Below are 57,671 nucleotides of genomic sequence, written 5' to 3'. Positions count from 1 at the left end.
GCGGTGTCGCCGGCGACGTCACGCCGCAGGCTCACATACACCAGCCAGGTCAACGTCAACGAGACGATCATGAACAGGGTCAGCGCGATGAGTGGGCCGCGGAATCTCATTTGGCCTCCCCGGGCGAATGAGACAGTGACACCGTGGTGCCGCGGGCAACCGGGCCCAGCAGCAGCTCGGTGACATCGGTAGCGGGCGCACCGGTGATGACGCCCAACATGTTTCGTTCGTACTGGCTTCCGACGGGTCCCACGTTTCCGCCGAAAGAGGCCCGGTACGACGCCTGCGGAATCCACGGCGCCTTGGGTGCCACCGGCGCCACCCACGGCTCGTGCTCTTGTGGGGTCGCGGGCGCACCGGGCGAGGGGTTGTCGGGATTTGCACTGCCGGGCACTGGTGGTGACGGCGTAATGCCCGGGGCGAGTGGCGGGTTGGGATCGGTCAGATTCGGTGGCCCGTTCACTAGCGGCGGCCCCACCGCGACAAGGTTTCCGTCCGGACCGATCACGGTCCCAGGTGGCGGAGCCAGATCCTTGGGTGGGTGATAGTTCTGCGGGAGCAGCACTTCGGGCAGATCGGGTCGCACCGGAATCAGCGGTGCGGTAAAGCAGCTGGGTCCCTTGAGCTCACCGTAATGGGGACAGTCGGCGCGTGTGTAGGTGGAACTGGGCGTGAAGGTCAACATTGCGCGCATGTTGCCCAGGTTCGTGCGCGGGTTCCACACCTGTTCCATGAACTGATTGGCCAGGTTGTCCAGCTTGGCGACGGCGGGCACGAAGTTGTTCGATTTCTGCGCCAAAATGCCGAGCACCGGTGTGAAATCGGTGGTGATCTTGATCAGTTGATCGATGTGGTTGTCGAAGGATTGACGCGTGGTGCCGACGGTGTCATCGGCGCCCGACAGCAGCGAGGCCAACTGCCCGCGTGTCTCGGCGAAGGTCCGCATCGGCTCGACGGCCTGATGCAATGCATCGAGGAGATCGGGCGCCGTCTGCGCGAGACCGGTCGTCGCATCCAGCAGCGCCGAAACCGTCGAGGAGCCGGTATCGGTGCTGACAATCGAATTAAGTTGATCGAGAGTGCGATTCAGTTGCGCACCGGCGTTCAGCAGGCTGACGCGGCGGTGGTCGGTGGCGGCACCCAGTGCGGCCAGGATCCCGACCGACCGGTCGTCGCGGCCGCGCCCCGCGGCGGCGAGCAGGTCACGTAGCTTGCTGACGGTCGTCTGGAACAGAACGGTCGGCAGCCGCTTGTCCTCGAAGATATGGGCGCCGTCGCGGATTTTCCCACCGGGCCCGTTGCCCACCAGTTGAACCGACGACACGGCGAAAACGTTGCTGGGCACCACGCGTGCGGTCACGCTGGCCGGAATCGACTTGGCGTATTCCTCTTTGAGGTCGATGTGGACGTAGTTGGGCTTGCCGTGCTCCGCCGGGACGACGCCGTTGACCATTCCGACGAGCACGCCGTGGTATTTGACGTCGGACTTCTGCGGAAGGCCATCGCCCACGTTGACCAGGTCTGCCACCACCCGTACGTAATCGTTAAGTCGGCCAGTAGATTTCACCAACATTGCGGTGGTGAGCAAGGCGCTGACCACCAGGACAGCGATGCCGATGCCGAACAGCTGCCGGTCGGAGGGGCCGCGGCCGTCCAGCTCAAAGGAATTGGGCATGTTCCACCGACCTACCCACCAAACCTCGCGCCGGAGTCGACGCCCCACAGCGCCATGGTGAGCAGCATGTTCACAATGATCACCACGGTGATGCTGGCGCGCATGCCGTGCCCCGCGGCGACCCCGACGCCCTCGGGCCCGCCACTGGCGTAATACCCGTAGTAGCACTGGATCGTGGACGCGATCCACACGAAGATGACGGCCTTGATCAACGAATAGATGATGTCCTGGCCGGCCAACATCAGCGTGAAGTAGTGCAGGTAGGAACCGGTCGAGCCGCCGCTGCCGATACCGACCACGATCTGTGTGCTCAGGTATCCGATCGCCAGGCATGCGGCGTACAGCGGGACGATCGCCACCACCGAGGCGATCAATCGGGTGGTCACCAAATAGGGGATCGGGCGGATGGCGATCGATTCCATCGCGTCGATCTCCTCGGCGATGCGCATGGATCCCAATTGCGCGGTGAAGCGGCAACCGCCCTGCATGGCGAACGCGAGCGAAGCCATCAGGGGAGCCAACTCGCGGGTGTTGACCAACGACGAGACGAACCCGGTGGCGGGCCCGAGCCCCAGCAGGTTCAGGAAGTTGTAACCCTCGATGCCGACGAGGGCGCCGACGGTCATGCCGAGCACGACGGCCACGCCGGCGGTTCCCCCACCCACCACGATCGAGCCGTTGCCCCAGGTGATGTTCGAGAGCAGCCGCAGGAATTCGGTTCTGTACTGGCGCAAGGCGAGCGGCACGGCAACCAGCGCCCGGACGAAGAAGACCAGTAGGTGGCCGAGCCGGATGATCGGTACCCTGCCTCGGCGGTAAAGCCGGACGAGCGGCATCGAAATCGGTGCGAATGGCTGATAAGCGGAGGCCGTCACGTCACAGTCCCGTCCTGGGTGACAACATGATGTAGAGCTGGCTGATGGCCACGTTGACGATCATCAACAGCAGGATCGCCTCGACCACAGCGGCATTCACGGAGTTCGCTACGCCGGTCGGGCCGCCCTTGGTGGACAAGCCTTTTTGGCTTGAGACGATGGCCACGATGGCGCCGAACACGATGGCCTTGATCAGAGCCAAGATCATGTCGCCGGTCGTCGCGAACGACGCGAACGTCGACACGAAGCTGCCCGGCGCCCCGTTCTGGAAGTACACGTTGAACATGTAGCTCGCGAAGAATCCGGCGAAGCACACGACACCGGTGAGGGCGACGCCGATCATCACCGCCGCGGCGAAGCGGGGGACGACCAGGCGGCGGATCACCGAGACTCCCATCACCTCCATTGCGTCGGTCTCTTCGCGCATCGTTCGCGAACCCAGGTCGGCGGTGATCGCCGACCCGACCGCCGAGGCCATGAGGACTGCCGCCACCAGCGACGCCCCCTGCCGGATGACGGCGAGCCCGCTGGCCGCCCCGGCCAGCGACGTCGCACCGACCTGGCCGGCCAGCAACGCGAACTGGATGGACAGCGTGACGCTGATCGGTAGCGACACCAGGATCGTCGGCAACACGGCGGTGCCGGCCATGAACGCGCCCTGCCGGACGAACTCCTGCCACTGGAATCGCCCGGTCACCAGGTCGTAGAAGAAATATTGAGCGGTTCGCACACCCAGAACGAACTGTTGACCTACCGTCGTCAGCGAGGCGACCGGGTGACGTTTGACGTACCCGACGGACCAGTTTCTGATGGCGGTAACGCCATCCAGCTGTGTCGTCGTCATACCGGCGTGACTTGCGGTCCGTCTAGCAAACCCATGGCACAGGTCATCGCGTACCAGCTACCGCCTTCATCGGCCCTCTTCCCACCCCTAAGTCGTGAGTGCCGAGCGGGGGACATTGGGCGACCGTTGGACGCCTATCCTTATTAAAATAGTGTCAACAAGCGCCGAAAATCCGCAGCTCACATCTGTGTGCTGCATCACATTAGCCTACTTGATAGGGACTTTCAATAGTGTAGAGTCACTCATCTCAAGTTCGTCGCTAGACGGCGCCATGGGGTCTACTGTCGGATTGGCGAAGGTGATGGCATGCCCTCAGCAAACGCCGGTTCGTTGCGGGACCGACGCCGTGCTGAGCTGCTGTCGCACATCCAACAGACCGCGCACCAGCTCTTCGCCGAACGTGGCTTTGAGGCCGTGACGACCGAGGACATCGCCGCGGCCGCCGGAATCTCCATCAGCACCTATTTCCGGTACGCGCCCACCAAGGAGGGGCTGCTGATCGATCCCGTCCGGGAGGCGGCCGCCGAGATCGTGGGTTCCTACAGCGCGAGACCGCCACATGAGTCGCCGGCCGAAGCGTTAATTCAGCTGTTCGTCACGCGCGCCAGGGATGTCAGCGAGGTTGACAACCTAGATACCTGGCGGCACGCCGTCGCAACCGCACCCCACTTGTTGAGCAAATCCCTGCTGGTCAGCGAAACCGACCACGGCACGCTGATCGAACAGGTCGCCCACCGGATGAATGTCGATGCGGCGGTTAATATTCGGCCCGCGCTGTTGGTCCACACGAGTGTGTCCACAGGGCAATTCGTGCTCGACGGGTGGCTGACCTCGGATATCGGCGCGAGTCCGCCTTTTCACGTGCAGTTGGAGGAAGCGCTGCGGATCACGCTCGCCGGATTCGACTGACGAAGCCGCTCAAAACCCGGCCGGGGCTAAACCGCCGTGACTTTGCTCGCCGCCGCGTGAAACAATCGCTGGCCGTGAAGACCTTCGAGGATCTGTTCGCCGAACTGGGCGAGCGTGCCCGTACCCGGCCGGCCGGCAGCGCGACGGTCGCCGCACTGGAAGGTGGCGTCCATGAGCTGGGCAAAAAGATCCTCGAGGAAGCAGGCGAAGTGTGGCTGGCCGCCGAACACGAATCCGACGACGCGCTGGCCGGGGAGATCAGCCAGTTGCTCTACTGGACGCAGGTGTTGATGGTGGCACGCGGGCTGACCCTCGACGACGTGTATCGGAAGCTCTGACGATGTTGCGGGTTGCGGTTCCCAACAAGGGCACGCTGAGCGAGCCGGCCAGCGAGATCCTCGCGGAGGCGGGCTACCGGCGCCGTACCGATTCCAAAGATCTGACCGTCATTGATCCGGCCAATCAGGTCGAATTCTTCTTCCTGCGGCCCAAAGACATTGCCATCTATGTGGGTTCGGGAGAGCTGGATTTCGGCATCACCGGCCGGGACCTGGTGGGCGATTCCGACGCACCGGTGCGCGAACGTCTGGCGCTGGGATTCGGCTCCTCGAGCTTTCGCTACGCGGGGCCGGCAGGGCGCGGCTGGGAGATGGCCGATCTGGCCGGCAGACGGATTGCCACCGCCTATCCCAATCTGGTCCGAAAAGACTTGGCGGGGCGCGGTATCGAGGCAACCGTCATCAGGCTCGACGGTGCGGTGGAGATCTCGATACAACTCGGCGTTGCCGACGCGATCGCCGACGTGGTGGGTTCGGGGCGCACCCTGAGCCTGCACAACCTCGAGGCCTTCGGCGACCCGCTGTGCGATTCCGAAGCGGTGCTGATCGAGAGTGACCAGAGCAGTAAGTCCGGGACGCAGGCGGCGCGCGATCAATTGGTGGCGCGGATCCAGGGTGTGGTGTTCGGCCAGCAATATCTGATGCTCGATTACGACTGCCCCCGCTCGGTGCAGGACAAGGCCACGGCGATCACGCCGGGGCTGGAGTCGCCCACCATCGCACCCCTGGCCGACCCGGCCTGGGTCGCCATCCGCGCGCTGGTGCCGCGCCGGGGCGTCAACGAGATCATGGACGAGTTGGCCGCCATCGGCGCCAAGGCGATCCTGGGGTCCGACATCAGGTTTTGCCGGTTCTGATCGCGCACGCGGTGCAAAACCCGCGGCTGTGTTAGCGTCCGCCTCGGGGACTGCCCGGGTTGGCGTGTGGACCGTCCCCGCATTGGTCGCCGGTGTTCGTCTTCCCAGGAGGGTCTTTCGTGACACACGCACTCCTTGTCTTGCTGGCTTTACTGATTGGCGTCGTGGCCGGGCTACGTTCGCTGACTGCGCCCGCCGTCGTCGCCTGGGCCGCCTTCATCGGCTGGATCGATTTGCATGGCACGTGGGCAAGCTGGATGGCCAGCATCATCACGGTGATCATCTTCACCGTTCTCGCCGTGGGCGAGCTGATCAACGACAAGCTGCCCAAGACGCCGGCGCGCACCGCGCCCCTGATCTTCGCGGCCCGGATCGCCACGGGCGGGCTCGCCGGCGCGGCCCTTGGCGCCTGGCCGCACTGGACGTTTACCGCGCTCGGCGCCGGCGTCATCGGTGCGGTGCTGGGCACTCTCGGCGGGTACCAGGCGCGCAAACGGCTGGTGGCCGCGACGGGCGGTAAGGATCTGCCGATCGCGCTGCTAGAGGACGTCGTCGCGATCGTGGGCGGGTTCGCCATCCTCGCGGCGACGGGCCACGTGCTGACCGAGTACCTGCTGACAGCGGTTAAGTGACAGAACGTTTCGATGCGATCATCGTTGGCGCCGGCCAGGCCGGCCCGCCGTTGGCAGGCCGACTGACCGCAGCCGGGCAACGCGTCGCGGTGGTGGAGCGCAAGCTGATCGGCGGCACCTGCGTCAACACCGGGTGCATCCCAACCAAGACGCTGGTGGCTTCCGCGCATGCCGCGCATCTGGCGCGCCGCGGCGCGGAATACGGCGTCGGGACCGGACCGGTCAGCGTCGACATGGCGAAGGTCAAGGCCCGCAAGGACGAGATCATGCTCGGCGACCGCAAGGGCGTCGAGGATTGGCTCGAGGGCATGAACGGCTGCACCGTGTTTCGCGGTCACGCCGTTTTCCAGGATCCACACACGCTGCGAGTCGGTGACGATGCGTTGCGCGCCGACCGCGTCTTCCTCAACGTCGGCGGACGTGCGGTGGTGCCCGACATCCCGGGCCTGTCCGATGTCGACTTCCTGACCAACGTGTCGGTTCTCGAACTCGACACCGTGCCAACGCATCTCGTCATCGTCGGCGGCAGCTACATCGCGCTGGAGTTCGCGCAGATGTACCGGCGATTCGGAGCCCGGGTGACCGTCGTCGAACGGGGACCGCGGCTGGCGTCGCGCGAAGACGAGGATGTCTCGACCTCCGTGGAAGAAATTTTGCGGGCCGAAGACATCGAGATCATCGTCGATGCCGACGATGTGCGAATAACCAAGGCCGGCAAGGGGTTCGAGCTGACTCCTCGCGAGGGTGCCGCCCCGGTCGAAGGAAGCCATCTGCTGCTGGCGGTGGGCCGGCGACCCAACACCGACGACCTGGGCCTGGAAGCGGCCGGGGTGCAGACCGACGCCCGCGGCTACATCGTGGTCGATGACCGGCTCAAGACCAGCGTCGATCACATCTGGGCGATGGGCGACTGCAATGGCAAGGGCGCGTTCACCCACACCTCCTACAACGACTTTGAGATCGTCGCCGCCAATCTGCTGGACGACGACCCGCGCCGGGTGAGCGAACGCATCACCACCTACGCGCTCTACATCGATCCGCCGCTCGGGCGCGCCGGCATGACCGTCGATCAGGTCCGCGCGTCGGGGCGCAAGGCGCTGGTCGGCAAGCGGCCGATGACCAGAGTCGGCCGGGCGGTGGAAAAGGGTGAGACGCAAGGCTTCATGAAAGTCGTGGTGGACGCCGACACCCAAGAGATTCTGGGGGCCGCCATCCTCGGCGTTGGCGGTGACGAGGCCATCCACGGCATTTTGGACGTGATGTCGGCCAAAGCGCCCTACACCACGCTGTCGCGGACGATGCACATTCATCCCACGGTCAGCGAGCTGATTCCCACGATGCTGCAGGAGCTCTCGCCGCTGGGCTAGTGGCGATCGCGAGCGCGGCGTAGCGGGGCGCGGCGGCTCGCCACCATCGAGCCAACAGTTAGGCAGCAGGTTCGGTTGCGTGCGAATCGGTTTGCACCGCAAGAGATTCCGGCCACCCCGGGTATGGAGGTGGGGTCCCCCCGAACAGCGGGCAGTGCTGCTGGTGGGGACACCAGTCGCACAACCGCGACTGGGTGGGACGGAAATCGCCCGTCTGCCCCGCGGATTGGATGGCCCGCCAGATCGCCATCAGCGTCTTCTCGAACCGCAGCAGCTCGTCGTGATCCGGCGTGTAGTCCAGCACCTGACCGTCGGCCAGATAGATGAGGCGCAGCCGGGTGGGCTGCACACCTCGGGAGCGCAACAGCGCCACCGCGTAGAACTTCATCTGGAACATGGCCTTGAACTCGGCCAGGGCTCGTGCGGCCGGCGGCGCCTGGCCGGTCTTGTAGTCGACCACACGAAGCTCGCCGGTGGCGGCGACGTCGATCCGGTCGATGAAGCCACGCAGCAGCGTGCCGTCCGCGAGCTCTACCTCCACCCGCTGCTCGCAGCACTCCGGGTTGAAACGGGTGGGGTCCTCGAGCCGGTAATACCCGGCGAGCAGCGCCTGCGCCTCGACCAGCAGCTGGGTTCGCTGCGCCGGATCCAGCTCGGCGGTGATCTCAGGCGCTGCGGCGATGATTTGTTCCCACGCCGGCTGCACCAGTGACATCGCGGTGTCGGGACCGCGCTGCTCGGCGGGCAGGTCGTAAAGGTGCTGTAGGGCGGCATGGACCAGGGATCCGCGCAGCTGCGCGGTCGACGGCGCCTCGGGCAACCGGTCGATGGCCCGGAACCGGTACAGCAGCGGGCACTGCTTGAAGTCGGCCGCACGCGATGGCGACAGGGCCGGGCGGTACGCATGCCCCGCCGGGCGCTCCGCCGACTGCGGTGCCTCCGACTGCGTTGCCTCCGGCTGGACGGTCATGTCGGCAGCCTAGGACTGGGCGCCGACAACCCCCAAGCACCTGCGGCGGCGAGTCGGCTGGCACGCTGGACCGCGTGTCCGTAACCGGCCCGTTCACCGTGGGCGAGCGTGTCCAGCTCACCGATGCCAAGGGTCGGCATTACACGGTGGTGCTCACCGCGGGCGCCGAGTTCCACACGCATCGCGGGTCGATTCCGCACGACGCGCTGATCGGGCTGGAGCAGGGCAGCGTGATCAAGTCCAGCAACAACGCTGTGTACTTGGTGATGCGGCCTCTGCTGATCGACTACGTCATGTCGATGCCGCGCGGACCCCAGGTGATCTATCCCAAGGACGCCGCCCAAATCGTGCACGAGGGCGACATATTCCCGGGCGCGCGGGTGCTGGAGGCCGGCGCCGGCTCTGGCGCGCTGACCTGTTCGCTGCTGCGCGCGGTAGGGCCCGAAGGCCGGGTGACCTCCTACGAACAGCGCGCCGACCATGCCGAGCACGCCGAACGCAACGTGTCGGTGTTTCACGGTGGTCAGGCACCCGACAACTGGGAACTGATCATCAGCGACGTCTCCGACTCCGAATTGCCGGACGGATCCTTCGACCGCGCCGTGCTCGACATGCTTGCGCCGTGGGAGGTGCTGGAGTCGGTCGCGCGGCTGTTGATCCCCGGCGGCGTACTGATCATCTACGTGGCCACCGTCACCCAGCTGTCGCGCGCGGTCGAGGCCCTGCGGGCGCAGCAGTGCTGGACCGAGCCGCGGTCCTGGGAGACATTGCAACGCGGTTGGAACGTCGTAGGTCTCGCAGTCCGGCCGCAGCATTCGATGCGCGGACACACGGCCTTCCTGATCTTTACGCGACGGCTCGCGCCCGGCGTCGTCGCTCCCGTGCCGTTGGGTCGCAAGCGCGAAGGCCGCGACGGCTAGTGGCGATCGCAAGCGCGGAGTAGCCGGGCGCCGCGGGTCGCCACCATTGGGCTAGTGGCGATCGCAAGCGCGGGGTAGCCGGGCGCCGCGGGTCGCCACGATTGGGCTAGTGGCGATCGCAAGCGCGGGGTAGCCGGGCGCCCGCGGGTCGCCACCATTGGGCTAGGCGAGGTCCTCGCTGCGCACCAGCGAGCGCCGCACGGACAGCAGCTCGAACTCGGGATGCGCGGCCACCAACCGTTCGGCCGCGTCCAGGACGTCGACGGCGTGGCCTCGGTCGCCGGACACCGTGGCGACGCCGATGCCGGCTCGCCGGTACAGCCCGTGCGAACCCGTCTCGGCCGCCGACACGCTGAACTTGCGCTGCAACTCGGCGACGACGGGCCGAATGACCGACCGCTTCTGTTTGAGTGATCGAACATCGCCCAGCAACACGTCGAATTCGAGCCAGCCGATCCACATGCCGCGGGTCAACCCGGCGGGTTTTGCTGATCGGGGGCGGGCTCCGGAGCGGGGGCGGGCTCGGGAGCAGGGGCGGGAGCAGGTTCCGCGGGCGGCGGCGGAGCCGGGGATGGTGGTGCGGGCGGCGGAGCCGCAGGTGGCGGTGGTGGTGCTGGTGCCGGCGCGGGCTCGGGTGGTGGCGGCGCGGGGGGCGGGCCCGGCGGGGGCAGAGGCGGGAGATTCCCCGAAGTCGGAGCCGTCGGCGACTTCCCCAAAGCCAACAGCATTTCGGCGGTGTGCCGCGATAGCTGCCAACCGCCCTGGAACGGAGTGAACTCCATCGGAAAGGTGAAGTTGGCGTTGTTGGCCTGGGCGGTGTGAACAGCGATGGTGGTCTTCACGTTCGACGGGTTCTTGTCCGACCAAGCGATGTCGTTCGCGTTGAAGGTCATGGGCAGATAGCCATTGTCGCGCAGCGCGCCGGTGAACTTGTCCAGGGTGGCCGCGCTCTCGGGCGTCGCGCCTTCCACCAGATTCACCTTGCTGGCGCCCGGAACGTTCGGGTCGGCGAGTCGGGTGAGCACGTCGGTGAGGGCTTCGGACGGCGGCAGGGGAGTAGTGACCGGCGCAGCAACCTGGCTCGACGAGGCGGGTGGCAACGACGAGGCGGGCGACGAACCAGTCTTCGGGTGAGGCGACGAACACGCCGAGAGCCCGACCGCCGCAAGGGCGGTGGCGGCGCTCAGCGCTACGGACAGTGGGCGGTGCATCCAGTCGGCCGGCCGGCTAGGCGGCTCTGGCCGCTTCGCGGAGGAAGGGAGTCGCTAAGGTCAGGCCGATGGGTGGAACCGAAGTCACACCGGCGGCGGGGGCTACGACGGCGACGCGGACCGAGCCTGTGGTGAGGCTTTTTGCGGTCACGGCGGCCCTTTCGATCATCACGATTAGTGGCCGAGATTACCAGCGTGACGAAAATCTTAACTTTTCGTGGGTATTTGACTACGTACATCAGTCGGCAATGGCCGGTAGCTTTGAAGTATCCGCCGCGCCAATTCGGTGTGGGAAAGGAGCGCAAGATGGGTAGCTCAGAGCGTTCTGAAGCTTTCGGAACCCCCCACGAATCAGAGAGTTCCCGCGGCGACGAGGCCGAGTTGGAGCAACTACGCCGCGAGGCGGCGATGTTGCGCGATCAACTCGACCAGACCGCCGGCTCACATGGCGGCGCCCGCTCCGCGCGCGATGTGCATCAGCTGGAAGCGCGCATCGACTCCCTCGCGTCGCGGAACTCGAAGTTGATGGAGACCCTTAAAGAGGCCCGCCAGCAACTGCTGGCGCTGCGTGAGGAAGTCGATCGGCTGGGGCAGCCGCCCAGTGGCTACGGCGTCCTGCTCGCCGCCCACGAGGACGACACCGTCGACGTGTTCACCTCCGGTCGCAAGATGCGGCTGACGTGCTCGCCGAACATCGAAGTCCCGTTGCTGCGCAAGGGTCAGACGGTCCGCCTGAACGAGGCGCTCACCGTCGTCGAGGCCGGCAAGTTCGAATCGGTCGGCGAGATATCCACGTTGCGTGAACTGCTGGCCGACGGGCATCGCGCCCTGGTCGTCGGGCACGCCGACGAGGAACGCATCGTCTGGCTTGCCGAGCCACTGGTCGCCGAGAACCTGCCGGAAGGCCATCCCGACGCGCTCAACGACGACACTCGGCCGCGCAAGCTGCGTCCCGGCGACTCGTTGTTGGTCGACACCAAGGCCGGGTACGCCTTCGAGCGCATCCCCAAGGCCGAGGTCGAAGACCTGGTCCTGGAAGAGGTGCCCGATGTCAGCTACCTGGACATCGGCGGCCTGACTCGCCAGATCGAGCAGATCCGCGACGCGGTGGAGCTGCCGTTCCTGCACAAAGAGCTGTACCGCGAGTACGCGCTGCGCCCGCCCAAAGGTGTGCTGCTCTACGGTCCGCCCGGTTGCGGCAAGACGCTGATCGCCAAGGCCGTGGCCAACTCGTTGGCCAAGAAGATGGCCGAGGTGCGCGGTGATGACGCCCGCGAAGCCAAGTCCTACTTCTTGAACATCAAGGGCCCGGAACTGCTCAACAAGTTCGTCGGTGAGACCGAACGGCACATCCGGCTGATCTTCCAGCGCGCCCGTGAGAAGGCGTCGGAAGGCACACCGGTGATCGTGTTCTTCGACGAGATGGACTCGATCTTCCGCACCCGCGGCACCGGGGTGTCCTCGGACGTCGAGACGACCGTGGTTCCGCAGCTACTCAGTGAGATCGACGGTGTGGAGGGACTCGAGAACGTCATCGTGATCGGCGCCTCCAACCGTGAGGACATGATCGATCCCGCCATCCTGCGGCCGGGACGTCTGGACGTGAAGATCAAGATCGAGCGGCCGGATGCCGAAGCGGCACAGGACATCTTCTCGAAGTACTTGGTCGAGTCGCTGCCGGTGCACGGCGACGACCTGGCCGAGTTCGGGGGCGATCGTTCGGCCTGCATCGGGGCGATGATCGAGAAGGTCGTCGAGCGGATGTACGCCGAGATCGACGACAACCGATTCCTGGAGGTCACCTACGCCAACGGTGACAAGGAAGTCATGTACTTCAAGGACTTCAATTCCGGGGCGATGATCCAGAACGTCGTCGACCGCGCGAAGAAGAACGCGATCAAGTCCGTGCTGGAGACCGGGCAGCCCGGTCTGCGTATCCAGCATCTGCTGGACTCGATCGTCGACGAGTTCGCCGAGAACGAAGACCTGCCCAACACCACCAACCCCGATGACTGGGCACGGATTTCGGGCAAGAAGGGCGAGCGGATCGTCTACATCCGCACCCTGGTCACCGGCAAGTCGTCGAGCGCATCGCGGGCCATCGACACCGAATCCAACCTGGGTCAGTACTTGTAGGCCTCGGCACCGCCGGTGGTCAGTCGGTCACCAACGAATAGCTGTTGGTCAGATTGTCCTGCAGCACGTGGGCGGGGCGCTGCGTCGTATCCACGCGCAATTCGTCGGTGAGCACGCGCGGTTGGTAGGCCCAGCCGGCCGGCAGGTCGAGCCGGTCGGCAAGGCCCGGTAGGTCGGCGCGCGACAAGGTGGCATCGGCGACCTGGCTCCAGGTCTGCATGATCCAGTGCTGGCTTTGGGGATCGATGAGTTCGTACACCTCTTGACCGGCGTTGAAGACGAACACCGTGTGGCGGTTGACTGTGTTGGGGATGTAGGGCGCCGGGTTCATCGACGACAACAGGACGGTGGCCTGCTGGATCATTTCGATCCCGCCGAAGGATTTCGTGATCTGCGGGCCCTGCCTAGGTTTTTCGATGGCGTTCATCAGCCAATACCGGGGACCGTTGAGCAGGGCTGCGGCCGCCCCGTGTTCGGTGGCGATGGCGTGCGCGTCCAGCGCCGACCACAGCTCTTGGGGACAGTCGTTGAGCGGGAAGCTGTTGTAAACCGTTGCTTGCGGGCCCGCCTCGCCGGGTGTTACGAGGAGTACCTCGCCGTAGCGCTTCCCGGACAGGTCGAGTGCGTGCTTACCGACGGCGCGGCCGGATTCGGGGGCGGACACAGGGTGAAATTAATCACTGGTGTCGGTGCCGTCAACACGACGGACGGTCACCGGGCGGCGCCGTGGTAGCGATTGCGCGCCACCAAAGCGGTGTCCAGGTCGTCGATCAACGGGTCGAGAAACGTGGACCGGTATTCCGCGTCGCCGGCGGCGCGGGCGCTGATGTACATGAATGTCAACGCACCGAGGAACAGCGTCATGTGGATCAGCGAGTCGGGCACCGGCAGCGTGAATCCGAACACCGTCGCGCTGCTCTTGTAGGTGTGGGTCCACTGGTTGAGCAGTTCGGGGCTGAGCACGATGAGCCCCAGAATCAAGTAGATCGCGGTGGTCACCACCGCCACCACCATGATCTGCGCCAGCTGGGAGACGGCGAGAACGAATACCACGTTGAGACGCTCCGACTTCTTCAGCGGTGCCCCTTCGGAGACGTTGGGCATCCCGGCGAACGGTGTGCCCGCGAGCTTTTCGGGTTCGTCGCGCGGCACCGTCGCCGATTGCAGCATCGGCCTGACGCGCTCTCGCGTGGCCGAGTTGACGAACGCCGCCGCGATGGCGACCAGGAAGGCCATGGCCAGAGCCAGCCGGTTGCCGCTGATAGTCGCGGCCATCAGCCAGACGTAGGTGTTGAAGAACACCAAGGCGGTCAGCAGCACGACCGGCAACGCCCGAACGGCCAAGGCGCCCACCGTCGCAAAGTGCGACAGCATCATCCGTACCGCCCATCCGAGAATCGATCCGATCCCGCTGCCGGTCAGGATCAGCACGGCGGCTACGACGACGGCCTCCTGTATGACGTCGCCGACGGTGACTCCGACGCACGCCACTAACAGAACCGACAACGTCGTTATCGCGGTGCGTGTCTTGCGGCTCCGCGACCGGGAGACCAGCCAGCCGACGACGGCCATCGACGGCAGGGCCAGCGCGAGCAGAATCAGCACGGCCAATTCTGAGGTCGTCGGTTCGCCGCTGATTTCGACGTCGTGACCGCCGGTGATCAGGTAGACCGCGAGGACGCAGGCCTGCAGCGCCGCGTACGCGGCAAGCATGGGCGCCGACCGCGTCCAGAGCCGCCGCCACCGCGCGCGCCGCGTGAGTACGGACGGCAAACCGCGTCCCAAAAACCAGCTTTCGGCCGCGGCACTCGGCTCGGCCCGGCGGCCAGGAGCGCGGCCGCGAAGTAGCTCCATGCCGGCTCACCCTACGGCCGCAGGTCACCCGCGGTGGCCTTATCGGAGTGGTTGCCGGACTGGCAATTTCCGGACATCGGCGGGGCCGCTGCCCGGTTCCTCCGTGCCCCGCCGCGCGGGCCGCTTCGTCGCGCGGCTGGGCCCAATTGGCCGGCTCGTCTGCGCCCCGCCGCGCGGGCCGCTTCGTCGCGCGGCTGGACCCAATTGGCCGGCTCCTCCGCGCCCCGCCGCGCGGGCCGCTTCGTCGCGCGGCCTACGCTTAAGCCATGCAACGGATTATCGGGACGGAGGTCGAATACGGGATTTCATCTCCATCCGACCCGACAGCCAATCCGATCCTCACATCGACGCAGGCAGTTTTGGCTTATGCGGCAGCAGCGGGCATTCAGCGCGCCAAGCGCACCCGCTGGGACTACGAGGTGGAATCGCCATTGCGGGATGCCCGCGGCTTCGACCTGAGCCGCTCGGCCGGGCCGCCCCCGGTGGTCGACGCCGACGAGGTCGGTGCGGCCAACATGATTCTGACCAACGGCGCGCGGCTGTACGTCGACCACGCGCACCCCGAATACTCCGCACCCGAGTGCACCGACCCGCTCGACGCGGTGATCTGGGACAAGGCCGGCGAGCGGGTGATGGAGGCCGCCGCACGCCACGTCGCCAGCGTGCCCGGGGCCGCGAAATTGCAGCTCTACAAGAACAACGTCGACGGCAAGGGCGCCTCCTACGGGTCGCACGAGAACTACCTGATGTCGCGGCAGACGCCGTTTTCGGCGATCATCGCCGGGCTGACCCCGTTTCTGGTCTCCCGGCAGGTGGTCACCGGCTCCGGCCGGGTCGGCATCGGGCCCTCCGGCGACGAGCCCGGTTTTCAGCTGTCCCAGCGCTCGGACTACATCGAGGTCGAGGTCGGCCTCGAGACCACGCTCAAACGCGGCATCATCAACACCCGCGACGAACCACACGCCGACGCCGACCGGTACCGGCGGCTGCACGTCATCATCGGCGACGCCAACCTCGCCGAGACGTCGACCTATCTGAAACTGGGCACCACAGCGCTGGTGCTGGATCTGATCGAAGAGGGCCCTGCGCACGGCATCGACCTGAGCGACCTGGCGCTGGCGCGGCCGGTGCACGCGGTCCACGCGATCAGCCGCGACCCTTCGCTGCGCGTCGCCGTGGCCCTCGCGGACGGTCGCGAGCTGACCGGGCTTGCGCTGCAACGGATTTACCTGGATCGGGTGGCCAAGCTGGTCGACAGCCGCGACCCCGACCCGCGTGCGTCCGATGTCGTCGAAACGTGGGCGCACGTGCTCGACCAACTCGAACGCGACCCGATGGAATGCGCCGAAATACTCGACTGGCCGGCCAAGCTGCGCCTGCTCGAAGGATTCCGGCAGCGCGAAAACCTGAGCTGGTCGGCGCCGCGGCTGCATTTGGTGGACCTGCAATATTCCGACGTCCGGCTGGACAAGGGCCTGTACAACCGGCTCGTCGCGCGCGGCTCGATGAAGCGCCTGGTGACCGAACACCAGGTGCTCGAGGCGGTGGACAAACCGCCGACGGATACCCGTGCCTACTTCCGCGGCGAATGCCTGCGCAGGTTCGGCGCCGATATCGCCGCGGCCAGCTGGGACTCGGTGATTTTCGACCTGGGCGGTGATTCCCTGGTCCGCATTCCGACGTTGGAGCCGCTGCGCGGCAGCAAAGCGCATGTGGGGGCGCTGCTGGACTCGGTGGACAGCGCCGCCGAACTGGTCGAACAACTCACCAGCTAGGTACCGGTTAACCGCGGGAACGTCGGGGTCGACCGGTAGGCTAGGAAAGACCAACGGGCAGTGTGGCTTGATCGGTGAATAAGCCATTCAATGGGCCCACACAACGCAGGAGGCGGCGATGGCTCAGGAGCAGACCAAGCGTGGCGGTGGTGGCGGCGACGAAGACGACATCGCCAGCAGCACGGCCGCGGGCCAAGAGCGCCGGGAAAAGCTAGCCGAGGACACCGACGATCTGCTCGACGAGATCGACGACGTCCTCGAGGAGAACGCTGAGGACTTCGTTCGCGCGTATGTCCAAAAGGGCGGACAGTGACCTGGCCTTTCTCTAACCGCCTGTCCACCAATTCCGCACTACCGGGCCACGCACTTCCGGCAAATCCCGCTATAGATCTCTCGTCGTTTGCTGATTTGTTGCGACGCCAGGCGCCGGAATTGCTGCCGGCAAGCCTGTCCGGCTCGCAATCGGATGCCGCCATGGGGCAGCTGCCGCACGGCACCACCATCGTCGCGCTGAAATACCCCGGGGGCGTGGTGCTCGCCGGCGATCGGCGTTCGACGCAGGGCAACATGATCGCCGGGCGCGACGTCAAGAAGGTGTACATCACCGATGACTACACCGCCACCGGCATCGCCGGCACCGCCGCCATCGCCGTGGAGTTCGCCCGCCTTTATGCGGTGGAACTCGAGCATTACGAGAAACTCGAAGGCGTGCCACTCACGTTCGCCGGCAAGGTGAACCGGTTGGCGATCATGGTGCGCGGAAACCTGGCGGCGGCGATGCAAGGTCTGATCGCGTTGCCGCTGCTGGTGGGCTACGACATCGACGCGCCCGACTCCGAAGGCGCCGGCCGCATCGTGTCTTTCGATGCCGCCGGCGGCTGGAACCTGGAAGAGGAGGGCTACCAGTCGGTGGGGTCAGGCTCGATCTTCGCCAAGTCGTCGATGAAGAAGTTGTACTCGCAAGTCACCGACGGCGATTCCGCGGTGCGTGTCGCGATCGAGGCGCTCTACGACGCGGCCGATGACGATTCCGCCACCGGCGGACCGGATCTGGTGCGCGGCATCTATCCCACCGCGGTCACCATCGGTGCCGAGGGGGCGCTTGAAGTGCCGGAGAGCCGCATCGCCGAATTGGCCCGCGAAGTGATCCAAAGCCGTTCGCGCGCTGACACTTTCGGTCCCGATGGTGGTGAGAAGTGAGCTTCCCCTATTTCATCTCGCCCGAGCAGGCGATGCGCGAGCGCAGCGAGCTCGCACGTAAAGGCATCGCTCGGGGCAAGAGCGTGGTCGCGCTGGTATACGCCGGTGGTGTGATCTTCGTCGCGGAGAATCCGTCACGGTCGTTGCAGAAGATCAGCGAACTCTACGATCGTGTCGGCTTCGCGGCCGCCGGTAAGTTCAACGAATTCGACAACTTGCGCCGCGGCGGAATCCAATTCGCCGACACCCGCGGCTACGCCTACGACCGTCGCGACGTGACGGGCCGCCAGCTGGCCTATGTCTACGCGCAGACGCTGGGCAGCATCTTCACCGAGCAGGCCAAGCCCTACGAGGTGGAACTGTGTGTTGCCGAGGTCGCGCACTACGGCGAAAGCAAACCACCTGAGCTGTACCGGATTACCTATGACGGATCGATCGCCGACGAGCCGCATTTCGTGGTGATGGGTGGCACCACCGAGCCGATCGTCACGGCGCTCAAGGAGTCTTACGCCGAGAACGCCGATCTGCGTGAAGCGACGCGTATCGCCGTGAAGGCGCTGCGGGCCGGTAGCGAGGCCTCGAATGGGGACCAGTCCACGCTCGACGTGGGCAGCCTGGAAGTTGCCATCTTGGATGTCAACCGGCCGCGACGGGCTTTCCGGCGGATCAATCGCGCCACCTTGGAAAATTTGCTGCGCGAGCTGGATTCCCACGGCTCGGGAGGCGACGGTGAGCCGTCGGATCCTGAAGGCGGACCCTCCGACTAGACACGCCAAACCCCGGACGGCGGGTGACATCCGCTGATGCTGATGGGTCAGATGGTGCCCAAGGTGCCGGTGGGCTAGCGAATGGCGACGGCCGCGGTGTTAGTCGAAGGGTGGTTAGGGGCGCCCCGCGGCCGCGCCCAAGGGTCTACGAAACACTTCGTCGGATTGATGCGCGCGGCATGCTCACCGTCGCGGTCGGACAACCAGTACCCTCGATTACGTGCAGAGGCGAATCATGGGCATCGAGACCGAGTTCGGGGTCACCTGCACATTCCACGGCCATCGACGGCTCAGCCCGGACGAGGTGGCCCGCTACCTGTTCCGCCGCGTCGTGTCCTGGGGCCGCAGCTCCAATGTTTTTCTACGCAACGGCGCCCGCCTATACCTCGACGTGGGAAGCCACCCGGAGTACGCCACCGCCGAATGCGACAGCCTGGTGCAGCTGGTCACCCACGACCGCGCCGGGGAATGGGTGCTGGAAGACCTCCTGGTCGACGCCGAGCAGCGCCTCGCTGATGAGGGCATCGGCGGCGACATCTACCTGTTCAAGAACAACACCGACTCGGCAGGCAACTCCTACGGCTGCCACGAGAACTATCTGATCGTGCGGGCCGGCGAGTTCTCCCGGATCTCGGACGTGTTGCTACCCTTCCTGGTCACCCGCCAGCTGATCTGCGGCGCGGGCAAGGTGCTGCAGACCCCCAAGGCGGCAACGTTTTGCCTTTCCCAACGCGCCGAGCACATTTGGGAGGGCGTCTCCTCGGCCACCACTCGCAGCCGGCCGATCATCAACACCCGCGACGAGCCGCATGCCGACGCCGAGAAGTACCGGCGCTTGCACGTGATCGTCGGCGACTCGAACATGTGCGAGACCACCACCATGCTCAAGGTCGGCACGGCCGCGCTGGTGTTGGAGATGATCGAGGCCGGCGTCCCGTTCCGGGACTTCTCGCTGGATAACCCCATCCGCGCCATCCGCGAGGTCAGCCACGACACCACCGGCCGTCGGCCCGTACGGCTGGCGGGCGGGCGTCAGGCCAGCGCACTGGACATCCAGCGCGAGTACTACAGCCGTGCCGTCGAGCACCTGCAGACCCGGGAACCCAACGCGCAGATCGAGCAGATCGTCGACCTGTGGGGCCGCCAGCTCGACGCGGTCGAAAGCCAGGACTTCGCGAAGGTCGACACCGAGATCGACTGGGTGATCAAACGCAAGCTCTTCCAGCGCTACCAGGACCGCTACAACATGGAGCTGTCCGACCCGAAGATCGCTCAGCTGGACCTGGCCTATCACGACATCAAGCGCGGGCGCGGCGTCTTCGACCTCCTGCAGCGCAAGGGTCTGGCCGCGCGCGTGACCACCGACGAGGACATCGCGGAGGCCGTCGACAACCCGCCGCAGACCACCCGGGCGCGGCTGCGTGGCGAATTCATCAGCGCGGCCCAGGCCGCGGGCCGTGACTTCACCGTCGACTGGGTGCACCTCAAGCTCAACGACCAGGCCCAGCGCACCGTGTTGTGCAAGGACCCCTTCCGGGCCGTCGACGAGCGGGTCAAGCGCCTGATCGCGAGCATGTAGCCGCACGCCGGCTCGTCGTCTGCACAAGAGTCCCGACGGCACCGCCGCGGCATCGAACGACGACTTTCCAACGTGCTAGCGCCGGTGCCAGCACGATCGAGGTCACCACTACCTCCCCGACTCGAGGCAGAAGTGGTGGCAGGGAATAGCGCGACGCGAACGGCCGGTGGAAGCGCCAGACGAGGACCATCGAATAATCTGGAGCCAATGGCGACGTCAAAAGTCGAGCGGCTGGTAAATCTGGTCATCGCCCTGCTGTCCACCCGCGGCTACATCTCGGCGGAGAAGATCAGGTCGAGCGTGGCGGGTTATTCGGACAGCCCCAGCGCGGAGGCGTTCTCGCGCATGTTCGAGCGCGACAAGAACGAGCTGCGCGACCTTGGCATCCCGCTCGAGGTCGGCCGTGCGTCGGCTTGGGACCCCACCGAGGGCTACCGGATCAACCGCGACGCCTACTCGCTTGCACCGGTCGACCTGACTCCCGACGAGGCGGCCGCGCTAGCCGTTGCGACGCAGCTGTGGGAGTCGCCCGAACTCATCACCGCCACGCAGGGCGCGCTGCTCAAACTGCGCGCGGCCGGGGTCGACGTCGATCCGGACGCGCCGGTCGCCATCGCGTCGCCGGCCGGGGTCCCGGGTCTGCGCGGGTCGGAGGACGTTCTCGGAATTCTGTTGTCCGCCATCGACTCCCGGCAGGCCGTGCAATTTCCGCACCGGCCGAGCCGAGCCGAGCCGTACGTCACCCGCACCGTCGAGCCCTGGGGTGTGGTCACCGAGAAGGGCCGCTGGTACCTGGTGGGCCACGATCGCGACCGCGACGCCACCCGCACCTTCCGGCTCTCCCGGATCGGTTCGAACGTCACGCCGATCGGTCCGCCGGGCGCCGTCTCCGTGCCGAAAGATATTGACCTGCGCAAGATCGTAGTTCAGACCGTCACCGACGTTTCGGCGACGCCGACGGTCGGACAGGCCCGAGTATGGGTGGCCGACGGGCGGGCCACGGCACTACGACGCGCCGGCAGGCCCGTAGACTCGCGCCGTCTCGGCGGTCGCGACGGCGAGGTGATCGAACTCGACATCAGATCCGCCGACCAGCTGGCCCGTGACATCGCCGGCTACGGTGCGGACGCCCTGGTGCTCGAACCACAGTCGCTGCGCGACGATGTGCTGGCCCGGCTGCGCGCGCATGCGGGCGTGGACGCTGTCGTTGCGGGGCAACCGCCGAGCCGCGGGGGTGGGTCCGCATGACACCCGTGTCCACCCGCCTGATCCGGCTGCTGAACATGGTGCCGTATTTCCAGGCCAATCCCCGGGTCACCCGGTCCAAGGCCGCGGTCGACCTCGGGGTCTCGGCCAAGCAGCTGGAAGAGGACCTCAACCAGCTGTGGATGTGCGGTCTGCCCGGTTACTTCCCGGGCGACCTCATCGATTTCGAGTTCTCCGGGGACACCATCGAGGTGACGTTCTCCGCGGGGATCGACCGCCCACTCAAGCTCACCTCGCCGGAGGCCACCGGCCTGCTAGTGGCGTTGCGGGCGCTGGCCGACATCCCCGGGGTCGTCGACCCCGAGGCCGCGCGCAGCGCCATCGCCAAGATCGAGGATGCCGCGGGGGCCCTCGGGCACGACGCGTCACCCGCGGCGTCGGCCGTCGACGAGCCCGCACCGGTGGAGAATCGGGCCGCCGCGGCGGTGCGCGCGGCCGTCCAGTCCAGGCACGCGCTGGCCATCGACTACTACTCCGCCTCGCACGACACGCTGACCAGCCGGGTCGTCGACCCCATCCGGGTGCTGCTGATCGGCGGCCACAGTTACCTGGAGGGCTGGTCACGCGAGGCCGAGGGCGTTCGGTTGTTCCGCTTCGACCGGATCGTGGACGCCACCGAGCTCGACGAGCGTGCAGCGCCGCCCGAGCCGGCGCTGCACGCGCCGCCGGACACCTCGCTGTTCGACGGCGATCCGTCGCTGCCGTCGGCCAAGCTGCGGGTGGCCCCCGCGGCGTCCTGGATGTTCGAGTATTACCCGATGCGCGACGTGCGCGAATTGCCGGACGGATCCTGCGAGGCGGTGATGACCTACGCCTCCGAGGATTGGATGACGCGGCTGGTGCTGGGCTTCGGGCTCGACGTGCAGGTGCTGCGGCCTGCGTCGCTGGCGCAGCGGGTACGGGATGCCGCGGCGGCTGCCGTCAGGTCCTACGAAGCCCTGAGCTCATAAAAGTCCAGGCGACATGGGTCAGGGGGCGGCGCGGGCCCGCCGCGACACGGCACTACTGCGGTAGCATCGGGTGAACGTCTGGAGGTAATCAAAGTGGGCAGTCTTAGTCCGTGGCACTGGGCGATCCTCGCGGTCGTCGTGATCTTGCTGTTCGGTGCCAAAAAGCTCCCCGATGCGGCGCGTTCGTTGGGTAAGTCGATGCGGATCTTCAAGTCCGAACTCCGCGAAATGCAGACGGAGAACAAAGCGGAAACGTCGGCCTTGGGGACCCAAAGCGAGGCCTCCGCGGCGAACCCCACGCCCGTACAATCGCAGCGGGTCGACGCGCCGGCGCCCAGCGAGCAGGGGCACAGCGAAGCACGTCCGGCGTAGCCGCCATCATCGTCGCGCTGCCCGAGCGCACTGACCGAGCATCGTGAAAGTCTTCAAGGTTTCAGCGCGCACTTCCGGCCTGCTGAGGCGCCTCAACCCTCGTAACCGGCGCAGCCGTACCAACCCGGACGCGACCATGTCGCTGGTCGACCATCTGACCGAGCTGCGCACCCGGCTGCTGATCTCGTTGGCCGCCATCTTGCTGACCACGATTTTCGGGTTCGTCTGGTACTCGCATTCGATCTTCGGACTGGAAAGCCTGGGCGAATTGTTACGCCATCCCTACTGTTCGCTGCCGCAGTCGGCGCGCGCGGAGATCACCGCGGGTGGCCAGTGCCGGCTGCTGGCCACCGCGCCGTTCGACCAGTTCATGTTGCGGCTCAAGGTCGGGCTGACGGCCGGCGTGGTGCTCGCCTGTCCGGTGTGGTTCTACCAGCTGTGGGCGTTCATCACGCCCGGGCTGTACCAGAAGGAACGCCGCTTCGCGGTCGCGTTCGTGATTCCCGCCGTGGTGCTGTTCGTCGTCGGCGCGGTGCTGGCCTACTTCGTACTGGCCAAGGCGCTGGGCTTCCTGCTGACCGTCGGCAGCGACGTACAGGTGACCGCGCTGTCCGGGGACCGGTATTTCGGCTTCCTGATTAACCTGCTCGTGGTTTTCGGCGTCAGCTTCGAATTTCCGCTGCTCATCGTCATGCTCAACGCCATCGGCGTCCTGCCCTACGAGCGGCTGAAGGCGTGGCGGCGCGGCCTGATCTTCGGGATGTTCGCGTTCGCGGCGATCTTCACCCCCGGATCCGATCCGTTTTCGATGACCGCGCTGGGGTTGGCGCTGTCCGTCCTCTTGGAGTTCGCCATCCAGATCTCCCGGCTGCACGACAGACGGAAGGCCAAGCGTGAAGCCCAGGCCGTGATTCCCGACGACGAAGCATCCGTCATCGAACCGGCCACCGCGATACCGGAGCCGTCGTTCACCGCCGGGCAACACGACGATGTCACCTGATCCGTCGCCGCCTCATGACGTGGCCGAGCTCGTGGAGCTCACCCGGTTCACCACCGAACTGCCCTTCGCGCTCGACGGCTTTCAGCATCGGGCGTGCGCGGCGCTCGAACGAGGCCACGGCGTGCTGGTCTGCGCGCCGACCGGTGCCGGCAAGACGGTGGTCGGCGAATTCGCCGTGCACCTGGCGCTGGCGTCCGGCGGCAAGTGCTTTTACACCACGCCGCTGAAAGCGCTGAGCAACCAGAAGCACACCGACCTCACGGCGCGCTACGGCCGCGACCGCATCGGCCTGCTCACCGGAGACATGTCCGTCAACGCCGATGCGCCCGTGGTTGTCATGACAACCGAAGTACTGCGCAACATGCTTTACGCGGATTCGCCTGCATTACATGGGCTTTCGTATGTGGTGATGGACGAGGTGCATTTCCTCGCCGACCGGATGCGGGGTCCGGTGTGGGAGGAGGTGATCCTGCACCTGCCCGACGAGGTTCGGGTGGTCAGCCTCTCGGCGACAGTGAGCAACGCCGAGGAATTCGGCGGCTGGATCCAGACCGTGCGCGGCGATACGACGGTCGTGGTCGACGAGCACCGGCCGGTGCCGCTGTGGCAACACGTGTTGGTGGGCAAGCGTCTGCTGGATCTATTCGATTACGACAACCAGAAACCGGCAGCGGATCGTCAACCGCGCGTCAATCCCGAACTGCTGCGCCACATCGCGCACCGCCGTGAGGCAGACCGCATGACCGATTGGCAGCCTCGCCGCCGGCAGGCGGGACGGGGAAGCCCAGGACGGCCGTCGCGTCCCCGCTTCTACCGGACACCGGGGCGTCCAGACGTGATCGCCAGCCTGGATTCCGAAGGGCTGCTACCCGCGATCACGTTCGTGTTCTCCCGGGCCGGCTGCAATGCCGCCGTCCAGCAATGCCTGCGCTCATCCCTGCAGCTGACCACCCAGGAGGAGCGCGCACAGATCGCCGAGGTGATCGAGCATCGATGCGGGGATCTCGCCGACGCCGACCTGACCGTGCTCGGCTACTACGAGTGGCGAGAGGGACTGCTGCGCGGTTTGGCGGCCCACCATGCCGGCATGCTGCCCGTCTTCCGCCACACGGTCGAAGAGTTGTTCACCGCCGGACTCGTCAGGGCGGTGTTCGCCACCGAGACCCTGGCGCTCGGGATCAACATGCCCGCACGCACCGTGGTGCTCGAGCGGCTGGTGAAGTTCAACGGCGAACAACACGTGGCGCTGACGCCGGGGGAGTACACGCAGCTCACCGGCCGCGCCGGGCGGCGCGGCATCGACGTCGAAGGCCACGCGGTGGTGCTGTGGAATCCCACCGAGGAAACCACCGAGCCGTCCGCGGTGGCCGGGCTGGCCTCCACCAGAACCTTCCCGCTGCGCAGCTCGTTCGCCCCGTCGTACAACATGACGATCAATCTGGTCCAGCAGATGGGCCCCGAGCAGGCACATCGGTTGTTGGAGCAGTCATTTGCGCAGTATCAGGCCGACCGTTCCGTCGTCGGGCTGGTCCGCGGCATCGAGCGGGGCACCGCGATGCACGACGAGATCGCCGCCGAGATGGGCGGACCTAAGGCCCCGATCCTCGAATACGCCCGGATGCGTGCACGCATCACCGAGATGGAGCGCGCGCAGTCCCGCGCGTCCCGGCTGCAACGGCGGCAGGCCGCCAGCGACGCGCTTTCCGCGCTGCGCCGGGGCGACATCATCAACATCACCCATGGCCGGCGCGGTGGGTTGGCGGTCGTGCTGGAATCGGCCCGCGACAGCTCTGATCCGCGACCGCTGGTGCTCACCGAAAACCGCTGGGCGGGCAGGATTTCGTCGGCCGACTATTCGGGGGCGTCCGCTCCCGTCGGTTCGATGTCACTGCCCAAGCGGGTCGAACACCGCCAGCCACGGGTCCGGCGCGATCTGGCGTCGGCGCTGCGATCGGCTGCCGCCGGCCTGACCCTCCCTGCCCGGCATCGCGGCGGCCGCGGGGACTCCGACGGCGGCTTCCATGACCCGGAGCTGGCGTCGTTACGCGAACAGCTACGCCGGCACCCGTCGCACAACACACCCGGCCTGGAAGCCCAGGTCCGGCAGGCCGAGCGCTACCTGCGGATCGAACGCGACAACGCGCAGTTGGAGAGAAAGGTTGCGGCGGCCACCAATTCGCTGGCCCGGACCTTCGACCGGATCGTCGGGTTGCTCACCGAGCGGGGCTTCATCGAAGGACGCGACGGCGATCCTCGCGTAACCGACGACGGCCGGTTGCTGGCGCGCATCTACAGCGAAAGCGACCTGCTGGTCGCCGAATGTCTGCGCACCGGCGCGTGGTCGGGGTTGAAGCCGGCTGAGCTGGCGGCCGTAGTGTCGGCGGTGCTGTACGAAACCCGGGGCGGGGAGGGTCCGGGGGCGGCCTTTGCGGCCGATGCGCCCACCCAGCAAGTGCGACAGGCGCTGCAGCAGACGTCGCGGCTGTCGCTGGCATTGCGCGCCGATGAGCAAACGCACCGGATCGCCCCGAGCCGCGAACCCGACGACGGCTTCGTCGATGTCATCTACCGCTGGGCCAGGACCGGAGATCTGGCCGCGGCGCTGGCGGCCGCCGACCCGGCCGGCACCGGATCACCCCTGCTCGCGGGAGATTTCGTGCGCTGGTGCCGCCAGACGCTCGACCTGCTGGACCAGGTCCGCAACGCCGCTCCGGACCCCGAATTACGGGCCACCGCCAAGCGCGCTATCAATGACATTCGGCGCGGCGTCGTCGCAGTTGACGCCGGGTAGGCTAGGCCGGAGCTACCGTTAAGCGCCGATAGCATGCCAAGACACAGAGGCTGAGGGAGAAAGATGAGCGGACCGCAGGGATCGGACCAGCAGTGGCAGCCGCCCGGTCAAGGTCAAGGTAGCGATCACTCGTCAGACCCGACTCAGGTGGCGCCGACCTGGCAGGATCAGTCGAACCAAGAGACGTCTTGGCAGGCCCCGGCATACACGCCGCCCGCCGATTACCCGCAGTACCAACAGCCGACTGAGCAGGCGTACCCGCAGCAGTACCCCCAGCAACAGCCGGGTTACGCGCAGCCCGGGCAGTACGGCCAGCCCGGCCAATATGGCCAGCCGGGGCAGTACGCCCAGCCGGGGCAGTATGGCCAGCCGGGCCAGTACCCGCAGCCCGGGCAATACCCCCAGCCCGGCCAGTATGGCCAGCCGGGCCAGTACCCGCAGCAGTACCCCGGTTACGAGCAACCGGGCAAGAAGCGGCCGGTCGGACTGATCGCAGGTGTGGGCGGAGCGATCGCGTTTCTGCTCATCGCGGTTGTGCTGGTGCTGGGCTTCTGGCAGCCCGGGTTCTTCGTCACCACCAAGCTGGACGTCAGCAAGGCGCAGACCGGGGTCCAGCAGGTCCTCAGCGACGAAACCAACGGCTACGGCGCGAAGAACGTCCAGAACGTCAAGTGCAACCACGGCCAGAACCCCACGGTCAAAAAGGGCGCCACGTTCGACTGCGACGTCAGCATCGACGGCGCGCCCAAGCACGTGACCGTGACGTTCCAGGACAACAAGGGCACCTACGAGGTCGGCCGGCCGCAGTAGTCGGCGGGCTCGTCAGTTCGGCAGCGCGTCCAGCGCTTTCTGCAGGCGGCTGATCGACGAGCCGACACCCAGCTCGGTCGCCAGTTCGGCGGTGCGTTGCGGATCGGCGGCGACCAGCGGTAGTTCGTCGCTGGCTGTCGAGAAGGTGACGGGAGCGTCTGCGGCCACCCGCACCACTTTGCCGGCCGCCTCGATGTAATCCAGCGCGGCCAGCAATTTCGCGCGCACACTCTTGGCCATTTTCGACTTCGGGTCGTGGGCGGCGGCCAGGATCTGCTCCAGCGAGCCGTGCTTAGCCAGGAGACTCGCCGCGGTCTTCTCGCCGACTCCCGGAACACCGGGCAAGCCGTCGGACGGATCGCCACGCAGCAGCGCGAGTTCGGCGTAGGCGGGGCCGGCCCTATCCACCGGCACGCCATAGTGTTCGGCCACCTCGTCGGGCCCGAACAACGTGGCCTTGCTCAGCCCGCGGCCGAGGTAAAGCACCCGAACCGGGACGGGATCGTCGGACACCACCTGCAGCAGGTCGCGGTCACCGCTGACCACCACCACAGGGTCCTTGCGTTCCCGGGCCGCCAGGGTGCCCAGCACGTCGTCGGCCTCAAACCCCTCCGCTCCAGCCGTCGGAATCCCGAACGCATCAAGGAGTTCGGCGATCATGTCGATCTGGGGCGTCAGATCGTCCGGGACCTCCTCGATGTCCGGCTCGTTCTGCGGCTCCACTTCTGCCACGCGGTGAGCCTTGTAGGACGGGACCAGGTCCACGCGGAACTGAGGCCGCCAATCGAGGTCCAGGCAGACAGCCAGCCGGCTGGGCCGCTGCCGGGTGATCACCACGGCCATGGAGTCGATGAATCCGCGAACGGCGTTGACGGGCCGGCCGTCAGGAGCGGTGATCGAGGACGGCACCCCGAAATAAGAGCGGAACCACATGCTGGCGCCGTCGAGCAGCACCAGTGGCGATCGCAAGCGCGGCGAAGCCGGGCGCAGCGGGTCGCCACTCGTCGAGCCCTGCGGCGAGCGGGGTGCTGGCATGCCGGTTATGGTCTCACGCCGCCGCGAGGCGATGCGCGATTGAGCATTAGCCTGGCTGCCATGGAGTCTCACCGTTTCGACGCAGCAGTGTACGAACGCCGGCTGGCGACGGCCGCCGCCGCGGCTGCCGGCGAGGGTCTGGCCGGGCTGGTCATCACACCGGGGTATGACCTGCGCTACCTCGTCGGGTCGCGCGCACAGACATTGGAGCGGTTCACCGCGCTGGTGTTGCCCGCTTCGGGCGACCCGACGGTGGTGGTGCCGCGGCTGGAGCTGGCGTCGCTCAAAGGATCTGCCATCGCCGAACTCGGCCTGGCGGTGCGGGATTGGGTCGACGGCGAGAATCCTTACGATCTGGTGGGTTCCGCATTGGGCGGTGCCCCGGCCGCGACCGCGGTCACCGATGCCATGCCGGCCTTGCACCTGCTGCCGCTGGCCGGTGTGCTCGGTGTGTTGCCGGTCCTGGCCACCGACGTGTTGCGCACGCTGCGGATGATCAAGGAAGAATGCGAGGTCGACGCGTTGCGCAAGGCCGGTGCGGCCATCGATCGGGTGCACGCCAGGGTGCCGGAGTTCCTGGTCCCCGGCCGCACCGAGGCCGACGTCGCCGCCGACATCGCGGATGCCATTGTGGCCGAAGGGCATTCGGAGGTGGCATTCATCATCGTCGGATCCGGACCGCATGGCGCCGACCCGCACCACGGGTATTCGGATCGCGAACTGCAGGTTGGAGACATCGTCGTCGTCGATATCGGCGGCTCTTATGAACCCGGCTACAATTCCGACTCCACGCGCACCTACAGCATCGGTGCGCCGAACTCCGAAGTTGCTCAACAGTATTCGGTGCTGCAACATGCCCAGCGCGCGGCTTATGATGCGGTACGCCCGGGGGTGACGGCCGAACAGGTCGACGCTGCCGCCCGCGACGTGCTGGCCGCCGAAGGACTTGCTGAGTATTTCGTGCACCGGACCGGCCACGGTATCGGGCTGTCGGTGCACGAAGAGCCCTACATCGTCGCCGGAAACCGTCTGCCCCTGGCCGAGGGCATGGCCTTTTCGATCGAGCCGGGCATCTATTTTCCGGGCCGTTGGGGTGCTCGCATCGAGGACATCGTCGTCGTGACCGCCGACGGTGCCTTGGCCGTCAACAATCGGCCGCACGAACTGATCGTGGTGCCGGTGCCTTAACCGACGCGACCCTCCTTCCGCGTAGGTTGGGGGTGGTGTCGATCCTGGATCTCCCGCTGCTTCCGATTCGCATTGCACGCCACGTGGTCGACGCGGTCTTGCGCTCCACCGCACCGTCCCCCGCCCCGGCACCGGCACCGGCACCGCCGGCTGAGCTCATCGTGGTCGACGGAATGCCCGAGGGGGTGCCGCCGGCTGCGCGGCGCCCCGAGCCCGAGCTTCCCGCGCCTGCGGGATGGCCGTTCGGCGAACAGTTCCCGCGCACGTGCGGCACCGGGCGAGTGGCCGACGGCGCCCTGTTCTGGACCGACTTCCTCTACGACGACCACGGCGCGACGGGCATCCCGATCGGCGACCTGAAGATTCAGGCACCGCCGCGCGGAACGTACGTTTATCCCGACGGGCCGGCGGCCGGCAACGGTGCCGACATCTTCCGCGTCGCTATCGGGCTCACCGAGACCCACACGTGGTGGCGGATCGACTGGAACACCTTGCTGGACGCCTCGGTGCCCATCGCGCTGTTCACCTACGACACCGACCGCGCCCGAACGGCGGACGAGGAGTGGCCCGCCGGAGCCGGCGTGCGCTCGAAGGGCATCGACATGGCCCTGCTGGTCTCGGGGAGTGGCGCCGCGCTAATCGACCTGACCAACCAGGTCAGGACGTCGGTCGAGCACAGCATCGACATGCAGTCGCGGTCCTTCGTCGCCCAGGTCCCGCGGTCGCTGGCGGAACCGACGGGGAGCTGGACGGTCCGCCTGGTCGCCGGTTTGGCCAACGCGGCGGGGGACGGGTTCGCCGACGTGCCCGCCCTGCACGGCGCGCTGCCGGGCCAAGCCAACGTCTACAACGTGGCATTCCGCACCAACGAGCAGGAGCCGCCGCACCTGAACTTCTGGTCGGATGCCGCCCAGGCCGCGGCTCTGACACATGGCGACGTCTCCGAGTTCGCGCTGACTGTGCCGTGGGCCCAGCTGGCGGCCCGCCAAACCGCTCCCGAGCCGGTGATCACCGGCCCGTCCACCCGGTGGTATGTGTCTTCGATCGAACTCGGCCAGGGCGTGGAACAAGGTTGGGCCGCCAACGACATCTTGAGTACCAAGCCGCAATTCCTCGGTCGGGTGCAGCCGTATTCAATCTGCCTGCCGTCGAGCTACGCACCGGGTCGCACGTTGCCCCTGACCCTGCTGCTGCACTCCCTTTCACTCGGGCAGAGCCAGTTCGCCGCGATCGACCCGCGACTGTTGCACGAGGTGTGCGAGGGCCGCGACTCGGTGGTGGTCACGCCGTTGGCCCGGGGACCCTCCACTTGGTACTTCGACAGCGGCGAACTCGACGTCTGGGAAGTATGGGCGCGAGTTGCCGAACAACTGGGCACCGATCCCAATCGCACTGTGATATCCGGCTATTCGATGGGCGGGTATGCGACGTACAAGCTCGGACTGAGTTACCCGCAGGTGTTCTCGCAAGCGGTGGTGCTGGCGGGGCCGCCGACGTGCGGTGTGCGGCTGCTACCCCACGTCGACATTCCCGCCGACCTCGACCTGGACTCGCCCTGTGCCCGCGAGGGTGACACCTGGAAGCTGCTGGTGAACGCCCGGTGGCTGCCGTACGTCATCGCCCATGGGCTACTTGACGAACTGGTGCCGTTCGCGTCGGCCGCCGAGCAGGTGCTGGAGCTGGACCGGCTGGGTTACCGCCACCGGTTCAGTGTTTACCCGCTCGAGGATCACATCGCCTGGGTGTTTCAGGACGAGTTCGAGGATCCGATTTCTCACATGGGAACCGCTCTGCGCCAAGCGGATCCGGGGCACATCACGTTCGCCTGGTATCCGCAACTGGTGCGCACCGACCTGGGTATCGGGCCGCACCAGGTGTGGTGGTTGTCGGAGTTGGCCGCCGATCCCGAGGTGACCGCGCGGCGCGGGACCGTCGCGGAAGTCGACGCGCGGTCATACGCGCGGCCGGACCCCACGCACACCGTCCGGCACCATCGCGGCTTCATCCCACACTTCGAGCCCACGCCCGGGTTGTACAGCGAGCTGGACTGGCAAGTGGGAAGGCCGGTTGGCCCGCTGCCGTATTTGACGTTGCGCCTCAACGGGGTTGCCAGTCTGAGGGTCGATATCGCGCGTGCCGGGCTGGCCGCGTTGCCGTCGTCGACCATCACGGTGGCCACCGATGTCGGCACCCAGATCACGCTCGGTGGCTTACCGGCCGGGGCTGATGTGCAGCTCGATGGGGAACCGGCCGGGCCGACCGTCACCGTGTCGCGCGGGCGCCACCGCATCACGTTGACGGCCGGAGTGGCTGTTGGTGAATGAGTTGTCGTGCTCGGTGATCGTGGCTAGCTTGGCGGAGCGGTCATCGGGTGAATAGCGGCGACGGGCGGACTGGGCGAAAATCCCGCACGTGGCTCCCTTGGCTGTCGATCCGGAGGCGTTGTACGCCGCGGGTAGCGCAGTGGCCGCCGCCGGGGGTGGTCTGGCCGCGAATCTGACGGTCTTGGCGGCAGGTTTCTCGGCCCATACGGGCGTGGACCGCGCCGGCGAGGTGTTCGGCTTGGCGTATCAAGACGCCGCCAAGTCGCTGCTGAAGGCGGCGGCTGCTGCGGTCAATGCGTGCCAAAAATGCGGGGCTCTTATCCAGCAGGGCGCGTCGAACTATTCGAAGGCCGAAGCGGCCTCGACGCTGGGCGGCGGTGGCGGCGTTTTGGCTGCGCCGCCCCCGCCGGCTGAGCTTGCCGCGCCCAAAGCCCCGGGAACGATGGGGCCCGGCGAGCCGCCACCGCTGCTGTGGGCGATCGTGGAGTCGCTCGTCCTCGAGTTGTGGCCCGACGGCGATGTGCCGGGTCTGCATGCGGCCGCGTCTCGTTGGCGCGATTTCGCCGCGGCGGCCAGTGGGGTTCAGAGAACGCTCAACGGATCGAAAACGCTGCTGGACACTCAACACCTGCCTGAAGGTGACAAGATCGATCACGCTCTGAACGAAATAGGCGCTGCCGCAGCGACTATCGGCGAGCAATGCGGCAAGCTGGCCGCCACCATCGACAAGTTCGCCGACAAAGTCGGCCACGCCCAACACGCGATTCGGGATCTGTTGCACCGCATCGGATCCCTGGGCGACCTCGGTCACGACGTCATGCTCATTATCGACGGCGACGCGTGGGACGAGATCAAGAAGATCGCCAAGGACATCAACGACCTATTGCAGCATCTCGGACAGGAAGCCCGGGCCTGCGAGCAAGGCATCAGGTTGCTCATGCAAGCGGCCGATCGCGAGATCGTCACTTGTGAGAAGTACGCGCGCCGCGGGCTCACCCAATTTTTGGGAGACGACGTGGGTAATCCGGTGGCGACCGCGTTCGACACCTGGATAAATGCCCATGAGGGCGCTCTCAAGGGTGCGGTCGGCATGGGGTTAGGCCTCGTCGACCTGAGCCCGCATTGGATCGCCGTCGACCCCCAGGGTATGGGCGCCACCTGGACTGGGTTGGGGAAGAGCGCGTGGAAGGGGAGTTTGTTCAACGCGCCCCTCCATCCCAGGGAATTTGCGGACGCGAGGCTGCAAGAGTTGAAAGGCCTTGTGCATGCCGAGGATTGGAGCGGAGATCGGCCGGGATTGGGCGCTGGTGAAGTCGCGTTCGACGTTGGCACGCTGTTCGCGCCCGGTCTCGGTGAGGGGGGCGCGGCGGCGGACGGTGCTGGTGCGGCCGCACGTGGCGCCGAGGGGGAGGCGGAGGCCGCTGGGGCAGGCGGGCGCGCCGGCGGGATCGCAGGTGCTCGGGATGCGCTGACCGGCATAACTAGGGGAAGCGCCGACCTGCCCAAAAACCTCGAAGCCGTCACCAAGGATTTGCCCGAGATCAAGCCTCCAACGAGTGGCAGTCCTGTGGCGTTAACACCCGGCAAGCCGATTGAGGCACCGGTCGAGTCGGCGCCTCGCCCGGCCGATGGAGCCCCTGGTGCGCCTCAGCCGCCGACGACCGCGCCCGTGCCAGAGGCGCCGAGACCTGTTGGTGCGGGCAGCCCATCCGACCCAGCGACCGCGCCGCCATCGACACCGGCGGTCCATGGCGGTCCGCATGATCCGGTGCCGCCCCCGGCAGAAGCTCCGCCTGCACCGGCGGGTACTCCTGCGGGCGGTGCGCATGAGCCGGCTTCGGTGCCGGCGGAGCGGCCGCATGAACCGGCGGGTGGTCCGGACGAACCGGCATGGGCGCCGGCCACCGGTTCGCCCGCCGAAGCAGTGCCGACCGCTGAAGGCGAGCGCTTGCTATCGGCGGTTCCGCAAACGTTTGACCATTCGCCGCCGTTGCCGCCGTGGGGACCTCCCGGTGAGGCAGCACCCTTCGCTGGCCATTCACCCGCGCCGGCGGCTCCGGCATCCCCCCACTTCGCGGCCCCGAACGGTCACCCAGCCGAAGTGCCAATGCCGGGCGGTGGCTGGCACGGGCCTGGTGAGGGCGGCCCTGGGGGTGGACACATACCGGGAGAGCTACCGCAGGGCACGAAACCGCACGGTGACGGCGACGGTGGTCCGACAGGAGAGGACAAACATCAGCCGCCCGGCCACGATGGACCGCCTCACGGACCCGACGATACGAATCCTGGGCACGGGGACGACGGACCGGCGGACGGGCTCACCACGGAAAAGCGCGACGAAATCATAGCTACTCCCAAGGGCGCTCGTCCTGATCCTTCGGACTATTTACCCTCGCAATATATTGAAAGTCAATTGCAAAAGTTCAACGATGGCGCAACCCGATTTATGCCGGAAAGCAATCTTGAGAAGTATGGCATCGCGCAGTGGGATGGAACATCATTTGTGATGCCCAAACATGAAGCCGATGCAATGACGGCAGCAACCGGAGGTGACTTGCGGGCAATGGAGACCGAACTCGGATTACCTCAAGGTTTGCTGGACTCGAATAAGATTGTCAGGATAGATATCGCCGACCCAAAGGACTTCAATCTACGGATTCCATCAGGCAACGAGGCCGGCGCGAACGAACAATGGATTCCCGGGGGCGTCTTACCTAACGGTTCATCGGAGGCTGTTGTGGATGCTGGATCGATACCGCCGGAGCACTACACTGTCACTCATGTCTTTGAGTAGAAAGAAATGTTATGAGATTTGACGACACATATTTTTCGCGAGAAGACAGATATTCGATCGGCATCGAGTCGATGTCGGGCCGCTACTACGCGTCAATACCGGTGAGCAATGGGATTGTCGACTATGAAGAATATTATGAGCTGACATCGGATCAATATCACCAGTTCCTAAACGACAGAGAAGCAGCGGTCGAATTCATTGAAGCTTGCCGTCGGCATGAGCATGACAATTTACTCTTACAACAACCTGGCACTAATCGCGGGACTCCGGTTTAAAGTCGGTGCATTAGCTGCTGCGGCCTGCGGCTAGAGCCTCGGCCCGGGGCTTAATTACTCGCCCCGATCCAACAAATCCGACGACCCCAGCACCCGCTCGATCTGAACCTCGATGACCACGCGCCGTGGATTGGGCCGCGGCGTGCGGTAGCGCTGGGCGTACCGCAGCTCCGCGTCGCGCACCGCGTCGACGTTGTTGTTGACCTTGGATCGGCCCTCCAGCGACAACCACCGCGCGCCGTCGACCTGGCTGAGCACGGCCAGTCCGCCGCGATCGGCGTTGACTGCCTTCTGCGAACCCCCGGTGGTGATGACCCGCGCGATGTGCGTCTTGGGGTCGAAGGTGAAACCGACCGCCACCACATGCGGTGAATTGTCGGCTCGCAGCGTAGTCAGCATGGCCAGATGCCGTTCCGACAGGAACGCCAACGCGTCGTCGGTGAGCCGGGTAGTGGTATTCGCCATCACCGCCAACGCTAGCGCAGGTGATAATCGCAGCCGTGGACGACACGAGCGCAGGTCCAGTACTAATCCTGGGCGGCCGCAGCGAGATCGGGATCGAGCTGGCGCGACTACTGGCGCCGGGCACGACCGTCGTGCTGGCCGCCCGTCAGGCCGACCGACTCGCTGACCAGGTCAGCGCGCTCAAAGCCGCCGGCGCCACGGCGGTCGACACCAAAGAATTCGACGCCGACAACCTGGCCTCGCACGGCCCGTTGGTCGCCTCGATCGTCGCCGAACACGGCCCCATCGGCACCGCGGTGCTGGCGTTCGGAATCCTGGGCGATCAGGCCCGCGCCGAAACCGACGCCGCGCACGCGGTCGCCGTCGTGCACACCGACTACCTAGCCCAGGTCAGCCTGCTCACCCACCTGGCCGCCGCGATGCGCAAGGCCGACAGAGGCCGGCTGGTGGTGTTCTCCTCGATCGCCGGCGCACGCGTGCGCCGCGCCAACTACGTCTACGGCTCGGCCAAGGCCGGCCTGGACGGTTTCGCCAGCGGCCTGGCCGACGCGCTGCACGGCACCGGGGTTCGGCTGCTGATCGCGCGGCCGGGATTCGTCATCGGTCGCATGACGGAGGGCATGGCGCCCGCGCCACTGCCGAGCACGCCCGAGCAGGTGGCCGCCGCGACCGCGCGTGCGCTGGCGAAAGGCCGCCGCACGGTGTGGATCCCGTGGGCCCTGGGCCCCGCGGCCGCCATGATGCGACTGCTGCCACAGGTCGTCTGGCGCAGGATGCCACGATGATCCGCGCCGCTGACGATGCCGAGCGACGCGATCAGGAGCGGCGCCCATGATCATCGTGGTCGGCATCGGCGCCGACGGCATGGCCGGTCTCGGCGAAGTGTCGCTCGCCGAACTCCGAAGGGCCGCAATCATTTACGGGTCAAGACGACAACTCGACCTGCTTGACGACACGGTGTCCGCGTCCAGGCGGCAGTGGCCGGCACCGATGTTGCCCGCACTGGAAACGTTGCTCGACGAACACACGGGCGACGTGCACGTGGTGGCCAGCGGCGATCCGCTGCTGCACGGCATCGGGGGCACCCTGATCCGCCTGCACGGCCGGGACAGCGTCAGGGTGCTGCCGCACGTGTCGTCGGTGACGCTGGCGTGCGCGCGGATGGGCTGGAACGTCCACGACACCGAGGTGATCAGCCTGGTCACCGCGCAGCCGCGCACCGCGGTCCGCCGCGGCGGCCAAGCGATCGTGCTGTCACAAAGCAAATCGACCCCACCCGAGCTCGCCGCACTGCTCACCGCCCATGGTCGCGGCGATTCCGAGTTCACCGTTCTCGAACGACTCGGCGCCCCAGACGAGCACCGCCGCGACGGCACCGCACGCGACTGGGCCGCGAACCGAGACCTTGACGACCTCAACGTGATTGCCGTGCGCTACCTGCCCGACGAACGCGTGTCACCCCTGCCCGACGATGCGTTCACCCACGACGGGCAGATCACCAAACAGGGTATCCGCGCGGTGACGCTGACGGCCCTGGCGCCACGGCCGGGGGAGCGGTTGTGGGATGTCGGCGCAGGCTCGGGCAGCATCAGTGTCGAGTGGTGCCTGAGTGGGCGGGGTTGCAGCGCAGTGGTATTCGAACGCGATGACGGGCGCCGCGGCAACCTCGAAGTCAATGCCGCGGCTTTCGGCGTCGGCATCGATGTGCGTGGCGACGCCCCCGACGCTTTCGACGGCGCCGCGCCGCCGTCCGCGATCTTCATCGGCGGCGGACTGACCCAGCCCGGTCTGCTCGACGCCTGCTGGGACAACCTGCCCTCCGGTGGGCGACTCGTCGTCAATGTTGTCACGACCGAGTCGGAAGCCGTTCTGACGCAGGCGCATCAGCGCCTGGGCGGCCAGCTGCGACGCTTTCAGCACTATCAGGGCGAGGCGCTGGGCGCCTTCACCGGGTGGCGGCCGCAGTATCCGGTCACCCAGTGGGCGGTGACCAAATGACGGTGTATTTCATCGGGGCCGGCCCGGGCGCCGCCGACCTCATCACCGTGCGCGGCCAGCGACTCCTGCAAACATGCCGGGCGTGCTTGTACGCCGGATCGATCATGCCCGACGACTTACTGGCGTTGTGCCCGCCGGGCACGAAAATCGTTGACACCGGCCCGCTTACGTTGGAGCAGATCGTCACCGAGCTCAGCGACGCGCACGCCGCGGGCCTGGACGTGGCGCGGCTGCACTCCGGTGATCCGTCGCTCTACAGCGCGCTGGCCGAGCAGTGTCGACGGCTCGACGCCCTGGGCATCGACTACGAAATCGTGCCCGGTGTACCGGCGTTCGCCGCCGCGGCGGCCGCACTGAAGCGCGAGCTAACCGTTCCCGGGGTGGCGCAGACGGTGACGCTGAGCCGGGTGGCCACCCTGTCGACGGCCATGCCGCCCGGTGAAGACCTGAAGACCCTGGCCCAATCCGGCGTGACCCTCGTCCTACACCTGGCCGCGGCCCAAATCGATGCCATCGTTCCGCAACTTCTCGAAGGCGGCTATCAAACCGAAACACCAGCAGCCGTCGTGGCTTTCGCGAGCTGGCCGCAAGAGGCGGTGCTGCGCGGCACGCTGGCCGACATCGCCGGGCAGATGCATCAGGCCAACATCACCAAGACCGCCGTCATCGTCGTCGGCGACGCGTTGACGGCCGGGGGATTCACCGACAGCTACCTGTACTCGACCGGGCGCGCCCGGGGGAGCAGGCATTGATGCGTGTCCTGCTGCTCGGCGGCACCGGCGAGGCGCGGGCCCTGGCGAAAGCCCTGCACCCACGCATCGAGATCATCAGCTCCCTGGCCGGCCGCGTTCCCGATCCGGCCCTGCCGGTCGGCCCAGTGCGCATCGGCGGCTTCGGTGGCGTCGACGGGTTACGACGCTGGCTGCACGACGAACGCATCGGCGCCGTCGTCGACGCCACCCACCCGTTCGCGGCAACCATGACGGCGCATGCCGCCGCCGCGTGCGGCGAACTGCGGATCCCGCACCTGATCCTGGCCCGCCCGGCCTGGGATCCCGGCACTGCCATCGTCGTCGAGTCGGACAATGCTGCCGCTGAAACCGTTGCCCGGCAAGGGTACTCGCGGGTATTTCTCACCACCGGCCGCTCGGGCGTGCGGGCCTTCGCCGATAGCGACGCATGGTTTCTGATCCGAGCGGTCACCGACCCGGATGCGTCCACACTGCCCCGTGATCACCGAGTGGTGCTTTCCCGCGGACCGTATCGCTACGACGACGAGTTCGCGCTGTTGCGCACCCATCGCATCGATGCACTGGTCACCAAGAACAGCGGCGGGGACATGACCCGCGCGAAGCTGGATGCGGCTGCGGCGCTGGATGTTCCGGTGGTGATGGTGGCGCGGCCACCGCTACCCACCGGAGTGTTGACCGCCGGCACCGTGCACGAGGCCGCCGAATGGGTTGGCGCGCTAGCCGGTTAGGTGGCTGCGCTCGCCGTCGGCCAGCAGCGCATCGCGGGCGCGCGCAACGCGGGAGCGGATGGTGCCCACCGGGCAGCCGCAGACCGCGGCGGCGTCAGCGTAGGGCAGGCCGAGCAGCTGGGTGAGCAAAAGCGCTTCGCGCTGTTCGGTGTTGAGGGCGGCGATCATCGTCGTCACCTCGACCAGGTCCTCGAATCCCCGGGCGTGATGGTCCCCGCGCACCACGTGTTCAGGATTGGCGCCCAGGGCGGCGCGCGGCCGCGATTGCAGGTGGCGAATGTGGTCGGCCACGACGCGGCGTGCGATCGAGAGCAGCCAGGTCCGCGCGCTGGAGCGCCCGGAGAATCGCTCGATGGCGCCGATGGCGCGCAGGAATGTCTCTTGAGTCAGATCGTCGGCGTTGCCGGTATCGGACAGATAGGCGACGAACCGCCACACGTCTTGCTGGGTGGCTTTGATGAACGACTCGAGGGCCCGGTCATTTCCACGCGCGGCGGCCAGAGCGAGCTCGGTAACGGCCTCGTCATCGCGTGACGCGATCATGGCGAACCACCTTCGTTTCGCGGGCTCACTGAGTCTACGACGGCCTGTCGTAGCGTCTGCGGAGGGGCCGGGGATCGACCGGTTGATCGGCCAGAGGTGGCCTCGTCTCCGGGCAGCGGATGAACCCGCCGACCAGGCGTGGTTGCTGGCGTGCGCCTTATCGGAGGTGTCCGATCGGTCTGACCGCACCCGCTCCCTCGCCACCAGCAGCGCGAACGAAACGCCTAAGAGCAAGGGCATGTGACTAGCGATGCGCGTTGCGGTGACTTCGCCGGCGAAGGCGTCGACGATCACATACCCCAGCAGCGCAATCGAATAGACGCCGGTAATCGCGGCCACGCCAATCGCGGTGACGGGCCAGACACCGGCGGCGACCATCGCCAAGCCCAACGCCAGCAACCAAGCGGTGGACTCGTGCATCAGGTGCTCGCCGGACATTGCGCCGTGCATGTGACTCGACACCATGCCGAAATCGATACCGCTGATCTGGGCCCCCGCGATCGCGACCTGGAATAGACCCACCGCGATCAGGCCCCACCGTCGGTAGTGCGAGCGCAGCCAACGCATCCTGCGCTGGCGCCCGGAGGATTCCTCGCCGATGCTCGCCATGATCTTTGCGACCAGGTCGGGTCCGTCGCCGGCCTCAACCGACGCAAACCGGCGGGTTTGCACCGCGGCGCCGATCAGCCAGGAGCGGCAACGGCGGCACGATTCGAGATGGGCGTCGACCTGCTGCGCCAGCGCTTGAGGCCGCTCGCCGTCCAGTCGAGCCGAAAGCGCCTCACGCGCCGCATCGCACCGCATCCCTGCATCGTTGCGCATGCTCGGTCAGTGCGCAAAGAGCACGCGAAACAAATACGGGGAACTTATCCGTGCGCTGAACCGACCACTGGACGCAAGCATCGCCAGCCCGCCGCCCATGTTCACCGAGAGGTATTCGTGTTCTTGCCTGAAGGCCCCCGACGATGACCGCCCCGATCTGGATCGCGTTTCCGCCCGAAGTGCACTCGACGTTGCTCAGCAGCGGTCCGGGACCTGGGCCGCTGCTCGCCGCCGCGGCGACGTGGTCTTCGCTGGGCGCCCAATACGCCGAGGCGGCGGAGGAGCTCAGCGCTCTGCTGAGCGCCACGCAGGGCGGCGCGTGGGAAGGGCCGAGCGCCGAGCAGTACGTGGCGGCCCATATCCCATATCTGAGCTGGCTGCTGGAGAGCTCCACCACGAGCACGGCCGCCGCGGCGCTACATGAGACGGCAGCTGGCGCATACACCGCGGCGTTGGCCGCGATGCCGACGATCCCCGAGCTCGTCGCCAATCACGCGACCCACGCGGCGCTAGTCGCGACAAACTTTTTCGGCATCAACACCGTCCCCATCGCCGTGAACGAGGCTGACTACGCGCGCATGTGGGTGCAGGCCGCCACGACGATGACCACTTACCAGGCCGTCAGTGAATCCGCCATGGCCGCGGTTTCGGCGGCCACGCCCGCGCCGCAGATAGTCACTCCGGGCGGCGAGGTCCAAGCAGCGGCAACGGATACCGCTTCCGAGACTCCTTCTGCCACCTCATGGCAGGACCAGCTTGCGAAGGAACTCTCGGACTTCACCCAAAACGTCCTCTGGCCGCTCGGGAAGGAGATATACCCCGATGGCTGGCCCATTGATGCGGTTCCATTTGCCAACGGGCTGGCCGCTCAGCTGATGAACATCCCAGGCATGACCCCAGCGCTGGCGACAGCGCTGGCGTGGTTCACCTTTCACTCGTTGATGCTCGTCTGGCCCCTAGTACAAGCGGTTGAGACGGCTGCATTACTGGCCCCTGCTCTGCTACTCGTCGTTTCGGTCGCCGCCGCTGCCGGTGCCGGCATTGCCGCGGCTGTCGCCGGTGCTGTGAGTGCCGCCGGCGTTGCGCCGCCGGTAAGCGCGCCGTTGGCCACGGCACCTCCGGCGCCGATGGGTACCACGCCGGCTCCGACGCCGACCACGTCCGCCGGTAGCCCGGCGAACGCGAGCAGCGCCACGGTTTCCAGCGCGGCGCCAAGTGTGGCCGAGGCGTCCGGTGGCGGACCGGTCGGCGGCGGTCCGGGTGTCGGCTTCGGGCCGGGCATCACGGATGGCGTCGGCGCCGGCATGGCCGACATCCAGTACGCGGTCGGCCTGGCGGGGTTGTCGTCAAGCAGCAGTGCCAGCAGTCGCGCGCGCAGGAAGTCTCAGGAGCCGGCGCCCGACGACGCCGAGGAACCGGCCGCCGCCGCGGCGTCGGCCCCTGGGCGGTTGCGCAGTCGTCGACGTCGCGGGGCAGAAGCCAATGATCACGCCTACCGCTACGAGTACATGGACCTCGACCCCGACGAATCCCTTCTGGCATCCGACGCGGGCGCGGGGCCGCTCGGATTCGCCGGTGCCGCAGCCAGATCCGATGCCGCGCAAGCCGCCGGGTTGGCGACGCTGACCCGTGACGGATTGAGCGGCGGCCCCACTGTGCCGATGATGCCGAGCACCTGGGACCGCGACTGAGCGAATTTCAGGCCCGGTAGCGCCGCGGCGTGAAGACCCGGTCGGTGGAATCGTGTGAGTACCACTGGGTTTGCGACGACCCGACGATCAGCAGGCAGCGCATGTCGATCTCGCCGGGATTGAGATCGGCCAGCCGGACCACCCGAACGTCTTCGTCGGGGCCGGACACGTTGCGGCCGATCACCACCGGCGTGCCGGGTTCGCGGTGGGCCAACAATATGTCGCGCATCGCGCCGACCTGCCAGGTTCGCGTCTTGGAAGCCGGGTTGTAGATCGCCAGCACCAGGTCGGCGGCCGCGGCGGCCTGCAGTCGCGCGGAGATCACTTCCCACGGCTTGAGGCGGTCGGAGAGCGAGATCACGGCATAGTCGTGCCCTAGCGGGGCGCCGACCCGGCTGGCCACCGCCTGAGCGGCGGTCATCGCCGGGATGACCCGGACTTGCACACCCGGCCATTCTTTGGCCTCTTCCAGCACCGCGGTCGCCATCGCGAACACGCCCGGGTCACCCGACGACACCACCGCCACGGCACGGCCCTGCTCGGCCAGCGCGCACGCCAATCGGGCCCGTTCGGGCTCGTCGCGGTTGTCGCTGGGGTGGCACTGCTGGCCGTCGCGAGCCCGCACGCGGTCCAAGTAGCCGCCGTAGCCGATCAGGTCGGTCGCCGCGGCAAGCTCCCGCCGGGTCTGCGGCGTCATCCAGTCCCTGTCGCCAGGGCCAAGGCCGACCACCGTGACGCTGCCGGCGGCGGGCGTGCGCCGTCCACGCTGCCCGCCGGGCAGTATGGCCAGCGAGAAGTACGGAACGCCGGCCTCAACGACGTCGGCGGCGGGCAGTATGCGTTGGGCGGCAGTGCTGGCCCGCTCCACGTAAACCGCGTGGTCAAGCTGTCCCGATACCGAAAGCGCTTCCCGCACAGCGTGATACGAACGCCCAAGTTTGAGCACGACGGCGGCGTCGGCGTCGGCGAGCCGACGGGTCAGCTCTTCGACCGGCAAGGTGCCCGGCAGCACCGACAGCACCTCGTCGCCGGCCACCAACGGTGTCGCGATGGCCGCCGAGGCCGCGCTCACCGACGTCACGCCGGGCACGATGACCGCGTCGAACCGGTCGGTCAGCCGGGTGTGCAGATGCATGTAGGAGCTGTAGAACAGCGGATCGCCCTCGGCCAACAGGACCACATTGCGACCGGCGTCGAGGTGCGCCGCGATGCGCTCAGTGGCCTCGACGTAGAAGTCCTCGATTGCCCCGGCATAGCCGCCGGGATGGTCGGTCGTCTCGGTAGTGACGGGGTAGACCAGGTGCTCTTCGATCTGTCCCGGCCGCAGATACGGTTCGGCGATACCGCGGGCGATGCTCCGGCCGTGCCGGGCGCTGTGATAGGCCACGACGTCGGCCTCGCCGATCACCCGGGCGGCCTTGACGGTCACCAATTCCGGGTCACCGGGCCCCAACCCGACGCCCCATAGCGTGCCCCGGGCGGTCATTCGCGGTCGCTCGCGATCGCGTTGACGGCGGCGGCGGCCATCGCACTGCCCCCACGACGACCCCGCACCACCAGATACGACGTCCCGCGTGGGTTGTCGATGAGCTCCTGCTTGGACTGCGCCGACCCGACGAAACCCACCGGCCCGCCCAGCACCCCCGCCGGGGGGGCAACCCCGTCGTCGATCAGCTCGAGCAGCCGGAACAGCGCGGTCGGGGCGTTGCCAATCGCGAGCACCGCGCCGGGCAGCCGGTCCGCCCACAGCTCCACTCCGGCCGCCGAGCGAGTGGTCTGCCGGAGTGCGGCCAGCTCGGCCGCCCGCGGATCGGCCACCAGGGAGACCACCTGGTTGTCGGCCGGCAGTCGTGCGGCGGTGATCCCGGCGGCCACCATCGACGAATCGCACAGCACGGGAGCGCCGCTGCGCAGCGCCGTGCCGACCCGTTCGACGACGTCGTCCGTGAACGCGATGTGGTCGGCGACGTCGACCTGGCCGCAGGTGTGGATCAACCGCACCACCACGTGCGCCACGTCGGCGGGGAATCGCGCCAGGTCGGCTTCGGCCCGAATCGTCGCGAACGACTGGCGATAGATCTCCGCCGCGTCGCGAATGTAGTCGAGCACTCGCCCACCCTAAAGCTTGTTGACGTGGCGACCTGCTGCGCCCGGCTACAGCCGTCGGTATCCGTCTGGTGTAGCGACCAGCACCTCGCCGGCAAGTGGACTGCCGCATGCCCGGTCGCAGCCGACGAAGTGCCGGTGCACCGCCGAGTCGGCATCCAGCAATTGCGCGGCGTCGGCCCGCACGTCGGCCGCCGAGCGCGCGCAACCGGGGCTGCCGATGCAGGCGCTGACGGTCAGCCAGGGCGAGCTCTCGTCGAACACCAGGCCCAAGGGTGCCAGCACCCGCAGCGCGGTATCGGCCACCTCTTCACTGAGATCACACACCAGCACCGAGCGCCATGGCGTGATCACCAGCGGCGCCTCGATCGCAGCCAGGTACTCCGCAACGCGTGCCGGCAACACACCCAGCGGCACCGCGGCGCCCAGCGTCACCCGGCCTTCCTGACCAGGGCGGTCCTGGCTGATCCAGCCCACCGGCGCCTTGGTGACGGCGGGAAAGGGGGTGGCGCGCGGGTCGGCGTTGGGGAGCAGCTGCCGAATGTCGTCCAATTCCTGGACGCGCCAAGTCGTTTCGCGGATGTCGACGAACCGCAGTGCGAGAGTGACCAGCATTTCGACCACGTCGCCGGCCGCCAGCCGGACACCGGTGTCACGTCCGGCAAGCAACAGCGCACAGCCGTCGGCGAACGCGTGGACGCCGACGTCGGCGCGCAGCCCCGACACGTCGGCGCGCCCGTCGTCCAGGCCGAACCAGAACCGGCCGCCCAGCTCGGTGAGCCTGGGCTCGCCGCAGATCGCGGCGTCCAGCTCGCCGACCCAGGGCCGGACGTCGAGGTTGCCGCCGGAGCGCCCCGACAGCGGTGACGCCACGATGTTGCGGACCCGCTCATGCGTCATCGACGGCAACAGTCCCGCGGCCGCCAGGGCCTCGGCGACCTCGGTCACGTCGGTCAGCCCGCGCAACTGCACGTTGCCCCGGGCGGTCAGCTCGAGCGTTCCCGAACCCGACTGACTGCTGGCGGCTGCCAACGCGGCCAGTTGGGCGGCCGTGATCATGCCGCCGGGTAGCCGGATCCGGGCCAAGGCGCCATCGGCAGCCTGGTGCACCTGCAGCGCACCCGGGCATGCGTCCGTGTCGCGCGTCCTGGCCACCCGTCCACGGTACGGCCCCCATCGACGGCGATGGCCGGGATTGCCTTCAGCCAGACGTAAACCCGACAGTCGACGGCTGATCACTCGAGGATTGAAGCCCTCGCCGCGCGGGCACCCTCGTGCCCGTGGAGACAGAGGAGTATGCCCCGGGACGGTTGGCCGATGTGTTTGGCGATTCGGCGCAACACACCGTCCTGATGTGGCATGGCATGCAGACCAACGCTCGCGCCGCGGTCGGGCCGCTGGCCGGCATGCTCGCCACTCACGGTGCCGCCGTGGTGGCGCCGGACTGGAATTCCCACGCCGAAGACGGCGGGCGTGCCGACCTGTTGCGATCGCTCGAGTTCACCCGCAAGCGCGCCGACGACGGCATCGTGCTCGTCGGTTGGTCTTTGGGGGGCGCGGCCGCTGCCGGAGTCGCCCTCAACCAGAGTCAATTCGATATTGCGATCAGACACACGGTCTGCCTGGCCGGCGCCTTCATGGCCCCCGACCCGGTCTCCGGTGAGGATTTGACCGACATGCTGTCGGCCGACCAAATCGGTGCCCCGTTCACCTTGCTGCACGGCGTGAACGATGACGCGGTGCCGGTAAGGGCCAGCCGCGAGTTCGCCGCTAGCCTGCGCGAGTTCGGTTGGCCGGTGGACGTGGTGGAGCTGGCGGCCGATCACGGGTCGATCGCCGGTGCCGATTACGACCCCGTCGCCGACCGGTACGTCCCGGGAACGAGCGAGCAGGCGCGACAGGTGGGCGCAGAGGTCGCCGCCCGGATCGCGGCGACACTGCTGTACGAATGATGGGTGGCTGAGCCGACCATCCTGCTGCTGTCGACATCCGATACGGACCTGATCAGCGCCCGTTCCAGCGGGAAGAACTATCGGTGGGCCAACCCGTCACGCCTCTCGGAAGACGTGGGGGCACCTCCCACTTGCGGGGGACTGCCCGACCTGCTGGCCGACGTCGACATCGTGGTGGTGCGGATCCTCGGCGGCTACCGGGCCTGGCAAAGCGGCATCGACACGGTGATCGCCAGTGGGGTGCCCACGGTGTTGGTCAGCGGCGAGCAGGCCGCCGACGCCGAGTTGACGGGCCTGTCGACGCTGGCGGTCGGCATTGCGCTGCAGGCGCACATCTATCTGGCCCACGGCGGCGTGGACAACCTGCGCCAGCTGCACGCCTTCCTCTCGGACACCGTGCTGATGACCGGGTTCGGGTTCACCCCGCCGGTCGTGACGCCGACGTGGGGAGAGTTGCCGCGCCCGAACGCCACCGATACCGACGGTCCGACGATCGCCGTGCTGTACTACCGCGCGCAGCACCTGGCCGGCAACACCGGCTACGTCGAGGCGCTGTGCCGGGCCATCGAGGACGCCGGCGCGCGGCCGATGCCGGTCTACTGCGCGTCGCTGCGCACCGCCGAACCCAAACTGCTGCAACGGCTTGCCGACGCCGACGCGATGGTGGTCACCGTCCTGGCGGCCGGGGGGCTGAGACCTGCGGAGGCGGCGGCAGGTGGTCCCGATGACAGTTGGAACGTCGAACACCTTGCCGCCCTGGATATTCCGATCCTGCAGGGGCTGTGCCTGACCAGCCCGCGCGCCCAGTGGCGCGCGAACGATGACGGCCTGAGTCCGCTCGACGTGGCCAGTCAGGTGGCGGTGCCCGAGTTCGACGGCCGCATCATCACGGTGCCGTTCTCCTTCAAAGAGATTGACGAAGACGGGCTGATCTCCTATGTCGCCGACGCGGAACGCTGCGCCCGCGTCGCGGGACTGGCGGTGCGCCACGCGCGGCTGCGCCATGTCGCTCCGGCGGATAAGCGTGTAGCCCTGGTGTTCTCGGCCTATCCCACCAAGCACGCCCGTATCGGCAACGCGGTCGGGTTGGACACGCCGGCAAGTGCCGTCACGCTGCTGCAGGCGATGCGCGATCACGGCTACCGGGTGGGCGAACTGCCGGGCGTCGAGGCCAACGACGGGGACGCCCTGATACACGCGCTGATCGAACGGGGCGGCCAAGACCCCGACTGGCTCACCGAAGGCCAGCTCGCGGGGAACCCGATCCGGGTGTCCGCCAAGGACTACCGCGAATGGTTCGCCACCCTGCCCACCGAGTTCACCGATACGGTCACCCAGCACTGGGGCCCGGCGCCCGGGAATCTCTTCGTTGACCGCAGCAACGATCCCGACGGCGAGATCGTTATCGCCGCAATGCAATCGGAAAACCTGGTGCTGATGGTGCAGCCGCCGCGCGGCTTCGGAGAGAACCCGGTCGCCATCTATCACGACCCGGACCTGCCGCCCAGCCACCACTACCTGGCCGCCTACCACTGGCTGGACGTCGGCTTCGGGTCGCACGCGGTGGTGCATCTGGGCAAGCACGGCAACCTGGAATGGCTGCCCGGCAAGACCCTGGGCATGTCAGCGGCCTGCGGCCCCGACGCCGCGCTGGGCAACCTGCCGATGATCTATCCGTTCCTGGTCAACGATCCCGGCGAGGGCACGCAGGCCAAAAGGCGCGCACACGCCGTCCTGGTCGACCATCTCATCCCTCCGATGGCGCGCGCCGAATCCTACGGTGACATCGCGCGTTTGGAGCAGTTGCTCGACGAGCACGCCAGCGTCGCCGCGCTGGATCCCGGCAAACTGCCCGCCATCCGCCAGCAGATCTGGACGCTGATACGGGCCGCGAAGATGGACCACGATCTGGGTCTGACCGAACGGCCCGAAGAAGACTCATTCGATGACATGCTGCTGCACGTCGATGGCTGGCTCTGCGAGATCAAGGATGTCCAGATTCGCGATGGCTTGCACATCCTGGGGCAAAAGCCGACGGGGGAAGCCGAACTGGACCTGGTGCTGGCGATCCTGCGGGCCCGCCAACTCTTCGGCGGCGAGCACAGCCTGCCGGGATTGCGGCAGGCGCTGGGCCTGGCCGAGGACGGCACCGACGACCGGACCACGGTCGATCAGACCGAGGTCATCGCCCGCGGGCTCATCGCCGCTTTACAGGCGACGGGCTGGGATGCCGATGCGGCCGAACGGATTACCGAAAACGCCTCCGTCGCCGCGGTGCTGCGATTCGCGGCCACCGAAGTGGTGCCGAGGCTAGCCGGCACGGCCGCCGAAATCGAGCAGGTGTTGCGCGCCCTCGATGGCCGATTCATCCCGGCAGGCCCGTCCGGGTCGCCGCTGCGCGGCCTGGTCAACGTGCTGCCCACCGGCCGCAACTTCTACTCCGTCGACCCCAAAGCCGTACCGTCCCGGCTGGCCTGGGAAGCCGGTGTCGCGCTTGCCGATTCACTGCTGACCCGGTACCGCGATGATCACGGGCAGTGGCCGCAATCTGTCGGGCTGTCGGTGTGGGGCACCTCGGCGATGCGCACCGCCGGTGACGACATCGCCGAAGTCCTTGCCCTGCTCGGTGTCCGGCCGGTATGGGACGAAGCATCGCGTCGCGTCGTCGGCCTGGCGCCGATCCCACTGGCCGAGCTGGGCCGCCCGCGCATCGACGTGACGGTGCGAATCTCCGGGTTCTTCCGGGACGCCTTCCCGCATGTCGTGACGATGCTCGACGACGCGGTGCGGCTGGTCGCCGACCTCGACGAGGCCGCCGAGGATAACTACGTCCGTGCGCACGCCCAGGCCGACCTGGCTCAGCACGGCGATCAACGCCGTTCCACCACAAGGATTTTCGGGTCTAAGCCAGGCACGTATGGCGCCGGATTGCTGCAGCTGATCGACAGCCGCAATTGGCGCGACGATGCCGACCTCGCCGCCGTGTATACCGCGTGGGGCGGCTTCGCCTACGGCCGTGACCTGGATGGCCGGGAGGCTGTCGACGACATGAACCGGCAATACCGACGTATTGCCGTGGCCGCCAAGAACACCGACACCCGCGAACACGACATCGCCGACTCCGACGACTATTTCCAGTACCACGGCGGCATGGTGGCCACGGTGCGCGCGCTGACCGGGCAGGCCCCGGCCGCCTATATCGGCGACAACACCCGCCCCGACGCGATCCGCACGCGCACCCTGTCGGAGGAGACCACCCGGGTGTTCCGCGCGCGCGTCGTCAATCCGCGCTGGATGTCGGCGATGCGGCGGCACGGATACAAGGGCGCGTTCGAGATGGCGGCGACCGTGGACTACCTGTTCGGCTACGACGCGACGGCAGGGGTAATGGCCGACTGGATGTACGAACAACTCACCGAGCGTTACGTGCTGGACCCGGAGAACCGGAAATTCATGTCGGAATCGAACCCCTGGGCCCTGCACGGCATGGCCGAACGGCTGCTCGAGGCGGCCGGGCGCGGCATGTGGGAGGCGCCGCAACCGGAAACCCTGGACGGGCTGCGGCAGGCGCTCCTGGAAACCGAGGGCGACCTGGAAGGCTGACGGAGCCCCGCGCGGCGGTAAGTTGTTCTGGTGACACCAACCTTCGCCGACCTTGCCAAGACGCAGTACATCCTGCTGACCACGTTCACCAAGGACGGCAAGCCCAAGCCGACGCCCATCTGGGCCGCCCTGGACAAGCAGCGTGGGGATCGGCTTCTGGTCATCACCGGAGAAAAGTCGTGGAAGGTCAAGCGAATCCGCAACACGCCGCGGGTCACGCTGGCCACCTGCACCATGAACGGCCGCCCGACCAGCGAGGCCGTCGAGGGGAAGGCGGCCATCCTCGACAAGTCGGAAACGGGCGCCGTTTACGATGCGATCGGCAAGCGCTACGGCGTCGTGGGCAAGGTGTTCAACTTCTTCAGCAAGCTGCGCGGCGGCATGGACAACAACGTCGGTCTCGAACTGAAAGTGGCGTAATCGCCAAGGCGCCGTGGCCACCGTTCTCATCCCGATCCCGGACCGCGACTTCGACCCGACCGAGGTCGCGGTCAGCTGGAGCGTGTTGACGCGAAGCGGCCACCGGGTCGTCTTCGCGACCGAAACCGGCACGCCCGGAGTGGCCGACGACATCATGGTGAGCGGCCGCGGATTGGACATCTGGTCCGCGCTGCCGGTGCTGAGCGCCATCCGGCTGATCGGGCTGACGCTGCGCGCCAACAAGACCGGGCGCAGCGCCTATCGGGACATGATGCACTCCAAGGAGTTTCAGCATCCGGCCACCTGGGCGCAAGCCACCCTCGACGGCGTCGACGGCCTGTTGTTGCCGGGTGGGCACCGCGCCCGCGGGATGCGCAGCTACATCGACAGCGACATCCTGCACCGGCTGGTCGTCGAGGCCTTCGCCCGGGGGCTGGTGGTGGCCGCCATCTGTCATGGGGTGCTCCTCGCCGCGCGCAGCGTCGATCCCAAAACCGGCTGTTCCGTCCTGTACGGACGCAAGACCACGGCGTTGACGTGGGCAATGGAGCGGTTGGCCTGGCGCCTCACCCGATTCACCCGGTTCTGGGATCGCGATTACTACCGGACCTATACCGAGGAACCGGGCCAACCCGGCGGGTATATGTCGGTGCAGTCGGAAGTCACACGCGCTCTTGAAGATCCCACCGATTTCCGTGACGTCGCCCGCGGATCACCGCACTGGCGGCTGAAAACCTCAGGAATTGCGCGCGATACGCCGACCGACTCGCGGCCGGCATTCGTCGTCGATGACGACGGCTATGTGTCGGCGCGCTGGCCCGGCGATACCCACACGTTCGCAACGGTGTTGTCGCACAAGCTGAACGCGCACTAACCCACTATGTCGCGGCGCCCGTTCCCAAATGCTCGCCGAAAAACGCGAACACCCGCCGCCACGCGTCCTCGGTGGCGTCCCGGTCGTAGCCGAAACCCGCAATGCGAAGCAGGGGTTGGGCGGGCAGCTCGTTAGCGAAGCTGTGCCCGACGCCAGGATAGGTCTTCACGTCGGCGGTGATGTTCTTGGCGGCGACGGTCTTGTTCAGCTTCTCGGGCGCGCCCCGGCCCAGCGGGTCACGGCCGCCGAAGCTGGCCACCACCGGGCATGCACCGTCGAGCGTCTTGTCGAGGTTGCGGGGCAGGGGAGCGCCATAGAACGGCGCGGAGGCGTCGAAACCCTTGGGAGACATGACAAGAGCGAACTGGCCGCCCATGCAGAAACCCGCGATGCCAACCTGGCCCGAACATTCCGGCAGGGCCTTCAGATGATCGCGCGCGGCCAGGATGTCATCGAGGGCGCGGCCGCGCTGGGTCTGCAGCTCCTTCATGACGCGGGAGATGCAGCGGATAAGGCCACCGCGGGCATACATGTTCGGGGTGAGCGCCAGATAACCCGCCGCGGCGATGCGGTCGTTAATCGACTGCTTGTCCCGGCCGTAGCCGATCGCATCGTGGATCACCACCACACCTGGCCACGGGCCTTGCCCCGAAGGCGTGCTCAGTAACGCATCGATCGGTCCGTCGGCGGTATCGATCTGAATCGTCGTCATAGCGTCATCTAACTGCAATCACACCAGCGAGCACCACGGGAACTTCGATGTGGTTCGCGGACGTTGGTCTGGCATGGTGTCGCGGCTGTTGCTGATCTACGCGGTCGTCGAACTCGCGGTGATCTTCGCGCTGGTGTCGACGATCGGCTGGGGCTGGAGTCTGCTGGCGCTGGTGGCGACCTTCCTGCTCGGCTGGGGCATCGTCGCCCCGCTGGCGGGTTCCCACCTCATCCGCCGGATCGGGCGACTGCGCTCGGGCCTGGCCGGACAACGCGCTGCGGCCGGTGACGGTGCGCTGGTCAGCCTGGCCGCGCTGCTCGTTCTCGTTCCCGGCTTGGTGAGCACGGCGCTGGGCTTGTTACTGCTCATTCCGCCGGTACGGTCGGCCGTCGGCCCCGGGTTGACCGCCATGGCGGTGCGCAAGTTGCAGCGGCAGATGCCGGGACTCAGTTACGCGAGCGCCTTCCGCGCGGAGCCTTACCCGGCGTCGCATCCGGGTCGGGCCTACTCGGATGCCGGCCGCGGCCACGGCGACTACATCGACGGCGAGGTCATCGACGTCCGCGACGTCGAGGCGCCCGTGCGGCCGCAAGGATTTGACGGGCGCTGACGCGGCGCCGGGGGACCGCACCTTGTCTGATCACCGTTATCGCCTCCGGTGCACGTAGTTTTGGCCTGTGACCGATAGTGACCGTTAGCCCCGCACCGGTAACCCTGCTCGTCAACGGCCGGGTGCACAGCCCGGCCCAACCCGACGCGACCGCGATGGCCGTCCGCGACGGCGTCGTGGCATGGCTGGGCGACGACGAGGTCGGCCGCCGCATGTTTCCCGGCGCCGATGTCGAAGATCTCCAGGGCGGTTTCGTGGCGCCGGGATTCGTGGACAGCCACATTCATCTCACCGCCACCGGGCTGATGCTCAGCGGGCTGGACCTGCGTTCGGCAGCCTCGTACGCCCAGTGTCTGCAGATGGTCGCCGACTACGCCGCCGCACACCCCGGCCAGCCGGTGTGGGGGCATGGCTGGGATGAAACGTCGTGGCCGGAGAACGCCCCGCCCAGCACTGGCGACCTGGACGCCGTTCTCGGCGACCGGCCCGCCTACCTGGCCCGCGTGGACGTGCACTCCGCGCTCGCGTCGACGGGTCTGCAACGGCTGGTGGGGGAACTTCCGGCGGCGGCCGGTTTCAACGCCGAGGGGCCACTGGTCGGCGACGCACACCATCTGGTGCGAGCCGTTGCCCGAGGCCTGCTGACGGCCGAACAGCTTGCCGAAGCCCGTGCCGCAGCATTGCTGGCCGCCGCGGCGGCCGGCATCGTCGCGGTGCACGAATGCGCCGGGCCCGAGATCGGCGGGATCGACGACTGGATGCAGTTGCGGGCCCTCGATCATGGCGTCGAGGTGATCGGTTATTGGGGTGAGCCGGTGAGCAGCCCCACCCAGGCGCGCGAGCTGATGGCGGCGACCGGAGCCCACGGGCTGGCCGGTGACCTGTTCGTCGACGGGGCACTGGGGTCGCGCACCGCCTGGCTGCACGAGCCGTACACGGATGCGCCGCATCGCACCGGAACCTGTTATCTGGATTCCCATGCCGTCGAGGCGCACGTGCGGGCATGCACCCAGGCCGAAGTCACCGCCGGGTTCCACGTCATCGGGGACGCTGCGGTCGCGACGGTGGTGAGTGCCCTCGAGCGGGTCGTCGCCGACCTCGGACAGGTCGCAGTCGCACACTGCGGGCACCGACTGGAGCATGTCGAGATGGTCAGCGCCGATCAGGCCGCCAAGCTGGGCCAGTGGGGCGTCGTCGCCAGCGTGCAGCCCAATTTCGATGCGCTGTGGGGCGGCGCCGACGGCATGTACACGCGGCGGCTCGGTGCCCAGCGAGGCAGTCGGCTCAACCCCTTTGCGCTGTTAGCATCCCAAGGCGTGCCCCTCGCGCTAGGTTCCGACGCTCCGGTCACGGATTTCGACCCGTGGGTGAGTGTGCGCGCAGCGGTCAACCACCGCACCCCCGGCAGCGGGGTCTCGGCGCGGGCCGCGTTCGCAGCTGCCACCCGCGGGGGCTGGCGGGCGTCCGGTGTCCGCGACGGCAAGGCGGGCACCCTGGTGCCGGGAGCGCCGGCCTCGTACGTCATCTGGGATGCCGGGGGCCTGGAGGTACGCGCCCCGCGCGACACTGTCCAGCGCTGGTCGACCGATGCGCGTTCGCGTGTGCCCCCGCTGCCACGATTGGGCCCGGGCGACGCCCTACCCCGGTGCCGGCGAACGGTGCATCGGGGCGCTGTCATCCATGGCTAGGCATTCGTCGCGCGGCGACGAGCCCGCGGACCAAACCGATGCGGTGGACGCGGACCTGCCGCAGCGGCCCGGCACCGACCCGATCAGCGACGAGGCCGAGTCGGACCGCGACGACCAGCCCGCCGACGTCCACGTCGAACAAGAAGCGCACGCCGGCGAGCACGACCGGGACGAAAACGCCGCGCAACCGGCACCGCCCGAGAAACACGCGCCGACCGGCGGTCGGCTGGGGACCGCGGCGGGCGGCGCGGTAGCCGGCCTGGTGGCCGCGGTGATCGCGCGGCTGCCCGGCGCTCAGGCCGCGATGTTGCCCCGCCTGACCCGGCTCAGTTGCGTGGTGGTGGCCGGCTTACTGTTCTGCGCCAGTTTCCCCTCGCTCAATTGGTGGTGGGGCGCCGTGGTGGCCGCCGCATTGCTGGCTTGGGTGCTGACGCACCCCGCGACCACGCCGGCGGGCGGCCTGGGTTACGCCTTCCTGTTCGGGCTGGCGTTCTACCTGCCGCTGCTGCCGTGGGTCGCGCTATTGGTCGGCCCCATCCCGTGGATCGCGCTGGCGACCGTATCGGCGCTGTTTCCCGCCCTTTTCGGCCTGTGCGCTGTCATCGTGCGCCGGCTACCCGGCTGGCCCATCTGGTTCGCGCTGGTATGGGCGGCCCAGGAGTGGCTCAAGTCGATCGTGCCGTTCGGCGGCTTCCCCTGGGGATCGGTGGCATTCGGTCAGACGCACGGTCCGTTCCTGCCGCTGGTCCAGCTCGGCGGCGTCGCGCTGCTGTCCATGGCGATCATGCTGGTGGGCTTTAGCACGACGGCCATCGCGCTGGAGATCGTGAAGTGGTGGCACTTAGGTCACCCGGCGCCCCGCGCGGCCGCCGACATACGCGCCGACGATCCGGTGCACCCCGATCAGGCGCCGCCCGCGGTGGTGCTCCCCGGCGTCTGCATCTGCCTGGTGCTGTTCGCCTCGGTCATCGTCTGGCCGCAGGTGCGCCACGCCGGTACCGGGTCGGGTGGCGAGCCATCGGTCACCGTCGCGGCCATACAGGGCAACGTGCCGCGGCTGGGCTTCGAGTTCAACGAACAGCGGCGCGCGGTGCTGGACAACCACGTCCAGGAAACCCTGCGGCTGGCCGAGGAGGTGCGTTCCGGGGCGGCCCCGCAACCGCAATTCGTGATCTGGCCCGAAGACTCGTCGGACGTCGACCCGCTGGTCAATAATGACGCCGCCCTGGAAATCTCGCAGGCCGCGGCGGCCATCGGCGCTCCGATCCTGATCGGAAGCGTGCTCGACGTGCCGGGACGCCCGCCGCAGGATCCGAACTACACCAACACCATGATCGTGTGGAATCCGGCCACCGGTCCGGCCGATCGCCACGACAAGGAGATCGTGCAGCCCTTCGGCGAGTACCTGCCGATGCCGTGGCTGTTCAAGCACCTGTCCGGCTACGCGGACCGCGCCGGAAGCTTTGTGCCCCGCCAGGGCTCCGATGTGGTGCACATCGCGGGGGTGCCCGTCGGCGTCGCCACCTGCTGGGAGGTGATCTTCGACCGGGTGCCGAGAAAAGCGGTGCTCGGCGGTGCACAGTTGTTGGCCGTCCCGGCGAACAACGCGACCTTCAACAAGACGATGAGTGAGCAGCAGCTGGCATTCGCCAAGGTCCGGGCTGTCGAGCACGACCGGTACGTGGTGGTTGCCGGCACCACGGGGATCAGCGCGGTGGTGGCCCCCGACGGCGGCGAGCTGGCCCGCACCGACTTCTTCCAGCCTGCTTATCTGGACATGCAGGTGCGCCTCAAGACGAGGCTGACGCCCGCGACGCGGTGGGGGCCGTGGCTGCAATGGGTCATGGTCCTGGCGGCCGGAGCGGTGATCCTGGCCGGGATACGGCACAATGGATGGTTCCCGCGTTCGGTACGTCTGCGGTCCACACGCCAATCGAAAGGGGCCGGTGCGACCCCGGCCAAACCCCCGCCCGACGAGCACGACTCAGACACCGCGCCCGACCCCCGGGATCGCACGCCGGCCGACGACGGCGACTGACCAGCCCCGTCCGACCAGGACGGCCGGCACTGCATCGATTTCGGGCGACATAGAGGAGTTACATGACCACCGGCCAGCCGGCGCCCCAAGTCCCAGGCAATCGTCCCAGCCAGCGCGTCTTGGTGATCATCCCCACCTACAACGAGCTGGAGAACCTCCCCGTCATCCATCGGCGGCTCAAGGAAGCTTGCCCGCACGTGCACCTGCTCGTGGTGGACGACAGCAGCCCCGACGGCACCGGCCAGCTCGCCGAGGAGCTCGCGTCGGCCGACGCCGGTCGCACGCATGTCATGCACCGCACCGCCAAGGACGGTCTGGGCGCGGCGTACCTGGCGGGTTTCGCGTGGGGGTTGGGCCGCGACTACTCGGTGCTGGTCGAAATGGACGCCGACGGCAGCCATGCGCCCGAACAGCTGCACCGCCTGCTGGACGCCGTCGACGGCGGCGCCGATCTGGCCATCGGGTCGCGATACGTCGAGGGCGGCACGGTGCGCAACTGGCCGAAGCGGCGCTGGGCCCTGTCGTGGACGGCTAACACCTACGCCCGGCTGGCGCTCGGCATCGGCGTGCACGACATCACAGCCGGTTACCGCGCCTATCGCCGCGAGGTGCTCGAAGCGATCGATCTCGACGGCGTCGACTCCAAGGGCTACTGCTTCCAGATCGATCTGACCTGGCGCACGATCTGCAACGGGTTCACCATCGCCGAGGTACCCATCACCTTCACCGAGCGCGAACTCGGCGTGTCCAAGATGAGCGGATCCAACATCAGCGAAGCCCTAGTCAAGGTCACACGCTGGGGTGTCCAGGGCCGACGGTCGGGCGCCCGGGCCACCAGGGCCGACAACCGCACCTAGGTACGGCCGGCCCGGCTCAATTCGCGGGTCAGCCCCGGCGGCGGGTCTTGATGATCTCGAGGCGCTCCTTGAGCAGCTCTTCGAGCTCCTCGACCGAGCGACGCTCCAGCAGCATGTCCCAGTGTGTGCGCGGCGGCTTCACCTTTTTCGGCTCAGGCAGGTCGCCCTCGATCAGGGTGCCTTCCAGGCCGTTACGGCACAGCCAGGTGCCGGGAATCTCGGCATCGTCGGCGAAGGGAACCTCGAACTCCTCGCCGTTCTCGGTCCGGTACTTCGCGAGCTGACGCGGCGCAAGGTCGTGGTTGCGGTCAGTCTCGTAGCTCACGGCCCCGAGGCGACTGCCTCTCAGTACGCGATCAGCCATGGCTGCTACTCCTTTAGGTCTTCTCGGAGCTCTCCGGCTCCCTTACAGCAATTCAGTGCAAACTCTTCATTTAGCAAACGCTGCGGCGATCTGCGCAGTTCCCCGGCCGAAGCCGGCGTACGCGACGCGACCATCAATGATACCGGGATCAACGAGAAAACCCGACTAAAGTCGGCAGGCGTGAGCCGCCGTACCCACCCGCAGCCCTGTCGGTGGTGCGGCCGAGACGTTACCGATGCGGGAATGGGTCGTCGCCGCCAGTACTGCCGGCAGTCGTGCCGGCAGCGCGCGTACGAACAACGGGCCTCGCTGAACCGGAACGGCGCGGCAGCGATGGCCGACGACGCGGTGGTGCTGTCGGCCGAGGATGCTGCCGACCTGTCGGATCGCGTCTACCAGGTGCGGTGCGCGGCCGAGGACGTCGCGACGGCGGTCGACGAAGGCGCCGGGGCCACCGAGCTGCGCCAGTTATGCGACGCGCTGATCCACGCCGCGCGGGCCGCCGACGGATGGCGCCGAGCGGGTGTGTGACCGCGTCGTCGGCACCGGGCCGGCCGGCCCCGATGCTGCGCTGAACAGTCCACGACATGCGCCTGACCACCGGCTATGGCTAGCCGGGTACAGTCGCGCCATGGACGGGGTGTCAGGCGGATGGCGCGGTCAGCGGGACCGCAGCCGCACCGGGCGCTCCCAGATCCCCTTGGACACGGCGTTCCACACGTCGAACCCGATCC

50 protein-coding genes and 4 pseudogenes (1 of these 54 running past the window's edge) are annotated in these 57,671 nt (G+C 67.4%); 36 read left to right on the top strand and 18 right to left on the bottom strand.

Annotated elements, in window-relative coordinates; all coding sequences use genetic code 11:
- The 4 genes in view from VFW69_RS09470 to VFW69_RS09455 are tightly spaced (at most 11 nt apart) and all read right to left on the bottom strand, a layout consistent with a single transcriptional unit that may run on beyond the window.
- A protein-coding gene (locus VFW69_RS09470; RefSeq protein WP_526500471.1) for an MlaD family protein crosses the window boundary here: on the bottom strand, positions 1–110 show its start. 946 nt of this gene lie to the left of the window's left edge; only the first 110 of its 1,056 coding nucleotides appear in the window; the start codon lies at positions 108–110; its stop codon lies beyond the left edge, outside the window.
- On the bottom strand, positions 107–1,675 hold the full coding sequence (locus VFW69_RS09465) for an MlaD family protein (protein WP_526500469.1): 1,569 nt from the start codon (positions 1,673–1,675) through the stop codon (positions 107–109). Before VFW69_RS09465 ends, VFW69_RS09470 begins: the two co-directional genes overlap by 4 nt.
- Positions 1,676–1,686: 11 nt before the next feature.
- Positions 1,687–2,550, bottom strand: coding sequence for an MlaE family ABC transporter permease (locus tag VFW69_RS09460; RefSeq protein ID WP_526500467.1), 864 nt, complete (start codon positions 2,548–2,550; stop codon positions 1,687–1,689).
- Between the two features lies 1 nt (position 2,551).
- A complete protein-coding gene (locus tag VFW69_RS09455; protein WP_526500465.1) occupies positions 2,552–3,394 on the bottom strand; it encodes an MlaE family ABC transporter permease in 843 nt (280 codons plus the stop codon).
- 306 nt (positions 3,395–3,700) lie between these two features.
- Here VFW69_RS09455 and VFW69_RS09450 point away from each other — a divergent pair, with 306 nt between their 5' ends.
- From VFW69_RS09450 to VFW69_RS09430, 5 genes are all read left to right on the top strand, one after another.
- Entirely contained in the window at positions 3,701–4,303 is a 603-nt protein-coding gene (locus VFW69_RS09450) for a TetR family transcriptional regulator (RefSeq protein WP_526500463.1), read from the top strand.
- 56 nt (positions 4,304–4,359) lie between these two features.
- Entirely contained in the window at positions 4,360–4,641 is a 282-nt protein-coding gene (locus VFW69_RS09445) for a phosphoribosyl-ATP diphosphatase (RefSeq protein ID WP_526500461.1), read from the top strand.
- 2 nt (positions 4,642–4,643) lie between these two features.
- The gene (gene hisG, locus VFW69_RS09440; RefSeq protein WP_526500459.1) at positions 4,644–5,498 is read left to right on the top strand and encodes an ATP phosphoribosyltransferase; all 855 of its coding nucleotides are present in this window, start codon (positions 4,644–4,646) and stop codon (positions 5,496–5,498) included.
- Positions 5,499–5,617: 119 nt separating this feature from the next.
- On the top strand, positions 5,618–6,130 hold the full coding sequence (locus tag VFW69_RS09435; RefSeq protein WP_526500457.1) for a DUF4126 domain-containing protein: 513 nt from the start codon (positions 5,618–5,620) through the stop codon (positions 6,128–6,130).
- Positions 6,127–7,497, top strand: coding sequence for an FAD-containing oxidoreductase (locus VFW69_RS09430; protein ID WP_526500455.1), 1,371 nt, complete (start codon positions 6,127–6,129; stop codon positions 7,495–7,497). The genes VFW69_RS09435 and VFW69_RS09430 overlap by 4 nt, the downstream gene beginning before the upstream one ends.
- A gap of 58 nt (positions 7,498–7,555) precedes the next feature.
- Here VFW69_RS09430 and VFW69_RS09425 read toward each other — a convergent pair whose 3' ends face one another.
- The gene (locus tag VFW69_RS09425) at positions 7,556–8,467 is read right to left on the bottom strand and encodes a RecB family exonuclease (protein ID WP_526500453.1); all 912 of its coding nucleotides are present in this window, start codon (positions 8,465–8,467) and stop codon (positions 7,556–7,558) included.
- Positions 8,468–8,541: 74 nt separating this feature from the next.
- Here VFW69_RS09425 and trmI point away from each other — a divergent pair, with 74 nt between their 5' ends.
- Positions 8,542–9,387: a tRNA (adenine(58)-N(1))-methyltransferase TrmI gene (gene trmI, locus VFW69_RS09420; RefSeq protein WP_526500451.1), complete on the top strand. Its 846-nt coding sequence runs from the start codon at positions 8,542–8,544 to the stop codon at positions 9,385–9,387.
- 162 nt (positions 9,388–9,549) lie between these two features.
- Here the strand turns inward: trmI and VFW69_RS09415 are convergent, their stop codons facing one another.
- Together VFW69_RS09415 and lppK are read right to left on the bottom strand one after the other, a co-directional pair.
- Complete coding sequence (locus VFW69_RS09415) at positions 9,550–9,849, bottom strand: DUF503 domain-containing protein (RefSeq protein ID WP_526500449.1); 300 nt, start codon at positions 9,847–9,849, stop codon at positions 9,550–9,552.
- A 143-nt stretch (positions 9,850–9,992) separates the two neighbouring features.
- A pseudogene (gene lppK / locus VFW69_RS09410) lies at positions 9,993–10,598 on the bottom strand (lipoprotein LppK); the annotation flags it as partial.
- A gap of 306 nt (positions 10,599–10,904) precedes the next feature.
- Between lppK and arc the strand changes: the two are divergent.
- Positions 10,905–12,734 (top strand): proteasome ATPase, encoded by a 1,830-nt coding sequence (arc, locus tag VFW69_RS09405; protein ID WP_526500447.1) that lies wholly within the window; start codon positions 10,905–10,907, stop codon positions 12,732–12,734.
- A 19-nt stretch (positions 12,735–12,753) separates the two neighbouring features.
- Here the strand turns inward: arc and VFW69_RS09400 are convergent, their stop codons facing one another.
- Together VFW69_RS09400 and VFW69_RS09395 are read right to left on the bottom strand one after the other, a co-directional pair.
- Positions 12,754–13,398: a hypothetical protein gene (locus VFW69_RS09400; RefSeq protein WP_526500445.1), complete on the bottom strand. Its 645-nt coding sequence runs from the start codon at positions 13,396–13,398 to the stop codon at positions 12,754–12,756.
- A gap of 47 nt (positions 13,399–13,445) precedes the next feature.
- The gene (locus VFW69_RS09395) at positions 13,446–14,588 is read right to left on the bottom strand and encodes a hypothetical protein (RefSeq protein WP_526500443.1); all 1,143 of its coding nucleotides are present in this window, start codon (positions 14,586–14,588) and stop codon (positions 13,446–13,448) included.
- 266 nt (positions 14,589–14,854) lie between these two features.
- Here VFW69_RS09395 and dop point away from each other — a divergent pair, with 266 nt between their 5' ends.
- The 11 genes from dop (at position 14,855) to VFW69_RS09340 (ending at position 27,098) form a co-directional block, all read left to right on the top strand.
- Positions 14,855–16,363, top strand: a complete 1,509-nt coding sequence (gene dop / locus VFW69_RS09390; RefSeq protein WP_526500441.1) for a pup deamidase/depupylase — start codon at positions 14,855–14,857, stop codon at positions 16,361–16,363.
- Between the two features lie 118 nt (positions 16,364–16,481).
- Complete coding sequence (locus VFW69_RS09385) at positions 16,482–16,676, top strand: ubiquitin-like protein Pup (RefSeq protein WP_067352126.1); 195 nt, start codon at positions 16,482–16,484, stop codon at positions 16,674–16,676.
- A complete protein-coding gene (gene prcB, locus VFW69_RS09380; protein WP_526500438.1) occupies positions 16,673–17,563 on the top strand; it encodes a proteasome subunit beta in 891 nt (296 codons plus the stop codon). Before VFW69_RS09385 ends, prcB begins: the two co-directional genes overlap by 4 nt.
- On the top strand, positions 17,560–18,330 hold the full coding sequence (prcA, locus tag VFW69_RS09375; protein WP_526500436.1) for a proteasome subunit alpha: 771 nt from the start codon (positions 17,560–17,562) through the stop codon (positions 18,328–18,330). The genes prcB and prcA overlap by 4 nt, the downstream gene beginning before the upstream one ends.
- A gap of 220 nt (positions 18,331–18,550) precedes the next feature.
- Positions 18,551–19,909: a Pup--protein ligase gene (pafA, locus tag VFW69_RS09370; RefSeq protein ID WP_156749990.1), complete on the top strand. Its 1,359-nt coding sequence runs from the start codon at positions 18,551–18,553 to the stop codon at positions 19,907–19,909.
- 207 nt (positions 19,910–20,116) lie between these two features.
- Positions 20,117–21,157, top strand: coding sequence for a helix-turn-helix transcriptional regulator (locus VFW69_RS09365; RefSeq protein ID WP_526500433.1), 1,041 nt, complete (start codon positions 20,117–20,119; stop codon positions 21,155–21,157).
- A complete protein-coding gene (locus VFW69_RS09360; RefSeq protein WP_526500431.1) occupies positions 21,154–22,125 on the top strand; it encodes a helix-turn-helix transcriptional regulator in 972 nt (323 codons plus the stop codon). Before VFW69_RS09365 ends, VFW69_RS09360 begins: the two co-directional genes overlap by 4 nt.
- Positions 22,126–22,218: 93 nt before the next feature.
- Entirely contained in the window at positions 22,219–22,497 is a 279-nt protein-coding gene (gene tatA / locus VFW69_RS09355; protein ID WP_463829759.1) for a Sec-independent protein translocase subunit TatA, read from the top strand.
- 43 nt (positions 22,498–22,540) lie between these two features.
- Complete coding sequence (gene tatC, locus VFW69_RS09350) at positions 22,541–23,497, top strand: twin-arginine translocase subunit TatC (protein ID WP_526500429.1); 957 nt, start codon at positions 22,541–22,543, stop codon at positions 23,495–23,497.
- 19 nt (positions 23,498–23,516) lie between these two features.
- A complete protein-coding gene (locus VFW69_RS09345) occupies positions 23,517–26,288 on the top strand; it encodes a DEAD/DEAH box helicase (protein WP_526500427.1) in 2,772 nt (923 codons plus the stop codon).
- Between the two features lie 63 nt (positions 26,289–26,351).
- Positions 26,352–27,098, top strand: coding sequence for a DUF4333 domain-containing protein (locus VFW69_RS09340; RefSeq protein ID WP_526500425.1), 747 nt, complete (start codon positions 26,352–26,354; stop codon positions 27,096–27,098).
- Between the two features lie 12 nt (positions 27,099–27,110).
- On the opposite strand, the gene VFW69_RS09335 is transcribed toward VFW69_RS09340, so the two are convergent.
- Positions 27,111–28,067 carry a 5'-3' exonuclease gene (locus tag VFW69_RS09335; protein WP_526500493.1) on the bottom strand — a complete coding sequence of 319 codons (957 nt, stop codon included), beginning with the start codon at positions 28,065–28,067 and terminating at the stop codon, positions 27,111–27,113.
- A 126-nt stretch (positions 28,068–28,193) separates the two neighbouring features.
- On the opposite strand from VFW69_RS09335, the gene VFW69_RS09330 reads away from it, so the two are divergent.
- From VFW69_RS09330 to VFW69_RS09315, 4 genes are all read left to right on the top strand, one after another.
- On the top strand, positions 28,194–29,321 hold the full coding sequence (locus tag VFW69_RS09330) for a M24 family metallopeptidase (RefSeq protein WP_526500423.1): 1,128 nt from the start codon (positions 28,194–28,196) through the stop codon (positions 29,319–29,321).
- Positions 29,322–29,356: 35 nt separating this feature from the next.
- Positions 29,357–31,645 carry an alpha/beta hydrolase-fold protein gene (locus VFW69_RS09325; protein WP_526500421.1) on the top strand — a complete coding sequence of 763 codons (2,289 nt, stop codon included), beginning with the start codon at positions 29,357–29,359 and terminating at the stop codon, positions 31,643–31,645.
- Positions 31,646–31,733: 88 nt separating this feature from the next.
- Positions 31,734–34,439: a WXG100-like domain-containing protein gene (locus tag VFW69_RS09320; RefSeq protein WP_526500419.1), complete on the top strand. Its 2,706-nt coding sequence runs from the start codon at positions 31,734–31,736 to the stop codon at positions 34,437–34,439.
- A gap of 11 nt (positions 34,440–34,450) precedes the next feature.
- On the top strand, positions 34,451–34,714 hold the full coding sequence (locus VFW69_RS09315; RefSeq protein ID WP_526500417.1) for a hypothetical protein: 264 nt from the start codon (positions 34,451–34,453) through the stop codon (positions 34,712–34,714).
- Positions 34,715–34,768: 54 nt separating this feature from the next.
- Here VFW69_RS09315 and VFW69_RS09310 read toward each other — a convergent pair whose 3' ends face one another.
- The gene (locus tag VFW69_RS09310) at positions 34,769–35,179 is read right to left on the bottom strand and encodes a F420-dependent biliverdin reductase (RefSeq protein ID WP_526500415.1); all 411 of its coding nucleotides are present in this window, start codon (positions 35,177–35,179) and stop codon (positions 34,769–34,771) included.
- Positions 35,180–35,214: 35 nt separating this feature from the next.
- On the opposite strand from VFW69_RS09310, the gene VFW69_RS09305 reads away from it, so the two are divergent.
- The 4 genes from VFW69_RS09305 to VFW69_RS09290 are packed head-to-tail and all read left to right on the top strand — an operon-like array spanning position 35,215 to position 38,657.
- Entirely contained in the window at positions 35,215–35,964 is a 750-nt protein-coding gene (locus VFW69_RS09305) for an SDR family NAD(P)-dependent oxidoreductase (RefSeq protein WP_526500413.1), read from the top strand.
- Positions 35,965–36,010: 46 nt separating this feature from the next.
- Positions 36,011–37,177, top strand: a complete 1,167-nt coding sequence (cbiE, locus tag VFW69_RS09300) for a precorrin-6y C5,15-methyltransferase (decarboxylating) subunit CbiE (RefSeq protein WP_526500411.1) — start codon at positions 36,011–36,013, stop codon at positions 37,175–37,177.
- On the top strand, positions 37,174–37,929 hold the full coding sequence (gene cobM / locus VFW69_RS09295; RefSeq protein WP_526500409.1) for a precorrin-4 C(11)-methyltransferase: 756 nt from the start codon (positions 37,174–37,176) through the stop codon (positions 37,927–37,929). Before cbiE ends, cobM begins: the two co-directional genes overlap by 4 nt.
- A complete protein-coding gene (locus VFW69_RS09290) occupies positions 37,929–38,657 on the top strand; it encodes a cobalt-precorrin-6A reductase (protein ID WP_526500407.1) in 729 nt (242 codons plus the stop codon). The genes cobM and VFW69_RS09290 overlap by 1 nt, the downstream gene beginning before the upstream one ends.
- Here the strand turns inward: VFW69_RS09290 and sigC are convergent.
- Together sigC and VFW69_RS09280 are read right to left on the bottom strand one after the other, a co-directional pair.
- Entirely contained in the window at positions 38,646–39,200 is a 555-nt protein-coding gene (sigC, locus tag VFW69_RS09285; protein WP_526500491.1) for an RNA polymerase sigma factor SigC, read from the bottom strand. The genes VFW69_RS09290 and sigC overlap by 12 nt on opposite strands.
- A gap of 117 nt (positions 39,201–39,317) precedes the next feature.
- Positions 39,318–40,004, bottom strand: a pseudogene (locus VFW69_RS09280) (DUF2275 domain-containing protein); the annotation flags it as partial.
- 161 nt (positions 40,005–40,165) lie between these two features.
- Between VFW69_RS09280 and VFW69_RS09275 the strand changes: the two are divergent.
- The gene (locus tag VFW69_RS09275; RefSeq protein WP_526500405.1) at positions 40,166–41,713 is read left to right on the top strand and encodes a PPE family protein; all 1,548 of its coding nucleotides are present in this window, start codon (positions 40,166–40,168) and stop codon (positions 41,711–41,713) included.
- Positions 41,714–41,720: 7 nt separating this feature from the next.
- On the opposite strand, the gene VFW69_RS09270 is transcribed toward VFW69_RS09275, so the two are convergent.
- From VFW69_RS09270 to cobG, 3 genes are read right to left on the bottom strand one after another with little or no spacing between them, the layout of a single operon-like run.
- Positions 41,721–43,199, bottom strand: a complete 1,479-nt coding sequence (locus VFW69_RS09270; RefSeq protein WP_526500403.1) for a precorrin-2 C(20)-methyltransferase — start codon at positions 43,197–43,199, stop codon at positions 41,721–41,723.
- Positions 43,196–43,822, bottom strand: a complete 627-nt coding sequence (locus tag VFW69_RS09265; protein ID WP_526500401.1) for a precorrin-8X methylmutase — start codon at positions 43,820–43,822, stop codon at positions 43,196–43,198. Before VFW69_RS09265 ends, VFW69_RS09270 begins: the two co-directional genes overlap by 4 nt.
- Positions 43,823–43,867: 45 nt before the next feature.
- Positions 43,868–44,974 carry a precorrin-3B synthase gene (gene cobG / locus VFW69_RS09260; RefSeq protein WP_526500399.1) on the bottom strand — a complete coding sequence of 369 codons (1,107 nt, stop codon included), beginning with the start codon at positions 44,972–44,974 and terminating at the stop codon, positions 43,868–43,870.
- Positions 44,975–45,099: 125 nt separating this feature from the next.
- Between cobG and VFW69_RS09255 the strand changes: the two genes are divergently transcribed.
- Genes VFW69_RS09255 through VFW69_RS09240 form a run of 4 tightly spaced genes read left to right on the top strand, consistent with a single transcriptional unit; the run spans position 45,100 to position 50,668 of the window.
- Entirely contained in the window at positions 45,100–45,771 is a 672-nt protein-coding gene (locus VFW69_RS09255; RefSeq protein WP_526500397.1) for an alpha/beta fold hydrolase, read from the top strand.
- Between the two features lie 3 nt (positions 45,772–45,774).
- Complete coding sequence (cobN, locus tag VFW69_RS09250) at positions 45,775–49,374, top strand: cobaltochelatase subunit CobN (protein ID WP_526500395.1); 3,600 nt, start codon at positions 45,775–45,777, stop codon at positions 49,372–49,374.
- 30 nt (positions 49,375–49,404) lie between these two features.
- Positions 49,405–49,794, top strand: a complete 390-nt coding sequence (locus tag VFW69_RS09245) for a PPOX class F420-dependent oxidoreductase (protein ID WP_526500393.1) — start codon at positions 49,405–49,407, stop codon at positions 49,792–49,794.
- Positions 49,795–49,807: 13 nt separating this feature from the next.
- Positions 49,808–50,668: a type 1 glutamine amidotransferase domain-containing protein gene (locus VFW69_RS09240; RefSeq protein WP_526500391.1), complete on the top strand. Its 861-nt coding sequence runs from the start codon at positions 49,808–49,810 to the stop codon at positions 50,666–50,668.
- 4 nt (positions 50,669–50,672) lie between these two features.
- On the opposite strand, the gene VFW69_RS09235 is transcribed toward VFW69_RS09240, so the two are convergent.
- Entirely contained in the window at positions 50,673–51,380 is a 708-nt protein-coding gene (locus tag VFW69_RS09235) for a dienelactone hydrolase family protein (protein ID WP_526500389.1), read from the bottom strand.
- Positions 51,381–51,453: 73 nt separating this feature from the next.
- Here VFW69_RS09235 and VFW69_RS09230 point away from each other — a divergent pair, with 73 nt between their 5' ends.
- From VFW69_RS09230 to VFW69_RS09215, 4 genes and pseudogenes are all read left to right on the top strand, one after another.
- Positions 51,454–51,990 carry an FxsA family protein gene (locus VFW69_RS09230; protein WP_526500387.1) on the top strand — a complete coding sequence of 179 codons (537 nt, stop codon included), beginning with the start codon at positions 51,454–51,456 and terminating at the stop codon, positions 51,988–51,990.
- A 155-nt stretch (positions 51,991–52,145) separates the two neighbouring features.
- Positions 52,146–53,678 (top strand): amidohydrolase, encoded by a 1,533-nt coding sequence (locus VFW69_RS09225; RefSeq protein ID WP_526500489.1) that lies wholly within the window; start codon positions 52,146–52,148, stop codon positions 53,676–53,678.
- A 304-nt stretch (positions 53,679–53,982) separates the two neighbouring features.
- Positions 53,983–55,594: pseudogene (gene lnt / locus VFW69_RS09220) on the top strand (apolipoprotein N-acyltransferase); the annotation flags it as partial.
- A 157-nt stretch (positions 55,595–55,751) separates the two neighbouring features.
- A pseudogene (locus tag VFW69_RS09215) lies at positions 55,752–56,573 on the top strand (polyprenol monophosphomannose synthase); the annotation flags it as partial.
- Positions 56,574–56,601: 28 nt separating this feature from the next.
- Here the strand turns inward: VFW69_RS09215 and VFW69_RS09210 are convergent.
- Complete coding sequence (locus VFW69_RS09210; protein ID WP_007770897.1) at positions 56,602–56,937, bottom strand: RNA polymerase-binding protein RbpA; 336 nt, start codon at positions 56,935–56,937, stop codon at positions 56,602–56,604.
- A 180-nt stretch (positions 56,938–57,117) separates the two neighbouring features.
- On the opposite strand from VFW69_RS09210, the gene VFW69_RS09205 reads away from it, so the two are divergent.
- Positions 57,118–57,468, top strand: coding sequence for a hypothetical protein (locus VFW69_RS09205; protein ID WP_526500382.1), 351 nt, complete (start codon positions 57,118–57,120; stop codon positions 57,466–57,468).
- The last annotated feature ends 203 nt before the right edge of the window (positions 57,469–57,671 follow it).

Source organism: Mycobacterium sp. (assembly GCF_036273375.1).
In the GTDB taxonomy this organism is placed as follows: domain Bacteria; phylum Actinomycetota; class Actinomycetes; order Mycobacteriales; family Mycobacteriaceae; genus Mycobacterium.
The sequence above is the reverse complement of the archived record's forward strand: the minus strand, read 5'-3'. Positions and strand labels throughout refer to the sequence as shown.

Coding starts and splice junctions, on each gene's coding strand:
- VFW69_RS09465 (WP_526500469.1), bottom strand. CDS start 1,675: ATGCCCAATTCCTTTGAGCTGGACGGCCGCGGCCCCTCCGACCGGCAG.
- VFW69_RS09455 (WP_526500465.1), bottom strand. CDS start 3,394: ATGACGACGACACAGCTGGATGGCGTTACCGCCATCAGAAACTGGTCC.
- VFW69_RS09450 (WP_526500463.1), top strand. CDS start 3,701: ATGCCCTCAGCAAACGCCGGTTCGTTGCGGGACCGACGCCGTGCTGAG.
- hisG (WP_526500459.1), top strand. CDS start 4,644: ATGTTGCGGGTTGCGGTTCCCAACAAGGGCACGCTGAGCGAGCCGGCC.
- VFW69_RS09425 (WP_526500453.1), bottom strand. CDS start 8,467: ATGACCGTCCAGCCGGAGGCAACGCAGTCGGAGGCACCGCAGTCGGCG.
- VFW69_RS09415 (WP_526500449.1), bottom strand. CDS start 9,849: ATGTGGATCGGCTGGCTCGAATTCGACGTGTTGCTGGGCGATGTTCGA.
- arc (WP_526500447.1), top strand. CDS start 10,905: ATGGGTAGCTCAGAGCGTTCTGAAGCTTTCGGAACCCCCCACGAATCA.
- VFW69_RS09395 (WP_526500443.1), bottom strand. CDS start 14,588: ATGGAGCTACTTCGCGGCCGCGCTCCTGGCCGCCGGGCCGAGCCGAGT.
- dop (WP_526500441.1), top strand. CDS start 14,855: ATGCAACGGATTATCGGGACGGAGGTCGAATACGGGATTTCATCTCCA.
- VFW69_RS09385 (WP_067352126.1), top strand. CDS start 16,482: ATGGCTCAGGAGCAGACCAAGCGTGGCGGTGGTGGCGGCGACGAAGAC.
- VFW69_RS09365 (WP_526500433.1), top strand. CDS start 20,117: ATGGCGACGTCAAAAGTCGAGCGGCTGGTAAATCTGGTCATCGCCCTG.
- VFW69_RS09360 (WP_526500431.1), top strand. CDS start 21,154: ATGACACCCGTGTCCACCCGCCTGATCCGGCTGCTGAACATGGTGCCG.
- VFW69_RS09340 (WP_526500425.1), top strand. CDS start 26,352: ATGAGCGGACCGCAGGGATCGGACCAGCAGTGGCAGCCGCCCGGTCAA.
- VFW69_RS09330 (WP_526500423.1), top strand. CDS start 28,194: ATGGAGTCTCACCGTTTCGACGCAGCAGTGTACGAACGCCGGCTGGCG.
- VFW69_RS09315 (WP_526500417.1), top strand. CDS start 34,451: ATGAGATTTGACGACACATATTTTTCGCGAGAAGACAGATATTCGATC.
- VFW69_RS09310 (WP_526500415.1), bottom strand. CDS start 35,179: ATGGCGAATACCACTACCCGGCTCACCGACGACGCGTTGGCGTTCCTG.
- cbiE (WP_526500411.1), top strand. CDS start 36,011: ATGATCATCGTGGTCGGCATCGGCGCCGACGGCATGGCCGGTCTCGGC.
- cobM (WP_526500409.1), top strand. CDS start 37,174: ATGACGGTGTATTTCATCGGGGCCGGCCCGGGCGCCGCCGACCTCATC.
- VFW69_RS09290 (WP_526500407.1), top strand. CDS start 37,929: ATGCGTGTCCTGCTGCTCGGCGGCACCGGCGAGGCGCGGGCCCTGGCG.
- sigC (WP_526500491.1), bottom strand. CDS start 39,200: ATGATCGCGTCACGCGATGACGAGGCCGTTACCGAGCTCGCTCTGGCC.
- VFW69_RS09275 (WP_526500405.1), top strand. CDS start 40,166: ATGACCGCCCCGATCTGGATCGCGTTTCCGCCCGAAGTGCACTCGACG.
- VFW69_RS09270 (WP_526500403.1), bottom strand. CDS start 43,199: ATGACCGCCCGGGGCACGCTATGGGGCGTCGGGTTGGGGCCCGGTGAC.
- VFW69_RS09235 (WP_526500389.1), bottom strand. CDS start 51,380: ATGACGACGATTCAGATCGATACCGCCGACGGACCGATCGATGCGTTA.
- VFW69_RS09230 (WP_526500387.1), top strand. CDS start 51,454: ATGGTGTCGCGGCTGTTGCTGATCTACGCGGTCGTCGAACTCGCGGTG.
- VFW69_RS09225 (WP_526500489.1), top strand. CDS start 52,146: ATGGCCGTCCGCGACGGCGTCGTGGCATGGCTGGGCGACGACGAGGTC.
- VFW69_RS09210 (WP_007770897.1), bottom strand. CDS start 56,937: ATGGCTGATCGCGTACTGAGAGGCAGTCGCCTCGGGGCCGTGAGCTAC.